General features: G+C 67.7%; 33 protein-coding genes, 1 rRNA gene and 1 riboswitch (1 of these 35 cut by a window edge). Of the genes, 12 read left to right on the forward strand and 22 right to left on the reverse strand.

Annotated elements, in window-relative coordinates; all coding sequences use genetic code 11:
• From AC5P8F_RS16080 to AC5P8F_RS16100, 5 genes are all read right to left on the reverse strand, one after another.
• A protein-coding gene (locus AC5P8F_RS16080; protein WP_049442094.1) for a suppressor of fused domain protein crosses the window boundary here: on the reverse strand, positions 1-489 show its 5' portion. Its footprint begins 246 nt before the window's first position; the window shows 489 of its 735 coding nt (coding positions 1-489); it begins with the start codon at positions 487-489; the stop codon falls past the left edge of the window.
• Between the two features lie 126 nt (positions 490-615).
• Positions 616-1,539, reverse strand: coding sequence for a ParB/RepB/Spo0J family partition protein (locus tag AC5P8F_RS16085; RefSeq protein ID WP_014648883.1), 924 nt, complete (start codon positions 1,537-1,539; stop codon positions 616-618).
• Positions 1,539-2,336, reverse strand: coding sequence for a ParA family protein (locus AC5P8F_RS16090; RefSeq protein WP_014648884.1), 798 nt, complete (start codon positions 2,334-2,336; stop codon positions 1,539-1,541). The genes AC5P8F_RS16085 and AC5P8F_RS16090 overlap by 1 nt, the downstream gene beginning before the upstream one ends.
• A gap of 112 nt (positions 2,337-2,448) precedes the next feature.
• The gene (gene rsmG, locus AC5P8F_RS16095; protein WP_014648885.1) at positions 2,449-3,087 is read right to left on the reverse strand and encodes a 16S rRNA (guanine(527)-N(7))-methyltransferase RsmG; all 639 of its coding nucleotides are present in this window, start codon (positions 3,085-3,087) and stop codon (positions 2,449-2,451) included.
• Between the two features lie 39 nt (positions 3,088-3,126).
• Positions 3,127-3,726, reverse strand: a complete 600-nt coding sequence (locus tag AC5P8F_RS16100) for a 4'-phosphopantetheinyl transferase family protein (RefSeq protein WP_046433275.1) — start codon at positions 3,724-3,726, stop codon at positions 3,127-3,129.
• A gap of 84 nt (positions 3,727-3,810) precedes the next feature.
• Here AC5P8F_RS16100 and AC5P8F_RS16105 point away from each other — a divergent pair, with 84 nt between their 5' ends.
• Positions 3,811-4,062: a GlsB/YeaQ/YmgE family stress response membrane protein gene (locus AC5P8F_RS16105; RefSeq protein ID WP_014648887.1), complete on the forward strand. Its 252-nt coding sequence runs from the start codon at positions 3,811-3,813 to the stop codon at positions 4,060-4,062.
• Positions 4,063-4,134: 72 nt separating this feature from the next.
• Here AC5P8F_RS16105 and xth read toward each other — a convergent pair whose 3' ends face one another.
• The 4 genes from xth to AC5P8F_RS16125 form a co-directional block, all read right to left on the reverse strand.
• Positions 4,135-4,902, reverse strand: coding sequence for an exodeoxyribonuclease III (gene xth / locus AC5P8F_RS16110; protein ID WP_046433277.1), 768 nt, complete (start codon positions 4,900-4,902; stop codon positions 4,135-4,137).
• A gap of 154 nt (positions 4,903-5,056) precedes the next feature.
• Positions 5,057-6,466, reverse strand: coding sequence for a coniferyl aldehyde dehydrogenase (locus tag AC5P8F_RS16115; RefSeq protein ID WP_495228561.1), 1,410 nt, complete (start codon positions 6,464-6,466; stop codon positions 5,057-5,059).
• A gap of 198 nt (positions 6,467-6,664) precedes the next feature.
• A complete protein-coding gene (locus AC5P8F_RS16120) occupies positions 6,665-8,329 on the reverse strand; it encodes an MFS transporter (protein WP_014648890.1) in 1,665 nt (554 codons plus the stop codon).
• 160 nt (positions 8,330-8,489) lie between these two features.
• A complete protein-coding gene (locus AC5P8F_RS16125) occupies positions 8,490-9,917 on the reverse strand; it encodes a DcaP family trimeric outer membrane transporter (RefSeq protein ID WP_032957835.1) in 1,428 nt (475 codons plus the stop codon).
• Between the two features lie 245 nt (positions 9,918-10,162).
• On the opposite strand from AC5P8F_RS16125, the gene acs reads away from it, so the two are divergent.
• On the forward strand, positions 10,163-12,106 hold the full coding sequence (gene acs, locus AC5P8F_RS16130; RefSeq protein WP_032957836.1) for an acetate--CoA ligase: 1,944 nt from the start codon (positions 10,163-10,165) through the stop codon (positions 12,104-12,106).
• Positions 12,107-12,216: 110 nt separating this feature from the next.
• A complete protein-coding gene (locus AC5P8F_RS16135) occupies positions 12,217-12,882 on the forward strand; it encodes a response regulator transcription factor (protein WP_006477308.1) in 666 nt (221 codons plus the stop codon).
• A 102-nt stretch (positions 12,883-12,984) separates the two neighbouring features.
• Here AC5P8F_RS16135 and AC5P8F_RS16140 read toward each other — a convergent pair whose 3' ends face one another.
• The 4 genes from AC5P8F_RS16140 to AC5P8F_RS16155 all read right to left on the reverse strand — a co-directional run bounded on the left by AC5P8F_RS16140 (position 12,985) and on the right by AC5P8F_RS16155 (position 20,320).
• Positions 12,985-13,440, reverse strand: a complete 456-nt coding sequence (locus AC5P8F_RS16140) for an REP-associated tyrosine transposase (protein WP_032957838.1) — start codon at positions 13,438-13,440, stop codon at positions 12,985-12,987.
• A 146-nt stretch (positions 13,441-13,586) separates the two neighbouring features.
• Positions 13,587-14,162: a manganese efflux pump MntP gene (locus AC5P8F_RS16145; protein ID WP_032957840.1), complete on the reverse strand. Its 576-nt coding sequence runs from the start codon at positions 14,160-14,162 to the stop codon at positions 13,587-13,589.
• 88 nt (positions 14,163-14,250) lie between these two features.
• Positions 14,251-14,340: riboswitch (yybP-ykoY riboswitch) on the reverse strand.
• Positions 14,341-14,480: 140 nt separating this feature from the next.
• The gene (locus AC5P8F_RS16150) at positions 14,481-17,939 is read right to left on the reverse strand and encodes a hybrid sensor histidine kinase/response regulator (RefSeq protein WP_014648893.1); all 3,459 of its coding nucleotides are present in this window, start codon (positions 17,937-17,939) and stop codon (positions 14,481-14,483) included.
• A gap of 233 nt (positions 17,940-18,172) precedes the next feature.
• Entirely contained in the window at positions 18,173-20,320 is a 2,148-nt protein-coding gene (locus AC5P8F_RS16155) for a S46 family peptidase (protein ID WP_164076978.1), read from the reverse strand.
• Positions 20,321-20,446: 126 nt separating this feature from the next.
• On the opposite strand from AC5P8F_RS16155, the gene AC5P8F_RS16160 reads away from it, so the two are divergent.
• The 3 genes from AC5P8F_RS16160 to AC5P8F_RS16170 all read left to right on the forward strand — a co-directional run bounded on the left by AC5P8F_RS16160 (position 20,447) and on the right by AC5P8F_RS16170 (position 24,830).
• Complete coding sequence (locus AC5P8F_RS16160) at positions 20,447-22,135, forward strand: Hsp70 family protein (RefSeq protein ID WP_495228566.1); 1,689 nt, start codon at positions 20,447-20,449, stop codon at positions 22,133-22,135.
• Positions 22,136-22,215: 80 nt separating this feature from the next.
• Complete coding sequence (locus AC5P8F_RS16165) at positions 22,216-23,586, forward strand: heat-shock protein (protein WP_495228567.1); 1,371 nt, start codon at positions 22,216-22,218, stop codon at positions 23,584-23,586.
• Positions 23,583-24,830 (forward strand): J domain-containing protein, encoded by a 1,248-nt coding sequence (locus AC5P8F_RS16170; RefSeq protein ID WP_495228569.1) that lies wholly within the window; start codon positions 23,583-23,585, stop codon positions 24,828-24,830. Before AC5P8F_RS16165 ends, AC5P8F_RS16170 begins: the two co-directional genes overlap by 4 nt.
• Before the next feature lie 11 nt (positions 24,831-24,841).
• Here the strand turns inward: AC5P8F_RS16170 and AC5P8F_RS16175 are convergent, their stop codons facing one another.
• The 4 genes from AC5P8F_RS16175 to glyQ all read right to left on the reverse strand — a co-directional run bounded on the left by AC5P8F_RS16175 (position 24,842) and on the right by glyQ (position 33,779).
• Positions 24,842-28,699, reverse strand: coding sequence for a translocation/assembly module TamB domain-containing protein (locus tag AC5P8F_RS16175; protein ID WP_495228570.1), 3,858 nt, complete (start codon positions 28,697-28,699; stop codon positions 24,842-24,844).
• Positions 28,696-30,492 carry an autotransporter assembly complex protein TamA gene (locus tag AC5P8F_RS16180; RefSeq protein ID WP_495228571.1) on the reverse strand — a complete coding sequence of 599 codons (1,797 nt, stop codon included), beginning with the start codon at positions 30,490-30,492 and terminating at the stop codon, positions 28,696-28,698. Before AC5P8F_RS16180 ends, AC5P8F_RS16175 begins: the two co-directional genes overlap by 4 nt.
• Positions 30,493-30,704: 212 nt before the next feature.
• A complete protein-coding gene (gene glyS / locus AC5P8F_RS16185; protein WP_142235021.1) occupies positions 30,705-32,780 on the reverse strand; it encodes a glycine--tRNA ligase subunit beta in 2,076 nt (691 codons plus the stop codon).
• Between the two features lie 87 nt (positions 32,781-32,867).
• Complete coding sequence (glyQ, locus tag AC5P8F_RS16190; RefSeq protein ID WP_014648902.1) at positions 32,868-33,779, reverse strand: glycine--tRNA ligase subunit alpha; 912 nt, start codon at positions 33,777-33,779, stop codon at positions 32,868-32,870.
• Between the two features lie 83 nt (positions 33,780-33,862).
• Between glyQ and AC5P8F_RS16195 the strand changes: the two genes are divergently transcribed.
• The 3 genes from AC5P8F_RS16195 to AC5P8F_RS16205 are packed head-to-tail and all read left to right on the forward strand — an operon-like array spanning position 33,863 to position 37,377.
• On the forward strand, positions 33,863-35,698 hold the full coding sequence (locus AC5P8F_RS16195) for a GspE/PulE family protein (RefSeq protein WP_014648903.1): 1,836 nt from the start codon (positions 33,863-33,865) through the stop codon (positions 35,696-35,698).
• Positions 35,670-36,416 carry a glutamine amidotransferase gene (locus tag AC5P8F_RS16200; RefSeq protein ID WP_262225177.1) on the forward strand — a complete coding sequence of 249 codons (747 nt, stop codon included), beginning with the start codon at positions 35,670-35,672 and terminating at the stop codon, positions 36,414-36,416. Before AC5P8F_RS16195 ends, AC5P8F_RS16200 begins: the two co-directional genes overlap by 29 nt.
• 49 nt (positions 36,417-36,465) lie before the next feature.
• The gene (locus AC5P8F_RS16205) at positions 36,466-37,377 is read left to right on the forward strand and encodes a BPSS1780 family membrane protein (protein WP_495228574.1); all 912 of its coding nucleotides are present in this window, start codon (positions 36,466-36,468) and stop codon (positions 37,375-37,377) included.
• 84 nt (positions 37,378-37,461) lie between these two features.
• On the opposite strand, the gene tatC is transcribed toward AC5P8F_RS16205, so the two are convergent.
• The 4 genes from tatC to AC5P8F_RS16225 form a co-directional block, all read right to left on the reverse strand.
• Positions 37,462-38,211: a twin-arginine translocase subunit TatC gene (gene tatC, locus AC5P8F_RS16210; protein WP_005420449.1), complete on the reverse strand. Its 750-nt coding sequence runs from the start codon at positions 38,209-38,211 to the stop codon at positions 37,462-37,464.
• Complete coding sequence (tatB, locus tag AC5P8F_RS16215) at positions 38,208-38,666, reverse strand: Sec-independent protein translocase protein TatB (RefSeq protein WP_032957854.1); 459 nt, start codon at positions 38,664-38,666, stop codon at positions 38,208-38,210. Before tatB ends, tatC begins: the two co-directional genes overlap by 4 nt.
• A 15-nt stretch (positions 38,667-38,681) precedes the next feature.
• Positions 38,682-38,909: a Sec-independent protein translocase subunit TatA gene (gene tatA, locus AC5P8F_RS16220; RefSeq protein ID WP_014648907.1), complete on the reverse strand. Its 228-nt coding sequence runs from the start codon at positions 38,907-38,909 to the stop codon at positions 38,682-38,684.
• 75 nt (positions 38,910-38,984) lie between these two features.
• The gene (locus tag AC5P8F_RS16225) at positions 38,985-39,884 is read right to left on the reverse strand and encodes a lipid-binding SYLF domain-containing protein (protein WP_111205393.1); all 900 of its coding nucleotides are present in this window, start codon (positions 39,882-39,884) and stop codon (positions 38,985-38,987) included.
• A 165-nt stretch (positions 39,885-40,049) separates the two neighbouring features.
• Between AC5P8F_RS16225 and hemH the strand changes: the two genes are divergently transcribed.
• From hemH to AC5P8F_RS16240, 3 genes are all read left to right on the forward strand, one after another.
• On the forward strand, positions 40,050-41,012 hold the full coding sequence (hemH, locus tag AC5P8F_RS16230) for a ferrochelatase (RefSeq protein ID WP_032957857.1): 963 nt from the start codon (positions 40,050-40,052) through the stop codon (positions 41,010-41,012).
• Positions 41,009-41,863: an alpha/beta fold hydrolase gene (locus AC5P8F_RS16235; RefSeq protein WP_032957858.1), complete on the forward strand. Its 855-nt coding sequence runs from the start codon at positions 41,009-41,011 to the stop codon at positions 41,861-41,863. Before hemH ends, AC5P8F_RS16235 begins: the two co-directional genes overlap by 4 nt.
• A gap of 290 nt (positions 41,864-42,153) precedes the next feature.
• Complete coding sequence (locus AC5P8F_RS16240) at positions 42,154-44,259, forward strand: methyl-accepting chemotaxis protein (RefSeq protein ID WP_414611752.1); 2,106 nt, start codon at positions 42,154-42,156, stop codon at positions 44,257-44,259.
• 351 nt (positions 44,260-44,610) lie between these two features.
• Here AC5P8F_RS16240 and rrf read toward each other — a convergent pair.
• Positions 44,611-44,712 (reverse strand): 5S ribosomal RNA (rrf, locus tag AC5P8F_RS16245); the annotation flags it as partial.

The raw sequence follows: 44,712 nt of genomic DNA on the forward strand, positions 1-44,712 counted from the left end.
GCCCGGCGCATAGGGCTCGCTGGGATGGCCGTTGGGAATGGTGTGGCCGAAGCCCAGCCAGGTGTCGTACTCGTGCGGCAACCGCGCCATGCCCTTCAGCAGGCGCACCGGCCAGTAATTGCGCTCGTCCTCGAAGGCGTCCTGGGAGATGGGCCAGTCCGCCGGCAGGGTCACCATCAGTTCCATGTAGCGCGGCACGTCCGCGTCCACCTCGGCGGGCACGGTCATCGGCAGGTCGCTCATGCCGGAGGTGACCAGGCGCAGGTAAGGGCAGTGGTCATTGGCCGGCACCACGTGCACGTCGATGTGCACCAGGTCGGAGATGATCTCGTGGAAGACACCGGATACCGGGCCCAGATGGCGTTCGAGGTGGGCGCTGATCGCCTCGATGTGGCGTTCTTCGCCGGTGGCGAGCACGAAGTCCTTTTCGCGGCGATGTACCAGTATCTGGGTGCCGTCCGGGCTGACGTCCTCGTATTCGTTGCTCATGTCCTGCTCCCTGGATGAGGCCACGGACCGGAAGGCAGTGCATTCCCTCGGCGCGCGCGGCGGTACGTTCCCTGTCATTGGCGGGACACGGCAGGAACGGGCCGCGCCCCTGTCACTGCGCCGGGCTCAGCCCTGGCGCGTGCGCAGCTTTTCCAGCACGCCGTCCAGGGTATCCAGGTCGGTGTAGTGGATGATCAGCTTGCCCTTGCCACCGCGGCCATGATTGATCGCCACCTTGGCGCCCAATGCTTCGGACAGTTCGGTCTCCAGCGAGGCGATATCAGCCTGCTGCACCTTCGGCGTGGCCGCCGGGCGGTTGCTCGGCACCTTGCCGGCGGCGAAGGCCTGCGCACGGCGCTCGACCTCGCGCACCGACCAGCCTTCATCGGCTGCTTCCTGGGCCAGCTTGCCGGCCAGCTCGGGAGCCAGGGTCAGCAGCGCGCGGGCGTGGCCCATTTCCAGGCGGCGGGTTTCCAGCAGCAGGCGGATCGCCACCGGCAGCTCCAGCAGGCGCAGCAGGTTGGACACCGCCGCGCGCGAGCGGCCGACGGCCTCGGCGGCCTCGGCATGGGTCAGGGTGAACTCGCTGATCAGGCGCTGCAGCGCCTCGGCTTCTTCCAGCGGGTTGAGGTCTTCGCGCTGGATGTTCTCGATCAGCGCCATCGCGATGACGGTGCGGTCTTCCAGCTCGCGCACCACCACCGGCACTTCGTCCAGGCCGGCCAGCTGCGATGCGCGCCAACGGCGTTCACCGGCGACGATTTCGTAGTTGCCCGCCGGCAGCTGGCGCACCAGGATCGGCTGGATCACGCCCTGCGACTTGATCGAGTCGGCCAGCTCGGACAGCTTGCCCTCGTCCATCTCGCGGCGCGGCTGGTACTTGCCCGGCTGCAGCTGGCCGACCGGCAACTTGCGCAGCACTTCACCCGGCAGCGGCTCGATCACCGCGGTGGTGGCCTGCACCTGGCTGACCGCGCCTTTCGGGCCCAACAGCGCATCCAGGCCACGGCCGAGGCCTCGCTTCTTGGCTGCCGGCTTGCTGCTGGTCATCAGACGATCTCCACGGCCTTGCCGGCCTTGTTGCGTTCGTTGTTGCGGCGGATGATCTCGCCGGCCAGGCCCAGGTAGGCCACGCCACCGCGCGAGGCGCGGTCGTAGCCGACGATGCTCTGGCCATGGCTGGGTGCCTCGGCCAGGCGCACGTTGCGCGGCACGATGGTGCGGAACACGCGGTCGCCGAAGTGCTCGGTGAGCTCGGCCGACACTGCGTTGGCCAGGTTGTTGCGCACGTCGAACATGGTGCGCAGCACGCCTTCGATCTCCAGCGCCGGGTTCAGGCTGGTGCGCAGCGCTTCGATGGTTTCCACCAGCGCGCTCAGGCCTTCCAGCGCGTAGTACTCGCACTGCATCGGCACGATCACCGAGTCGGCGGCGGCCAGCGCGTTGAGCGTCAGCAGCGACAGCGCCGGCGGGCAGTCGATCAGGATGTAGTCGTACTCGTCGCGGATCGGCGCCAGCGCGCGCTTCAGGCGCTGCTCGCGCTCGCTCTGGCCCATCAGCTGGATCTCGGCGGCGGTCAGGTCGATATTGCCGGGCAGCAGGTCGTAACCCTCGGCAGTCTGCACGCGTACATCGGCAGCGCTGTTCTCGCCGAGCAGCAGGTCACAGGTGGAGGCGGCCAGCTCGCGTTTGTCCACGCCACTGCCCATGGTCGCGTTGCCCTGCGAATCCAGGTCGACCAACAGCACGCGCTTGGGTGCGTTGGCCAGGGAAGCGGCCAGGTTGACGGCGGTCGTGGTCTTGCCGACGCCACCCTTCTGGTTGGCGATGGCGATGATGCGGGCCATGCGGGTGTGCCTCGTCGACGTGTGCTGGGACCGGTCATTATGCGTACAACCGGCCCCTTGCGGAAATCGTGGATCGCCAACCCGTTGTTCCACAAGGGGCTGGCGGCGGGAATCAGGGGCCTGTAACAGTGACCAGGTGGCGTTCGCCGGCCAGGCCGGGCACGCTCAACGGGGTCACCTCGCGCACCTGCCAGCCCGCCGGCAGGTCCGCGATCTCCTCATGCGGGTAGACGCCCTTCATGGCCAGCAACACGCCGCCGGGGCGCAGCAGGTGGCCACCGACGCGGACGATGCCGGCCAGGGTGTCCATCGCGCGCGCGGTCAGCTGGTCGTAGCGGCCGGCCTCGTCCAGCGCCTCGGCGCGCGACTCGGCCACGCGGGCGTTGCCCAGGCCGAGCTGGCGCACGGCTTCGCGCATGAAGCGCGCCTTCTTGCCGTTGCTCTCGACCAGGGTGACCTGCAGGCCCGGGCAGGCGATCGCCAGCGGGATGCCGGGCAGCCCGGGGCCGGTGCCAAGGTCGGCCAGGCTGCCGTCGGCCACGAACGGCTGCATCGCCAGCGAGTCGAGCAGGTGGCGGGTGACCATCTCCTGCGGGTCGCGGATGGCGGTGAGGTTGTAGGTGCCGTTCCAGCGGTGCAGCAGGGCCAGGTAGCGCAGCAACGGCGGCGCCAGCGCGGCGTCCAGGCCCATGCTGGCCAGGCCCTGTTCCAGCGTGGCAGACACGCTGGCGGGAAGTGGGTGTTCGCTCATGCCGGCATTATCGCCGGTTTTGCGCGCCGATTCCCCGCTTCAGTGTGGATACCAGGCCAATGCGGCGCGGAACTGGCCGCTGGCCTGCCACTCGTGCAGGTGCCAGCGTGCGGCCTCGCCCAGTTCCGGGTCGCACCAGCGCAGGTGCAGGGCGCCATCGGGCCCGGGCGCCAGCTGCAGGCGGTGCAGGCCGAACGAGATGCCCTGCCCATGCGCCTTCAGGATGGCCTCCTTGACGCACCACACGCGGAAGAACCAGTGCTCGCGCCCGGCCTCATCCAGGCGTTCCAGCCAGGCCACCTCCTGCGGGTGGAAGAAGCGCCGCACGATTTCCAGCAGGCGCGGTCGCGGCCGCAGCAGCTCCAGGTCCACGCCCAGCCGGACGCCTTCGCCCAGCGCCACCAGCAGCACCTCGCCGCTATGGCTCCAGCCGGTGCCGTAGTGGGCCAACGGGCCGCTCAGTTCCGGCCGGCCCTTGTCATCACGGACCAGCGGCAGCGTCTGCGGGTCGGCGCCCAATGCCTGTGCCAGCACCTGCCGCGCCTGCGGTTCACCACGCTGGCCCGGCACATGCGGGCGCCGCCAGACCGTCACCGGACCGAAGCGCCAGGGGCCATCGAGGGTGGCTGGCAGGCTCATGCGCACACGCCCATCACGCAATTCCACGACGGGTTCACAGCCCTGCGCGTCAACTGGTCACAGTTCCCCACCGGAGGTTCGATCATGGGCATCATCATCTGGCTGATCGTCGGCGGCATCGTAGGCTGGCTGGCCAGCATCATCATGAAGCGCGATGCCCAGCAGGGCATCATCCTCAACATCGTGGTCGGCATCGTCGGCGCGCTGATTTCCGGCTGGCTGTTCGGCGGCGGCATCAACGAAGCGATCACCCTCCGCACCTTCCTGTTCTCGCTGATCGGTGCGGTGATCCTGCTGGCGATCGTCAACCTGTTCACCCGCAAGAGCATACGGTGATCTGAGGGTAGTGCCGGCCACTGGCCGGCAGATGTTCCAGAACGGGCCCGGCAATCGTCGGGCCCCGTCCGTTCAACCGATCTGCACCCAGGCCGGCGCATGGTCACTCGGGCGTTCCCAGGTGCGCGGCTCGCGGTCGATGCCCGAGGCCACCGCACTGCCCTTCAGCGCATCGGAGACCAGGGTCAGGTCGATGCGCAGGCCCAGGTTGCGGCGGAAGCCGGCGGCACGGTAGTCCCACCAGCTGAAGGTACCCGCCTCGTCGTTGTGCAGGCGGAAGCCATCGTGCAGGCCCAGCTGCAGCAGCTTGTTCAATGCGCCGCGCTCGGCGGTGGAGGTCAGGATGTGGTTGTCGTTCCACACCGCCGGGTCGTGCACGTCGCGCGCGTCCGGGGCGATGTTGAAGTCGCCCATCACGATCAGCTTCGGGTGGCGCTGCAGTTCTCCGGCGATCCAGGCATGCACCGCTTCCAGCCAGCGCAGCTTGTAGTCGTACTTGTCGGTACCGATGTCCTGGCCGTTGACCACGTACAGGTTGATCACCCGCAGGTCGCCGAAGGTGCCGGCGATGACGCGCTTCTGCTCGTCCTCGAAACCGGGAATGCCGATCTGCACGTCCTGCGCCGGCTCACGTGACAGCAGCGCCACGCCGTTGTAGGTCTTCTGGCCGGCGAACACGCTGCGGTAGCCCGCGGCGATCAGCGCCGAATCGGGGAACTTGTGGTCCTCCAGCTTGGTTTCCTGGATGCCGACGATGTCCGGGCCGAAGTCCTTGAGCCACTGCTCCAGGTGCGGCAGGCGGACATTGAGCGAATTGACGTTCCACGAGGCGATTTTCATGGGGGCATTCTAACCGGGTGGGCTTGGGTTGCCTTGTAGAGCCGAGCCCACGCTCGGCTGTGTCTGCCTGGACCAGCCAAGAGCAGCCGAGCGTGGGCTCGGCTCTACAGAAGAATCAGGCCCTGAATCAAGTGGAGCCACGCCATGCGTGGCTTCATCGCAGCAGGAACCGCAACAACCCCGCAATCCTCGAATACGGCGGCCGCAGCCGGTCGCTGGCCGCCCAGCGCGACTGCCACAGCACCGGCAGCCGCTTGCTCATCGCATCGAACCCGGCGCGGCCGTGGTACGCGCCCATGCCGCTTGCCCCTACACCGCCAAACGGCAGGCCATCGGCGGCGAAGTGCAGCAGCGTGTCATTCACCGTCACCCCGCCGGCCACCACCTGGCCAAGGATGCGCTCCACCGTCGCCGTGTCGTGGCTGAAGGGATACAGCGCCAGCGGCCGGTCGCGGGACAGCACGTCGCCCAGCGCGGCGTCCAGATCCGGGTAGGCCCGCACCGGAAGGATCGGGCCGAAGATCTCCTCGCGCATCAGGTCCAGGTCGTCCGGCGGGTCCAGCACCACGGTCGGCACCAGCAGGCGCTCGCGGTCGGCGCGCGCGTCATCCACCTGCGCCAGCGGAATCACCGGCACCCCGCGCTGCCGCGCCTGTGCCAGGTAGCCCTGCAGGCGCCGGTACTGGCCTTCATTGATGATGCGGGTGTAGTCGTCGGCATCGCTGAAGTCGCCATAGCGCTCGCGCACCTGCTGCTGCAGCGCCTGTACGAACTCGCGCTGGCGCGCGGTATCGATCAGCACATAATCCGGCGCGATGCAGGTCTGGCCCGCGTTGAACCACTTGCCGGTGGCCAGCCGCGCGGCGGCTTTATCCAACGGGAAATCACGGCAGACGATGGCCGGCGACTTGCCGCCCAGTTCCAGCGTGACCGGTACCAGATGCTCAGCCGCAGCAGCCATCACCTTGCGGCCGACCGCCGTCGAACCGGTGAACAACAGATGGTCCAGCGGCAGCGAGGACACCGCCGCCGCCACGTCCGCCCCACCCTGCACCACCGCCACCCGATCGGGCGGGAACACGCTGGCCAGCAGATCGGCCAGGAACGCGCTGGTGCGCGGCGTGTGTTCCGAAGGCTTCAGCAGCACATGGTTGCCGGCAGCAATCGCGGTGACCAGCGGCACCAGCGCCAGCGTGACCGGGTAGTTCCACGGTGAGATCACCCCCACCACGCCGAGCGGCGTCGGCCGCAGCTGCGCGCGCGCCGGCCACAACTTCCATCCCGCCGATGCCCGCTGCGGCTTCGACCAGCGCCGCAGGTGGCGCCGCAGGTGGTCGATGGCCGACAGCACACTCATGCCATCGGCCAGTTTCGATTCAACGTGGGCGCGATGCCCGAAGTCCTCGGCGATGGCCTGGGCCATTTCGTCCAGGCGCGGCTTCAATGCCTCGCGCAGACGGCGCAGGTCGGCTTCGCGCTGGTCGAGCGTGGGGCGCTGGGCCTGCCAGGCGCTGCGCAGGGTGTGCAGGAGGGCGGGAAGGTCTGCCGGCGTGGTGGTGGTCATGGGCCGACTATACGGGGTGCTGCGCAACGCAATGGTAGTGCCGGCCGCTGGCCGGCAAGGGCTTCATGTCCGCGGCGATTCAGGAGGTTGCCGGCCAGCGGCCGGCACTACCGGATGCGGGCCGAGTGGGCACGGCGCACAAGCAGAAAGGCCGCGGTCTGCACCGCGGCCTTTCCTTCACTGCATGGAACCCACCGGTTACTTGGTGATATCCACGTTCTTGGTTTCGCGCAGGAACAGTCCGCCGATCACCACCGACATCAGTGCGATCGCGATCGGGTACCACAGGCCGTAGTACAGGTTGCCGGTACCGGCCACCAGCGCGAACGAGATCGCCGGCAGGAAGCCACCGAACCAGCCGTTGCCGATGTGGTACGGCAGCGACATCGAGGTGTAGCGGATGCGGGTCGGGAACAGTTCGACCAGGTAGGCGGCGATCGGGCCATAGACCATGGTCACGTACAGCACCAGCAGCCACAGCATGAAGATGGTGCCGGCGATGTTGATGCGGGCGCCATCGGCCTTGGCCGGGTAGCCGGCGGTGGTCAGGGCGGTCTTCAGTTCCGCACCGAACGCATCGGCCTTGGCCTTGCCTTCTTCCTTGGTCAGGCCGGCGGCCTCATACGAGGTGACGCTGGCGCTGCCCACGTTCACCATCGCCAGCGAACCGGCGGCGGCGGGCTGCACGTCGTACGGCACACCGGCCTTGGTCAGCGCGGCGGTGGCCACGTCGCAGGAGCTGGTGAACTTGCGCAGGCCGACCGGATCGAACTGGAACGAGCAGGTAGCCGGATCGGCCACGACCAGGGCCGGCGAGCTGCTGCGGGCTTCTTCGATGGCCGGGTTGGCGAAGTGGGTCAGGCCCTTGAAGATCGGGATGTAGGTGATGGCCGCCAGCAGGCAGCCGGCCAGGATGATCTTCTTGCGACCGATGCGGTCGGACAGCCAGCCGAAGAAGATGAAGAACGGCGTGCCCAGTGCCAGCGCAGCGGCGATCAGCAGGTAGGAGGTGGTGGCATCGACCTTCAGCATGCTGCTGAGGAAGAACAGCGCGTAGAACTGGCCGCCGTACCAGACCACCGCCTGGCCAGCCGCCGCACCGAGCAGGACCAGCAGCATCAGCTTCAGGTTGCCACCCTTCAGGCTGTCGCGGAACGGGGTCTTGGAGCCCTTGCCTTCAGCCTTCATCTGCTGGAACAGCGGCGATTCGCTCAGCTGCAGGCGGATCCATACCGAAATGCCCAGCAGCAGGATCGAGACCAGGAACGGGATGCGCCAGCCCCAGGCTTCGAAGGCCTCGTTGCCCAGCGTCATGCGGCAGGCCAGGATGATCAGCAGCGACAGGAACAGGCCGAGCGTGGCGGTGCACTGGATGAAGCTGGTGTACAGGCCGCGCTTGTCGTCCGGCGCGTGCTCGGCCACGTAGGTGGCGGCACCGCCGTACTCGCCGCCCATCGCCAGGCCCTGGGCCAGGCGCAGGATGATCAGGATCACCGGTGCGGCGAAACCGATCGAGGCGTAGTTGGGCAGCACGCCGACCAGGAAGGTCGAGATGCCCATGATCAGGATGGTGACCAGGAAGGTGTACTTGCGGCCGATGCGGTCGCCGAGGCTGCCGAAGAAGGCCGCGCCGAACGGACGCACGAAGAAGCCGGCAGCGAACGCCAGCAGGGCGAAGATCATGCCCGTGGTTTCATTGACGCCACTGAAGAACTGCTTGGCGATGATGGCCGCGAGCGAGCCGTACAGGAAGAAGTCATACCACTCGAAGACCGTGCCGAGGCTCGAGGCGAAGATGACTTTCTTGTGGCCCTTGGTCAGGGTGCCCGCCGCATGGTGCGGGCCTGGTGCTGTGCTGGACATAAGACGCTTCCCCTCCGAAGCAATCGTTGTGGGTGGGTGCCGACCGTTGGTCGGCACTCAATTCGGTAGGTGCCAACCTTGGTCGGCACCCCATCTCGGTAGGTGCCGACCTTGGCCGGCACCCCATCTCGGTAGGTGCCGGCCGCTGGCCGGCACGCTCTTAGAAGCTGTACTTCGTGGTGAACTGCAACCGGGTGATGTCACCCTTGTTGCCGTTCTCCACTTCGCGGCGGCCGTACATCAGCTCGGCGCCGATATCGACCTTGGGCAGCGGCGAATAGAAGATGTTGCCGCGGATGCTCTGCACGCTCTTGGTCACCAGCGGGCCGAGGATGCTGTCGTTGTCGTAGTCGCTGCGCGCGTAGATCAGGTTGGTGCGCAACTTCGGCGAGAATGCATGCCGCCAGCCGACATAGCCGGCCAGCACGCCGGTCGGGTTGAGCTCATCGCGGGCCACGTCGTAGGCGCTGTCGGCGGTGATGCCCAGGCCGATGTAGCGGGCGATGCCTTCGCCGCCGGTCAGCTGGTAGTGCAGCGAATCGCTGTCACCCATCACCCACTTGCCGCCCAGGGTCAGGCCGCCAGCCACCTTGTCGGCCTTCGCGCCGGTGGCCTGGTTGTCCACCTTCAACTGGCGGACGATGCCACCGACACCAAAGGTGCCCCAGTCGCCCTTCCAGCCATAACGCATGGTCAGGTCGGGCAGGCTGCCACGGTCGGAGTTGGCGCTGGCGTTGGTCCAGGCCCCGGTGACCGGGTTGCGGGTACCGGTGAGGGTGGTGGTTTCCGGGTTTTCCAGTGCGACGCTGAAGCCGCCCTGGGTGTAGCGCACCTGGGCCTGGCGCACGAAGATCACGCCGTCGGTGGGGCCGACGAAGTCGACCGCCTCCGGCAGCGCGGCCGCGTCCATGAAGTTGGACCAGGTCTGGCCGGCCATCCAGTTGTTCCAGTACATGTAGGCGTGGCGCAGGGTCACGCCATAGGTATTGGTGGCGGTCTGGTTGCCCAGCGAGTTGCCGAAGAAGTCCATCTCGAAGAACGCACCGGCCTTGTTGCCCGATTCGCTCACGTTGTCGATGCCCAGGTTGAAGCGCGAGAACTTGGCGTGGGCGTTGAAGTCGGTGCCCGAACGCTTGCCGCTGCCGCCGGCGCCTTCCACCGGGGTCTGGCCCGGCAGGTACAGCGAACGGCCGGTGGCGTCGTCGGCCAGCTGGCCATCGCTGGTCTGGGTGGCCAGGAAGTCGGCCTTGATGAAGCCACCGATCTTGACCGTGGTGCCGGGCGCGGCGCCCGGAGTGATGGTGGTGACCTGGATCGGCTGCTTGCCCGCCGGCACCGAGGCGACCGGCTTCTGCCCGGCCTGCACCGTGCGCACTTCGGTCACCGCCTGCTGGGTCTGGCTGATCTGGGTCTGTTGTTGTTGCTGCGAAGACAGCAGCAGCTGGACCTGGCGTTCCAGTTCGGCAACGCGTGCTTCCAGTGCCTTCTCTTTGGCGGTCTCTGCGAACGCCATGCCCGGTGCGACCAGGGCGACCAACAGGCAGGCCGCCAAAGGTGTGCGCACGGCTTTCAACGTACGGTGGCTCATGTTGCCCTCTCTCCCAAGTGGCAAGGTGATGCCGCGCGTGGGGCACGGTCGAGCCGAGACTGCGGGGCGTTCGCGCACAGCGGCTATTGGCCATTGGTCGAACCCGGCCCTGCTGGGCGCTCACTTTCGACCATGGTCTAACCAGGGTGGTGACGCGGCCGGGGGTGGATGGGGCAAACTGAGGGGGATCGGTCGTTGCGATGCTGCGACCGCACATACAAAGTCAACGTGCAAGTGAGGGTGCCATGGCTGATATCTACCCCGTCGATCCGCAGTTCGCCGCCAAGGCACGCATCGACAAGACGTCGTACGAACAGCAGTACCAGGCGTCGGTGACCGACCCGGATGGTTTCTGGGGCAAGGCCGCCGAGCGCCTGCAATGGATGCGCAAGCCGACGAAGATCAAGAACGTCAGCTATGACCTGTCCGACTTCCACATCAAGTGGTTCGAAGATGGCGAGCTCAATGCCAGCGTGAACTGCCTGGATCGCCAGCTGGAAACGCGCGGCGACAAGACCGCCCTGCTGTTCGAGCCGGACGGCCCGGATGCACCGGCCCAGCACGTGACCTATCGCGAGCTGTACGAGCGCACCTGCCGCCTCGGCAACGCGCTGCGCAACCTCGGCGTCAAGAAGGGCGACCGCGTCACCATCTACCTGCCGATGATCGTCGACGCCGCGGTGGCCATGCTGGCCTGTGCGCGCATCGGTGCGATCCACTCGGTGGTGTTCGGTGGCTTCGCGCCGAATTCGATCGCCGACCGCGTCAGCGACTGCCAGAGCAAGCTGATCATCACCGCCGACGAGGGCCTGCGCGGTGGCCGCAGGATTCCGCTGAAGGCCAACGTTGATGCCGCGCTGAAGCTGCCGGGCACGAATACGGTTGAAACCGTGCTGGTGGTGCGCCACACCGGCGGCGCGGTGGACATGCAGGCCCCGCGCGACCGCTGGTTCCACGATGTGGTGGACAGCCAGCCGTCCACCTGCGAACCGGAACGCATGAACGCGGAAGACCCGCTGTTCATCCTCTACACCTCCGGTTCCACCGGCAAGCCCAAGGGCGTGCTGCACACCACCGGCGGTTACCTGCTGTACGCGGCCTACACCCATGAAGCGGTGTTCGACCTGCGCGAAGACGACGTCTACTGGTGCACCGCCGATGTCGGCTGGGTCACCGGCCACAGCTACATCGTGTACGGGCCGCTGGCCAACGGCGCGACCTCGCTGATGTTCGAAGGCGTGCCGAACTACCCGGACACCTCGCGTTTCTGGAACGTCATCGACAAGCACAAGGTGACCATCTTCTACACCGCCCCGACCGCCATCCGCGCGCTGATGCGCGAAGGCGAGGAGCCGGTGAAGAAGACGTCGCGCGCGTCGCTGCGCCTGCTCGGCAGCGTCGGCGAGCCGATCAATCCGGAAGCCTGGCGCTGGTACTACGAAGTGGTCGGCGACAGCCGCTGCCCGATCGTCGATACCTGGTGGCAGACCGAGACCGGCGGCATCCTGATCTCGCCGCTGGCCGGCGCGATGGACCTCAAGCCCGGTTCGGCCACCCTGCCCTTCTTCGGCGTGCAGCCGGCGCTGGTCAATGCCGATGGCGAGATCCAGGACGGCCCGACCGAGGGCAACCTGATCATCCGTGATTCCTGGCCGGGCCAGATGCGCACGGTGTACGGCGACCACCAGCGCTTCATCGATACCTATTTCCGCACCTACCCGGGCAGCTACTTCACCGGCGACGGTTGCCGCCGCGACGAAGACGGCTACTACTGGATCACTGGTCGCGTTGACGACGTGATCAATGTGTCCGGCCACCGCATCGGCACCGCCGAAGTGGAAAGCGCGCTGGTCTCGCACCCGAAGGTGGCCGAAGCGGCCGTGGTCGGCTTCCCGCACGACGTGAAGGGCCAGGGCATCTACGCCTACGTGACGCTGGTGGCCGAAGAGGCGCCGAGCGACGAGCTGCAGAAGGAACTGGTCGCCTGGGTGCGCAAGGAAATCGGCCCGATCGCCACGCCGGACCACCTGCAGTGGGCGCCGGGCCTGCCGAAGACCCGCTCGGGCAAGATCATGCGCCGCATCCTGCGCAAGATCGCCGAGAACGCGCCGGACCAGCTCGGCGATACCTCGACCCTGGCCGACCCGTCGGTGGTGGCCTCGCTGGTGGACGAGCGCAAGGTGCGCTGACGTACGGCCCGGGGCCGGCTCCCGGGGTCGGATCCCGTTCCGCCAGGAACGGGCTCTGACCGCCGTAGGATCTGGCCCCATGCAGTTTCCCCCCACGGTTCCCCCCGACCATGACCACCCTCCTGATTGCCGATGACCACCCGCTGTTCCGCGAAGCCCTGCGCGGGGCGGTACAGCGGGTCATCCCCGGCGTGCAGCTGTTCGAGGCCGACAGCGTGGAAGCGCTGTATGCACTGGCCGACCAGCACAACGACGCCGACCTGGTCCTGATGGACCTCAACATGCCTGGCGCACAGGGTTTCAACGCGCTGGTGCACATGCGTTCGCTGCACCCGCACCTGCCGGTGGTGGTGGTGTCCGCGCGCGAAGAAGCCACGGTGATGCGCCGCGCGCTCGACCACGGTGCGCTCGGCTTCATTCCCAAGTCCGCCGACTCGGACACCATCGGCCACGCACTGGGCACCATCCTTGATGGCGAGACCTGGGCACCGCCGGAAGCGCACAACGTGCCGCCCACCGGCAGCGAAGAACGCGAAGTCGGCCAGCGCCTGCGCGAGCTGACCCCGCAGCAGTTCCGCGTGCTGCAGATGCTGGGCGCCGGCCGCTTGAACAAGCAGATCGCCTACGACCTCAACGTCTCCGAAGCGACGATCAAGGCCCACGTCACCGCCATCCTGCGCAAGCTGGGCGTGACCAACCGCACCCAGGCCGTGCTGATGGCCGGCAAGCTGGCCATCGACGACGACGCCATCGTGCTGCCGCCGGAAGAAGATTGATCGTAACGGACTGCGGAGCCGAGCATGTGCTCGGCTCCGCAGCCTTCATGATGCCCCTGTAGAGCCGAGCCCATGCTCGGCTGCTCTTGGCCTCAATACCGATCACCCCCAAAGCCGCCATCGACTCCATACATAGGGGTATTCCCCGATGCGCGTGGCCAGCCCAGCACGCACTGGATTGGCTGCAATGTACATCGCCTGCGTGCGCAGGCACTCATCGCTGCGCAACGCATGGTCGTAGTACCCCGGCTGCCAGATCGGTGCGTTCGCATCAACGCGCCTGGCGATGGATCTTCCACTCCGGGACTTCAGGATCTGCATGCAGCCGGCCAGCGTTCCGGTACGCAACTCGACCAACCAATGCAGGTGGTCCGGCATGACCACCCAGGCGAGGGAGGAGGTCCGCCCCGTCCGCTCTACGGTGCGCAGCGCTTCGATCAGCAGATCGACATTGGCCTTGTCGTCGAACCAGGGACGGCGTGCGCGTGTCACAGCCGTGATCGCGTAGACATTGCCGGTCTGCGACCAGCGACCAAAGCGGAGTGCGGGACTGGCCATGCGAAGAGGCTATGGCACGCATGACAGCCTCTCCATCAGCGAAATGCCGTGCTGCATGTCGGCGAATGCTCCAATGTAGAGCCGAGCCCACGCTCGGCTGCCATGTGAAGCAGCCGAGCATGGGCTCGGCTCTACAGGGGCGGGCGTTACCCCACGCCGTGCAGGTGTTCGTACAGGATCGTTGCGCCGATGATCACCAGGATCACGCCACCGATGATCTCCGCACGCTTGCCGACCATGCTGCCCAGCACGCGGCCGAGCATGATGCCGACGGTGACCATGGTCAGCGTGCACAGGCCGATCACCGCAGCCATCACGCCGATATGTACATCCATGAAGGCCAGGCCGATGCCCACCGCCATCGCGTCGATGCTGGTGGCGAAACCGGTCAGCGCCAGCTTCCAGAAGCCGTGGTGTTGCGACGGATCTTCGTCGTCCTCAGCACTGTCGGGGCGCAGGCCGTTGTAGATCATGTGGATGCCCAGTGCGCCGAGCAGGCCGAAGGCGATCCAGTGGTCGAAGGCTTCGACGTATTGCAGGGCAGCCCGACCGAGCAGCCAGCCGATGATGGGCGTGATCGCCTCGATGACGCCGAAGATGATGCCGGCACGCAATGCATCGCGGAACACCGGCTTGCGCATGGCCGCACCCTTGCCGATTGCAGCGGCGAAGGCATCGGTGGACATGGCAAAGCCGATCAGGAGGATCGAAATGGGGGACATGGGCGGTGGCTGAGGTCGGGCTGGGACGGACGCACGGCCTGCGCTCGCGCCCAACCTGACGTTGCGCGCGCGGGCCGCTGGTCTCGCCAACCATCATGGTTGTCCACGCCACGGCGCACTGGCCGAGTATGTTGACGTGGACGATTCCTGCGAAGGAATCCGGCTACTCCCCAAGGGGACGCGAAGCTTAGCATCGCGATCCGCACGTGGCGCATTTCCAGCGAAACGCGCAGGCAGGGCTGGTTTGTATAGCGATGGCTATATCGGCGCCGCCATGCGTTCGGGAGCCGAGCACGGGCTCGGCTCTACAATTGCCGATCAGGCATCGCTATTGCCGGCATCGCGCAGCGCGCCCAGGAAGGCGCGCAGCGAGGCCGGCTTGATCGGCTTGGTCAGCACGCGGTAGCCGCGTTCGCGTGCCATCCGCTTCAGTTCGTCGCGGCCATCGGCGGTCAACAACGCACCCGGCAGCGGGTAACCGGCGGCTTCACGCAGCGCCACCAGCGCATCCAGGCCGTCCATGCGGTCGTGCAGGTGGTAGTCCACCAGCATCACCTGCGGCCGCTCGGCCACTTTCTCCAGCGCCTGATCCACCGTCGATGCCGTAATCACCTGCACCTGCCAGCGACCGAGCAGCGCGCGCATGCCGTCGAGGATCTCTTCGTCGTTGTCTACGCACAGCACGCGCAGGCCGGCCAGCGAATCGCTGCGCAGCGGCGCGGCTGCGGCCTGTACCGGCGCGGCCAGTTCGGTATAGCCCGGCAGCGGCGCCACCCGCGGCAGGATGATCGAGAACATCGAGCCCTTGCCAACCCGGCTGCGCGCATTGAGGCGATGGTCAAGCAGGCGCGAGATGCGCTGGCAGATCGACAGGCCCAGGCCCAACCCCTGTTCGCCCCAATCGAACGGCTGCTGGTAGCGGTGGAACTCGTCGAAGATCTGCCGCATGTGGTGCTCGGGAATGCCCGGGCCGGTATCCCATACCTGCAGCTCCACTTCGTTGCCACGCTGGCGCACCGCCAGCACGATGCGGCCCTGGCGGGTGTAGCGCAGCGCATTGGCCAGGAAGTTCTGCAGCACGCGGCGCAGCAGGCGGCGATCACTGCGCACCCAGGCCGGACGCGTGAACAGGTCCAGGCGCAGGCCACGGCCGGCGGCGACCGGCGTGTACTGCGCGGCCAGTTCGCGCATCAGCGCGCTCACGTCGAACTCGCCGATCACCGGGTGCAGGCCACCGGCATCCAGCCGCGACACGTCCAGCAGGCCATCAAGCAGTTCTTCGGCAGCACGCAGCGACGCATCCACGCGCTCGGCCAGGTGCTTCTGCTCGTCGCTCACATGGTCGCTGTCGCGCAGCGCCGAAGCAAACAGCCGTGCGGCGTTCAACGGCTGCAGCACGTCATGGCTGATCGCCGCCAGGAAGCGGGTCTTCGACTGCTGCGCGACCTCGGCCTCGTGCGAGCGCTCGGCCACGCGCTGTTCCAGCGTCTCGTTGGCCTCCAGCAGTGCCTTCTCCGCGTGCTTGTAGTCGGTGATGTCGTTGTAGCTGGTCACGTAACCGCCGCCGGGCAGCGCCTGGCCGCGCATCTCGATCACCTTGCCGTCGCTGCGGGTGCGCTCGAACACGTGCGGTGAGCCGGCGCGCATGTAGCCGATGCGGCGGTTGATCTGCACTTCGATATCGCCCTCGCCCAGCTCGCCGCGCTCGGCGTTGTAGCGGATCAGGTCGGCCACCGGGCGGCCCACGTAGAGCATGCCGTCGGGGTAGCCGAACATGTCCTGGTAGCGGCGGTTCCATGCGGTCAGGCGCATGTCCGGATCAACCACGCTGACCCCGGCGCTGATGTTCTCCAGCGTGGTCGACAGGATCTCGCGGTTGAAGCGCAGCTCCTGCCCCGCTTCGTCCAGCACCGCCACCACTTCGCCCAGGTCCATGCCCGAGCCACGCAGCAGGCTGGTCAGCAGCAGGCGCGCCGATGCCGCGCCGATCGAGGCCGCCAACAGACGCTCGGTGAACTGTACCCACGGCCGGTCCGCAGGCGCCGAGGATTGCAGCTCGCGGCCCAGCGACTGCGCCTGCTCGAAGAACGAACGCCGCGCGTGGCGCTCGCCGACCACGCGCGAGGCCAGTGCCAGCAGGTCGCCCACGTGCACGTGGCCGGGCCAGCCGCCGGCCACCGACGGGCGTTCGGCATACGGGTCGAGGAAGGGGGCAGCGCGCAGGCGCTCGTCGACGCCGGGTCGCCAGCGTGCGGACACCAGCATCATCGTCGCCGCATTGACCAGCAGCGACCAGAACGTGCCATGGGTCAGCGGATCCCAGCCGGTCATGCCGAACAGCTGCTGCGGGCGCAGCCACTCAATGCCGAACGGGCCGTGCTGCACCCAGGCGGCATCGACCCAGCCGGCCATGGTCATCGCCGGCAACAGCAGGGTGTACAGCCAGGTGGCGAAGCCGAGCAGCATGCCCACCTCGACGCCACGCCGGCTGGCACCGCGCCAGTACAGGCCGCCGATCAGGCCGGGCGCGAACTGCGCCACCGCTGCGAACGCCATCAGGCCGTACGAGGCCAGGGTGCTGTCGTTGCTGCTGGTGCGGTAGTAGCTGTAGGCCATCAACGCCAGCAGCAGGATCGCCAGGCGGCGGATCCACAGCACGCGCGAGGCGACGTCGGCGGCCTCCTGGTGGTCACCGCTCCGACGCAGCAGCACCGGCATCACCAGGTCGTTGCTGACCATGGTAGCCAGCGCGATGGACGACACGATGACCATGCCGGTGGCCGCCGAAAAGCCGCCCACGTAGGCGATCAGCGCCAGCGCATTGCGGCCTTCGGCCAGCGGCAGGGCCAGCACCATCGAGTCGTCGGCGACGCTGCCGCCGGTGCCGAACAGGGTCACGCCGGCGGTGGCGATCGGCAGCACCATGCCCGAGATCAGCACCAGGTAGCCGCCGAACATCCAGCGCGCGCGGCGCACGTCGCGCACATCGCCGCACTCGACCACGGCCACGTGGAACTGGCGCGGCAGGCAGATGATGGCCAGGAAACTGAGCAGCGTCTGCGAGATGAAGCCCACCGGCGGCAGGCCGGTGAACAGCGTATGCACCGACTCGACCACCGCGTCGGTGCGGTTGCTCAGCCACAGGTAGGCGAACACGCCCACGGCCAGCATCGCCAGCAGCTTGATCACCGATTCGAAGGCGATGGCCAGCATCATGCCGTGGTGGTGTTCGGTGGCATCGACCTGGCGGGTACCGAACAGGGTGGCGAACAGCGCCATCAGCAGCGCCACGTACAGCGCGGGATCGGTGAAGAAGCCGGTCGGGCCGGTGTTGCCGGTCAGCACCTGCAGGCTCATCGCCACTGCTTTGTACTGCAGCGCCAGGTAGGGAATGATACCGATCAGCGCGATGATCGCCACCAGCGCCGCCAGCCGCCGGGAACGGCCGAAGCGCGAGGAGATGAAATCGGCGATGGAGACCACGTTCTGGCTGCGCGCGATCAGCGCCAGGCGCTCGATGATGCGCCAGCCGAACAGCAGCAGCAGCAGTGGGCCGATGTAGATGGGCAGGTAGCCCACGCCGTTGCGCACGGCGGTGCCGACCGCGCCGTAGAAGGTCCACGACGAGCAGTACACGGCCAGTGCCAGGCTGTAGACCACCGGCCGCAGCCACGGCCGGTCGGGGTACATCGGCCGACGGTCGCCCCACCACGCCACGCCGAACAGCAGCGCGGCATAGGCAACCGAGACCAGCAGCAGGATCCAGCTGGAGACCACGCGTGCGTTTCCGTCAGGACAGGGGTCAGTAGATCACGACCGCTGGTCGTGCGGGTAGGTCATGGCGGTGGGTCACGACCATTGGTCCGTCTGGTGGGTCACGATCGTTGATCCGTCTGGTGGGTCACGACCGTTGGTCGTGACGGGGACATCCGTGCCCACTAACAGTGGGCACCTACCGGGAATCAATGGGCACCCACCAGGAAGCGGTGGGCGCCTGCCAGGTACCGGCGTTATTGGGCCGGCACGCCCATTTCCTTCAGCAGCTCGGGCGCCGGGTAGACCTTGGCCAGCAGCCAGCGCAGGTAGCGCATGTCCACGTGCACGGCGCGCTTGTAGCGCGGGTCGAACCACCAGCTGGCGCTGACCGACTCCCAGTTGCTGTCGAAGTTCAGGCCGATCAGTTCGCCCCTGGCGTTGAGCACCGGCGAGCCGGAGTTGCCGCCCGTGGTGTCCAGGTTGGTCAGGAAGTTGACCGTCTGGGTCTTCAGTGCCGGATCGGCGGTGCTGCCGAAGTCACCCTTGGCGATGGCGGCCAGCAGCGGCTTGGGTGCATCGAACGGGTAGGCGTTGGTGTTCTTCTCGACGATGCCGGCCACGGTGGTCACCGGGGAGTAGGTCACGCCATCGCGCGGGTGCAGCGCCTCGACCTTGCCGTAGCTGATGCGCAGGGTGCGGTTGGCATCCGGATACACCGCGCGGCCCTGCCTGGCACGCCAGGCGAACAGCGCCTGCATGTACGCCGGGCGCAGGCGCAGCTGCTCGCCTTCGCGGGTCTTGCTCTCGTTCTCGATGCGCAGCTGCGCGGCCACCAGCGGACCGGCCACGCTGATCAGCGGATCGGCGGCCAGTGCCTTGCCTTCGCGTGCGGCGGCAAAGCGCGACAGGCGCTGCGCTTCCTCACCCAGCTGGGTACCGGCATACAGGGTGTCCAGCGCCTTGGCCAGCTGCTGTGGGGTACGACCAAAGGCCGCGTCGAACTCGGCCACGCGCTGCGCGTCCGGCAGCTGCTGGTAGCGGGTCAGCAGGGTGGTCAGCAGGGCCTTCTCGACCTCCGGCGCGTAACGGCGCTGGACCTGCTTGAGCACCCCTTCGATCATCGCCTGGTCGCGCTGCTGGTAGCCGCTCTCGCGCTGCGCGTCCGGCTTGGCCGATTCGATGCGCAGGCGTTCCAGCAGCAGCGCCGAGCGCAGCAGCTGGCTCTGCGCGGCCATCTGCTCCAGCAGCAGGTCACGCTCGCCCACCGCCGCACCCTGCGACAGGTTGGCCAGCAGCGCCTTGATGTCACCCTGGTACCTGCGGTCGGTGGCAGCCAGCATGGCCGTCTCGTCGGTGGCACGCTGGGCCTTCGCATCGCTGCGCAGCAGGCCTTCCAGTTCGCCGGCGGCACGCTTGCGGTTGTTCTTCAGCGACTGCAGCTGCGAGGCGTAGCGGGTACGCGCCTGCGCGTCCTTGGCGCTGGCGGCCTCGATGGTGTCGATCATCTGCTGGAACACCGATACGCGGCGCGGCAGCACGGTATCGATCTGGCCGGCGAATTCGGCCGCGGTGCGGTGGCGGTAGGTGATGCCCGGGTAACCGGCCAGCATCGCGTAATCGCCTTCCTTCGGGCCTTCCACCGACATCTGCAGGTGTGCCGGCGCCTGGTAGGGCACGTTGTCCTTGCTGTAGGCGGCCGGCTTGCCGTCCTTGCCCACGTAGGCGCGCAGCAGGGTGAAGTCGCCGGTGTGGCGCGGCCACATGAAGTTGTCGATCTCATCGCCGTAGTTGCCGATCGCACGCGGCGGCGCATACACCAGGCGCACGTCGCTCAGTTCCAGCTGGGCAATGCGGTAGAAATCGGTGCCGTAGTACATGTTGGCCACCGAGCAGCGCACGCTGCCGTCCTTCTCGCACTCGGCCACGATCTGCTTGCTGGCTGCATCCACGGCATCGAAGTAGGCACGGCCGGTCTTGCCACGGGCCTGCGCCAGCACCTGGTCGGTCACCTTGTCGAAGCCGACGGTGACCAGCACGCGGAAGTCCGGGTTGGCCGGGCGCTCATCGGCACGGTCCCTGGCGATGAAGCCACCAGCGATCAGGTCGTGCTCGGGCGAGCTGTTGTACTGGATCACGCCCATCGCCACGTGGTGGTTGGTCAGCAGCAGGCCGTCGGCGGACACAAACGAACCGGTGCCACCACCGGCGCGCACCACGGCGCTCAGCGGCGGCGCGGTGACGTTGGCCAGGTCGGCCGGATTGCCCTTGAAGCCAGCGGCCTGCAGCGGTTGGGCCAGGTCCGGCAGCTGCGTCGGCATCCACATGCCTTCATCGGCGTGGGCGCCGGTGGCGAGGGTCAGGCCCAGGGCCAGGGCGGTGGGGAGGGCTTTGCGTGGTGACATGAGGCAATCCGGTACGACAGAACAGCCCGGGACCATAGCCCGTGGGGCGCTGTCGGGCAACGCCCGATAGTCAGGCCTGCGCCGCGCTCCTAGAATTGCCGTTTTCTGCACATCGGACGTTCGCAGATGATCGTCGGCATCGATCTTGGCACCACCCATTCCCTCATCGGCAGGCACACGGCAGCAGGGCCGCAGCTGTTCCCCAATGCCCATGGCGAGCTGTTGACCCCTTCGGTGGTCAGCCTCGTCGATGGTGCCGTACTGGTCGGCCAGCCGGCCCGTGACCGCCTGGTCAGCCATCCGCAGCAGACCGTGGCCCATTTCAAGCGCTGGATGGGCAGCGACCGTGAGACCCGGCTGGGTGAGCGCAGTTTCCGTCCCGAGGAGCTCTCGGCCATGGTGCTGCGCTCGCTGCTGGCCGACGCCGAAGCCGCCCTGGGCCACAAGGTGGAGGAAGCGGTGATCAGCGTGCCGGCCTACTTCTCCGACGCCCAGCGCAAGGCCACCCGGGCCGCCGGCGAACTGGCCGGCATCCGCGTCGAGCGCCTGATCAATGAACCCACGGCCGCTGCGCTGGCCTATGGTCTGCAGGAGCGTGACGGCGAAGGCCGCGTGCTGGTGCTGGACCTGGGCGGCGGCACCTTCGACGTCTCCATCCTGGAACTGTTCGATGGCGTGGTCGAAGTGCATGCCAGCGCCGGCGACAATTTCCTGGGCGGCGAGGATTTCCTGCAGGTACTCGTGCAGGCCTTCCACGCCGACCAGGGCACGTCCGCCAGCGACCTGTCCGCTGCCGAGCAGGCGCAGCTGCTGCGTCGGCTGGAACTGTTCAAGCGCGAACTCAGCCAGAGCGGCACTGCCAGCCTGCAGTTGCCCCTGGCCGGCAGCGAACGCCAGTGGCAGCTGGATGAAGCTCGCTACACCCAGCTCTGCGAGCCACTGCTGCTGCGCATGCGCGCGCCCATCGAGCGCGCGATCCGCGACGCCCGGCTCAAGCCCGAGGCGCTGGACGACATCATCCTGGTCGGCGGTGCGGTACGCATGCCGATGGTCAGCAGGCTTGCGACCCGCATGTTCGGCCGGCTGCCGCTGCGCCATGTCCATCCGGACCAGGCGATTGCCTTGGGTACCGCCGTTGCAGCGGGATTGAAGGCGCGCGACGAATCGCTGCGCGAAGTCGTGCTGACCGATGTCTGCCCCTACACGCTTGGCACGCAGGTGTCCCGCCAGGATGCTGCCGGTGGCGAACGCAGCGGCTATTTCCACCCGATCATCCAGCGCAACAGCGTGGTGCCGGTCAGCCGCGAGGATCGCTTCTACCCGCTGCACGAGCGGCAAAGTGCCATCCGCATCGACGTGTTCCAGGGCGAGAGCCCGACGGTGGATCGCAACATCAAGCTCGGTGAGCTGACCGTGCCGCTGACCCATTCTGTCCCGATGCAGGAACGCAGCGTCACCGCCCGCTTCACCTACGACGTGAACGGGCTGCTGCAGGTCGAAGTCACCGAGGATGCCACCGGCAGGCGCCACGAGCTCATCCTGGAACAGAATCCCGGGCTGCTGTCACCCGAAGAGATCCAGCAGCGCCTGCGCGCGCTGGAAGCGCTGAAGATCCACCCGCGTGACGCCCAGCCCAACCTCGCGGTGATCGCCCGCACCGAGCGCCTGTACGAGGAACGCATCCATCACCGTGAACAGTTGCAGTCGTGGCTGAGCAGCTTCCGCCATGTGCTGGAGAGCCAGGATGCCGTTGCCGTCGAGCGTCATCGCCGTCAGCTGAACGAGGCACTCGACGCCCTCGAGCGCGATGCATGAGCTGGGCACTGCACGTCCTGGAGCTGGACCAAACGGCTGACGAGCGCGCGGTCAAGCGCGCCTATGCAAAGCGCCTGCGGGTGACGCGCCCCGACGAGGATCCCATCGCCTTCCAGCACCTGCATGAGGCCTATCAGGCGGCATTGGACTGGGTCCGCCAGGAAGCGCTGGCCGATATCGCGGACGAAGACGAACCGGCGGAGCATGCAACCGACATCGCACCCTGGCCGCCCGACGCAGACGTGGCATGGGCGCCGCCCGAAACGCGTTCGTACTCGCCTCCATGGCCACCTCGCGGCACGCCTGTGCTGCTGCGCACGGCACCAGTGGCGGAACTGGAGGGAGCGGTCCACGTATCGGGCCATGCGCACACGATCCTGCGCATGGCCCATCTGTCTTCCCCTGAAGACTTCGGCCCCTGGCTGGAGGCCACGCCGGTGCTGTGGTCGCTGCGCTACAAGCCATTGGTGGGCGACGCGCTGCTGGATGAACTGGCACGCAGTCACAACAGCGTCAGCGCAGCCAACATGGGTCTGCTGGCACGCTGCTTTGGCTGGGATGATGTACACGATGGCGTGGATCCGGACAGGCTGGCATCGATCCAGTCGCGCGGTCATCGACGCTGGGCCGCCGAGACCGGGAATGCGGCAGAGCTGTCGGCACTGCTTGAACAAGAGGGCAGCCTGCGGCTGGGGAGGGTCACCCTTGCGCGTTGCCTGCGCTACCTGTCGCAGCCATGGCACGCGCGACGATCCCTCTGGCAGGCGCAGCTGCCCGAGCACATCATTGAGGTCAACGCGCTGCTGGATGCGCTGGAACGCGGCGGCCAGGAGCCATTGCCCGCCGCCTGGGATCGGCAGCAGGTGCAGTTCTGGCGCAGCCTTGCCGACGTTTCCCGTCCCAACCGCTGGCGTTGCCAGGTCAATGCGCTGCGGGGCGGCCTGTTGGCTGCCCTGACGCTCGCGATTGCCGGTGGCTCGACTCTCATGAGTCTTGCCCAGCGTGACCTGCGCACCGCCGCCGCGCTCGGCATAGGCGGCGTGCTGCTCGGGGTCCTGCTCGCCCTGGCCGGCGCTCTGTGGGTCCATGTCCGTTGGGCGCTGCGCCAGCTGACGCTGGATCTGTCCCCTTCGCGCTGGGGATGGCTACTGGCGTTGCCAGCGCCGCTGATCGCCCTCGCCAGCCTGATCCTGGTCCATGGCCTGGATCTGCGGCTGGAAGGTACGCTGCTGCTGTTCCCTGGCCTTGCTCTGGCGACGGCACGCTGGATCCGGCGCGAGGATGGCCGGGGATTCCGGCCGCGCAACCTGATTGGACCGGGCATCGGCATGTTCGTCCCCGAAGTGGGCTGCGCCCTGGTCCTGCTGCTATGGACCACCTGGTTCCTGCGTGACAGGTGCCGTCGCCTGTCGATCGACCTGCCTCCACCTGCTTCTGGAAACACCGTGTGAACCGGGCACTGGACGCTCTCGGGCTCGACGCCAGCGCCGACGAAAAGGCGATCAAGCGCGCCTACGCGCAGAGACTGCGCGCGGCACGCCCGGACGAAGACCCGGTGGCATTCCAGGCGCTGCACGAGGCTTACCAGCAGGCCCTGCTGTGGGCACGCAACCGCACGCAATGGCAGGAGGAGAGCAGTGCAGAAACGCTGTCGACGCCACCTGCAGACAACAGCCCACCCGGCCCACCGGCGCCGTACGACAGCCATTCGCCGATGGACCACATGCCGGTGCTGCATCATCCATGCACGCCCGACATCGACATGCCGGACGATGTGGTGGAGCCATCATTGAACCTGCCCCGGTTTGCGCGCCTGCTGATCAACACCGCCGGCGACGCCGACCCGGCCAGCTTCGAGCACTGGCTGGCCCATCGCCCGGAGCTGTGGTCATTGGCCGACAGGCCGCGTATCGGTGACGTGGTACTGCAGCAGCTGCTGCACCAGGGCCAGCCGCTGTGCGAGTCCAACTTCGATCTGCTCGGTCGATACTTCTGCTGGGATGAGATCCGGGCTGATATCGATCCCTACCGGGTCCGCGCACGGCGCAACCTGCTGCATCGCCGCTGGCAGCTGCAGCCGCGCAACCACACGGCCCTCACCGCAGCCCTGGACCGACCGCATGACCGGGTGTCCGCTACCGAGGCCCATGCCCGCATGGAACGCTTGACCCGACCGTGGCACTGGCTGCAATCGCTGCTGTCGGCCAGCGTGCCCGGGCGTGCTGGCATCATGCGGCAAACGATGCAGCGTCTGGGAGTGCATGGTGTCCGTGACACGCTGGCGCCACTGGACACGGATCAGGTCGCCTTCTGGATGGCGGTATCCCAACCCGGGCACTTCAATCTCATGAAGATGCAGGTGGCCATTGTCCGCTGCCTGCTGGGCGCTCTCGTCGTGCTGGCCGTTCTGGCGGCGCTGGCATTGCTCGGTGATGCCGCTCGCCCTATCCCGATCAGCACGTCCAGCATGAAACACGTGGCAATCCATGCCTCGGTGGTCATCGTGTCTGGCGTCCTCATGCTGACGCCTTTCGTTGGAGGCACCCCATCGCGGACGGCGTCCGCGCCAGCGCCCGTCGAGCCACCGTCGGCGCTTGATGGGCACGGCATGCTCACGCACGGGCCTCGTCCGCGCAGGCCAGCCCCCTCCTTCGCCGTTGTCAGCCAGACCGATCCCGACACAGAGGGTGGTTGAGGGGCAGCGGGTTATTTCTCCCGCCGCCAGTTGATCGACCCGCGGTTTTCCACGGTGCTCGACTCCACTTCCACGTCGAACCCGCGGCGCAGCAGGTACTTCAGCGTGATCACCGAACCGGCACCGACCAGCGACACGCCGTAGCCGACGTACAGCTTGGGCGAGATGTACTTGCCGACACCGATCACCGAGCCGCCCAGCGCGCGCGACTGGCTCACGCCGGCGTCGTCCAGGCCCAGCTTGGCGCCCAGCTGCGAAGCCAGCAGGCCGCTGCCCGCCGAGAGCGCCGCCGAGGCCGCGTTGACCTGCTGCGCCTGGTCGCTGCTGGCACCGGTCAGGCTGCGTCCCAGCACCAGATAGGCCAGTGCCTCGGACTGCGACATTGCCGGATCGGACCACACGTCCGCGCGCGGCTGCTGCGCACGCCCGGTCACGTCGATGCCGGCGGTGACATCACCGATCCGGCGCTCGGCGCGGATGTTGATGCGCGGGTCGGACACCGCGTTGTAGTTCCAGGTGAGGTTGCCGCGGGTGATGGTCAGGTCCTGCCCATACGCCTTGTAGCGGCCGCTCACTTCCAGGCCGCCATTGGCGGTCATTTCACGGCCGGGCTTGGCCCAGACCTGCATCTTGCCGGTCAGCGCGCCCTTCAGGCCGAACCCGGTCATCTTCACCTTGTCGCCGAGGCTGACCGTCAGGTCCATGTCCAGCGGCGAGGTGCGCGACTCTTCCGGATCGGCCGGGTCCAGCACCACCACGTCTTCGGACACCGAGGTGCCACGGTCCAGGCGCTCCAGGTCGATGTCGGCCTCGGGCACGTGCACGGTGCCACGCAGCTCCATCGCCGCCTTGGCCAACGTGAAGTCGAGGTTGGGGTTGGCGACGATGCGCAGCTCGCTGGTGTTGGACAGCAGCACGTTCTCGCCGTGGATCTTCAGCTGCAGCGGCTGTGCATCACCGAACCACGACAGGCCGCCGTCGACATACAGCGTGCCCTGGCCCGAGTTGGCCTGCGCGGTGATCTTGGCCGAGCCGTCGGGCTGGGCCACGAAGCTGCCCTTGCCCTGGTCGAAGGTCAGGCCAAGCGCGGGGAATTCGCCCTTGAAGTTGCTCAGCTGCGCGTCGCCGCCCAGCGACGGCTGCCCGCGCGTACCGCGCAGGCTGACGTGGCCTTCGATCAGGCCGGTCGGGCGCACGATGTCCGGCGAGAACAGCTCCAGCCAGTACAGCCGCGACATGTTGAGGTAGAGCTCACCGTTCAGCGGTGCGCTGGCTTCCCAGCCGGTCTGCATCTTCGCGTCGACGAAGCCATTGCCCTGGAAGCCCATGCCCAGGTAGCCCTTGATGCTGGCCGGGGTCATGTCGAGCTTCAGCGAGAACTGGTCATAGCGCACCAGCTCGCCGCGGGTGGTATCGCCCACGGTGTTGCGGTTCTCGCCCAGGCGCACGCCGCCTTCCTTCGAGCGCACTTCCACATGGCCTTCCCAGGCCGCGCCGCGCGGGCGGATCTGCGCGTCCAGGCTGACGTCGCCGCGCAGGTAGATGCGGCGGCCGGACTGCGGCGGCAGCCACGGCTGCACCAGCGCCAGCGGCAGCGCGTCACTGCGCACCACCAGGCCTTCTCGCGGCCAGTTGGCCTGTGCGCACAGCGCGCCGCTGCTGGCGGCGGCCAGGCAGGCTTCGGACAGGGTGTAGGTGCTGCCGTTGATCGCGAACGCCGCCGGTGCACGCAGCGACCACGCATCACCCTTCACCGGTGCGATGCGCAGCGAGGCCAGCTCGCCACGCCACTGCGCCCCCTGCTGGCGCACGCTGCCCTGCAGCTCGATCGCGCCCATCTCATTGCGGGTCTGCGCAGCCAGGCGCAGGTTGGACACACTGCCCTGCGCATCCACGTTCAAGCGCTCCAGCAGCATGCCGGCGTTGACCTGCTGGCCCTGCACTGCCAGCGTGCCGCTGTCGCCGCGCCACGGCAGGTGGCCCTTGATGCTCACGCTCTCGGCGCCGTAGCCCTCCCAGTTGAGATTGTTGCCGACCAGGTCGGCGGTGATGTCCGGCGCATCGCGCGGCCCCTTCACCTGCACCTGGCCGCGCAGGCCACCGTCGGCGCCCGGCAGCAGGTCACTCAGCTGCAGCGGTTCGAAACGTGCATCGATGTCGAGGCGGTCGCCGACCTTGCCCGACGCGGTCACCCGGCTGCTGCCCAGCGACAGCTTCAGGTCACCCTGGCCCTGCGCGCCCTGCAGCGCGAACTTGCCCTGTGCATCAAGGTTGCGCTGGCGCAGGATGCCCTTCAGCGACGGCAGGTCGACGGTGGCTTCCAGCGTGCCGGCCGTGCCCGGTGCGGCATTGGCCGGCGGCGGCAGCTGACGGCCCTTGGAGGCCAGGTTGCCGGACAGGCGGCCGTTCCAGCCCGGCACGAAATAGCCGGGGTCGAAGTCCTTCAGCGTGGCCTTGGCGTCCCAGTCCAGCTGCGGCGCCCAGGCCACCTGGCCTTCCACCTGCAGCTGCCCACCCGGCGTCTGCGCCTGCAGCTGGTGGATCGACGCGGCCTGGTCATTGCCGCGTACGTCGAACTGCAGCTGCGCCTTCTGCGCCTCGCGTTCGATCTCGGCACGGCCGATCGCCGCCCAGGCCTTCAGGGTACCGGCCAGGCCGAAGCGTGCTTCCTTCAGGGTGACCGGCACCGGTGCGCTGCCAGCCGTGTTCGGGTCGGGTGCTGGCACGTAGGTCAGATCGCGTGCGACCACCGAGAAATTGAGTTTCTGCTGATCGTCCTGGCTGAAGTCGGCGGTGCCTTCCAGCCGCGCTTCGCCACCGAGGCCCTTCACCAGCAGCGGTGAGACCTTCAGCACCTGGTCCTGCAGCGACACCACCGACGGTGCCAGTTCCAGCTCCTGGTCGCCCTGCTTCACCCTGCCGCGCAGGTTGGCATTGCCGCCCTTGCCGGCGGCGGTGAAGTCCAGCGACAACGGCGCAATCGCCGAGCTCGCCAATGCTGGCGACAACAGCGCCAGATCCAGCTCGTCGCTGCGGATGCTGGCGCTCCAGCTCGGGTCGGTGCGGCCATCGAACACCAGCATCGCGTGCAGCGGCTTCGGCGCGCGCCCGGCTACGGCCACTTCCATGTGCGACAGGTCGCCACGTGCGACCAGGCCCACCGTAGCGGCGGTGCGCCCACGCGGTGCTGGCAGCACCGCCGTCACCGTCACATCGGTGTCGTAGTCCTCGGCCGGAATGTAACGGCCCTGGGCGGTGAAGTTGCCCATGTCGCTGTCCACGACCAGTTTGTGCGCCTGGAACTCGCCATTGGCGATCTCGATGCCACCACGCACCCGGCGGATGTCGATCACCGGTTCGTTGGCCTGGCTGATGCGGAAGCCGTCGATGGCGATGGCATCGGCCTGGATCGCCAGCGGCATCTCGATCTGCGGCAGCGAATCCGGCCACGATGGCAGCTTGAACGGCTCGTCACTCTTGGCCAGGTTCAACGTCGCGTTGGTCAGCTCCAGCTTGTCCAGCAGCAGCTTGCGGCCCAGCAGCGGGCGCAGGTCCGGCTCCAGGTGCGCGCGCTCGGCGTGGAAATGGATGTCGTCGTAGCGGAAGTCGACGTTGTACAGGGTCAGCGGACCGGCCACCGGGCCTTCCACCTTGTCCCAGGTGAAGCTGGCGCCCACCGGCAGCCGCGCCACCACCTGGGCCAGCAGCACATCGCGGCCGGCCACGGTCTGCAGCAGCCAGTACACCGCCAGCAGGGCCAGCAGCACCACGCCGATCACGCCGACGCCGGACCAGGCCCAGAAGCGGCGGCGTCGGTAGAAGCGCACGCGCGGCGGTGGCGTGCCGGGGCTCGGTGCGGGCGTGCTCACAGGTCCGCTCCGATGTTGAGGTACAGCTGGAACTGCGAGTCCGGATTGTTCAGGCCGTGCGCGATATCCACCCGCACCGGGCCCACCGGCGATTTCCAGCGCACGCCGAAGCCGACGCCGGTATGCAGGTCAATGGTGTTGTCGAAGGCGCTGCCGGTATCGACGAACACGGCCGCGCCCCACGGGCCGCCATTGAAGTAGTGCTCGTACTCGGCCGAGCCGATCACCAGGTTCTTGGCGCCCAGCGCGTATTTGTCGGGTTTGGGCGTGCGCGGACCAACTTCGCGGTAGGCGTAGCCGCGGATGCTGCGATCACCGCCGGCGAAGTAGCGCAGGCTCGGTGGCATCGCCACCAGGTCGCTGGTCCAGGTGGTGCCGCCTTCACCGCGCAGGATCAGGCGGTTGCTTTCACCCACCGGGATGTACCAGCGCAGCACGGCGTTGGCCTGCACGAAGCTGGTATCCGAGCCGGCGCCTTCCACGCCGGCACGCACCGTCGCCGCGCCGCTGACACCCTTGCGCGGGAACATCTCGTCGTCGACGTTGACGTAGTCGGCGACCACCTGCGGGTACACCAGCGTCGAGGTGTTGTAGACGGCATCGGTGAATTCGGTGCCGGAGGCGTAGCGCCAGCGCTCGCGCAGTGCGTTGATCGAGGCGATCGCGGTCCAGTGCTCGTTGATCTCGCCGCTGCGGCTGGCGATCAGCTTGAAGTTGCGCAGATCGATGTAGTCGGTCTGCTCGTCGTACGCGCTGGCGGCGAAGGTGTACCAACCGTCGAGCCAGTTGAAGGCCGGAATGCGGTAACTGGTGACCAGGCTCTTGCGCTTCTGCGCATAGTCCAGCTGCGTGTTCATCTTGTGGCCGCGGTTGTTCAGGAAGCGCCGCTCGATGCCACCGCGTACACCCGGGCCGCTCTCGCTGCCGTAGCTCAGGCCGGCGGTATAGATGGTGCGCTTGGCGCGCGTCAGCTTCACGTCCACCGGCACTTCGCCGTTCTCGTCGGCCTGGTCCGGGCGCGGCTGGATGTCGATCACGCTGAAGTAGTCCAGCTTGGTCAGCGACTCGCGCAGCCGGTCCAGCTTGCCCTCGTGGTAGTAGCTGCCCTGGTCCCAGTAGACCAGTGGATCGAACAGCTTGTCGACGAAGTAGTCCTGCTGGAAGCGCACCGGGCCCATGTTGTAGCGGCGGCCGCTGTCCCAGGTCAGGTCGATGTCGGCGGCGTTGTCGGCGCGGGTGATCTGCACCTGGCGCTGGGTGTAGTCGGCGTCGAAGTAGCCGCGCTCGGCCAGGCGCCGGGTGATGGTGATCTTGCTGGCTTCGTACTGGGTGTGCTCGAAGCGCTGGCCCTTGCGCGGCTTGAACGCGGCCAGGTCATCCTGCAGGTACTGGTCGTACATCGCCGGGCCGGTGATGTCGATGTGCTCGCGGCGCACGGTCACCGGGGTGCCCTTGTCGACATGGATCAGCACGCGCACGTGTTCGTCCTCGCGCGGTGCCTCGACCTTGATCACCGGGTTGTAGTACCCGAACGGTTCCAGTGCCTGGCGGGTCTGCCGCTCGGCCTGTGACAGCAGGTACTCCAGGCGTGATTCGCCCTGTTCCTTGCCGATCGTGTCGTACAGCGACAGCGATTCCTGGATGTTCTCGATGATTGCGGCGTCGTCGCCCTTGTCCAATCCCTTGATGTCCACCTTGTCGATGGTGCCGCGCGCGTGGGCCACGGAAGTGGCGGCCAACGACAGGACCATCAGCGGCAGGGCGTATTTCTTTGGCTGCATGCGGGACAGCATACCGACCGAAGGTGACGATGCGAAATGCATCACGTCATTCGGGATCGGTTGTTAAGTGGCGGTCAAAATACGCACCTTTGTGGCGATCATCGTGAATGCAGGCGAGGATGCCGGCATCGTGCGCGATGCCGGCAATGACCCCGATGGACATCCACCGGCGATGCGGTGCGCGGGGTAATGCCGGCCAGCGGCCGGCACTACCGATACGGGCATCAGCTCGACAGATGCTCGATCGCCGCGACCTTGCCCAGGCGCTCGCCCAGCATCGTCAGCAGCGCCAGGCGGTTGCCACGCAGCGCCAGATCGTCCGCATTGACCATCACCCCGTCGAAGAACGCGTCGACCTGCGGGCGCAGGCGCGCCAGGCGTGCCAGCACGGCCACGTAGTCCTTCTGGTGCAGGCTGGCGCCGGTGTCGTCGATGGCGGCGGTGACCGCTTCGGCCAGCGCGCGCTCGGCGTCTTCCTGCAGCAGCGCCGGGTCGATCTGCGCCGGAATGTCGCCCTCGGCCTTGCGCAGGATGTTGCGGATGCGCTTGTTCGCCGCAGCCAGTGCTTCGGCTTCCGGCAGTGCGGCGAAGGTGCCGATCGCATCCAGGCGGCGGTCGAAGTCGTACAGCGAGGCCGGCTTCAGTTCGGCCACCGCGTTGAAGTGCGTGGCCGGCACGCCCTTGTCGCCGTAATAGCCCTTCAGGCGGTCGAGAATGAAGTCGTACAGCTCGCCGACATCGGCCTGCACGTTGCGCGCGGCCAGGCCGGCGTTGGCGCTGGCCAGCAGCGCGCGCAGGTCCAGCTCGAAGCCGCTTTCGATGATCGTGCGGGCCAGGCCCAGCGCATTGCGGCGCAGCGCGAACGGGTCCTTGTTGCCGGTCGGCTTCAGGCCCGCGGCGAAACCACCGGCCAGCGTGTCGACGCGTTCGGCGATGGCCAGCACCTTGCCCAGCGGCGACAGCGCGATGTCATCACCGCCGAAGCGCGGCTGGTAGGCCTCGTCGATGGCCAGCGCCACCTCGGTCGATTCGCCACCGGCCACGGCGTAGTGGCGGCCGGCGATGCCCTGCAGCTCCGGGAACTCGTTGACCATGCGCGACTGCAGGTCGTTCTTGGCCAATTCGGCAGCCCGCCTGGCCTGCACGGCATCGGCACCCACCTGGGGTGCGATCACTTCGGCCAGGGCGGCCACGCGCGCCACCTTGTCGGCCACGCTGCCCAGCTTGGCCTGGTAGGTCACCGTCTTCAGGCCGTCGCCCATCGACGCCAGGCCCTGCTTCAGGTCCTCGTCGAAGAAGAACTTGGCGTCGGCGAAGCGCGGGCGGATCACCCGCTCGTAGCCCTTGGCCACTTCAGCCACGTCCTTCGATTCGATGTTGGCGATGCCGATGAACTTCTCGGTCAGCGTGCCTGCGGCATCCAGCACCGGGAAGAACTTCTGGTTGATCTCCATCGTTTCGATCAGCGCTTCCTGCGGCACTGCCAGGAACGCACGTTCGAAGCTGCACAGCACCGCCGACGGCCACTCGACCAGGTTCACCACCTGCTCCAGGTTGTCGTCGGTGATGCGGGCGCTGCCACCGGCCCTGGCCGCGGCGGCCTCGACCTCGGCGACGATGCGCGCACGGCGCTCGCGCGGGTCGACCAGCACGAAGGCGGCGCGCAGGGCTTCAACATAGTCCTGCGGCTGGGCCAGCGACACGGGCTGGTCGTGGTGGAAGCGATGGCCACGGCTGACACGGCCGGCCTGCAGGCCGAACAGTTCGGCCTCCACCACCTCGGTACCGTGCAGCAGCACCAGCCAGTGCGCCGGGCGGGCAAAGCCCCAGGTGTGGTCGCCCCAGCGCATCGGCTTGGGAATCGGCATCGCTGCAATCGCCTCGCGCAGGATCTCCGGCAGCAGGCTGGCGGTGCGTGCGCCCGGGGTCACCGCGCGGTGCACGAAGCGCTCACCCTTGTTGTCGGTGGTCTTCTCCAGCGCGGTCCAGTCGATCCCGGCCTTGGCGGCGAAGCCCTGCAACGCCTTGGTCGGCTGGCCTTCGGCGTCCAGTGCGATGTTCAGGTACGGGCCCAGCACTTCGCTGTGCTGTTCCGGCTGTTCCAGGCCCACGCCCGGCAGCAGCACGGCCAGGCGGCGGGGGGTCGACAGCGGGCGTGCATCACCCAGTTCCAGCGCGACGCCGCGCGTGCGCAGGCCTTCGACAACACCGTCGAAGAACGCCTGGGCCAGGCCCGGCAGCGCCTTGACCGGCAGCTCCTCGGTGCCCAGTTCGATCAGCAGGGGGGACAGTTGGCTCATCGGTTCGATCCTGTGGTGGGGGCGCAGCGCGCGACGCGTCCGGCGCCCCGGGTAGTTGATGAAAAGCGGGTGGGTGCGGACGGCCCGTCAGGCCTTCTTCGCGCCCGGGAAGCCCAGCTTCTCGCGCTGCTCGTAGTACGCCTTGGCCACCGCCTGGGCCAGCGCGCGCACGCGCAGGATGTAGCGCTGGCGCTCGGTCACGCTGATCGCGCGGCGTGCATCGAGCAGGTTGAAGGTGTGGCTGGCCTTCATCACCTGCTCGTAGGCCGGCAGCGGCAGGCCCACCTCGACCAGCTTCTGCGCTTCACGCTCGCAGGCATCGAAGCGGTGGAACATTTCGTCCACGTCGGCGTATTCGAAGTTGTAGGTGCTCTGCTCGACTTCGTTCTGGTGGTAGACGTCGCCATAGGTCACCGGTTGCCCGTCCGGGCCGTAGGTCCAGACCAGGTCGTAGACGTTGTCGCAGTTCTGCAGGTACATGCACAGGCGTTCGAGACCGTAGGTGATCTCGCCCAGCACCGGGCGGCACTCCAGGCCACCGGCCTGCTGGAAGTAGGTGAACTGGGTCACTTCCATGCCGTTGAGCCAGACTTCCCAGCCCAGGCCCCAGGCGCCCAGCGTCGGCGATTCCCAGTTGTCCTCGACGAAACGCAGGTCGTGCACCAGCGGGTCGATGCCCAGCGCCTTCAGCGAATCCAGGTACAGCTGCTGGATGTTGTCCGGCGCCGGCTTCATCGCCACCTGGTACTGGTAGTAGCGCTGCAGGCGGTTCGGGTTCTCGCCGTAGCGGCCATCGGTCGGGCGGCGCGAGGGCTGCACGTAGGCCGCGTTCCAGCGTTCCGGACCGATCGCACGCAGGAAGGTGGCCGGGTGGAAGGTACCGGCGCCCACCTCCAGGTCGAGCGGCTGGATGAGCACGCAGCCCTGCTGGGCCCAGAACTGGTTCAGGGTCTGGATCAGGCCCTGGAAGGTGATCGGAACGGTCGGGGTCGCGGACATGCTTACGAGTCTTGGCCGGCAAGGGGGTGCGTTAGTATAACGGCCGACCTGCGGGGCATTCCGTACCCGGGAGGAGCAGGCAGATGGAACATCGGCTGCCGGTGGGCACGCCCGGCGAGCCAGGCGACATCCCGCTGCCGTGGGGCCGCCTGCATTTCGAACAGGTCTGCGCAGCGCTGCTGGCCGATGGCCTGGTGGCCGAGCACGACGTCGAGCGCATGCGGTTTTCCGCACAGGGCGCGCGCAACGCCAGTGAAGTGCACCCGCTGGTGTTGCTGTCCAACCTCAAGCTGGCCGCCCGCGACGGTGGCGAACTGACCCTGGAACGCCTGACCGAATGGCTGGCCCGGCGCACCGGCAGCCGCTACCTGCGCATCGATCCGACCCGGGTCGACGTCGCTGCGGTCACCGCGCTGGTCTCCCATGCCTACGCCCGCCGCCACCGCTTCCTGCCGCTGGCGGTGGATGCCGAACGGGTGCTGGTGGCCACCAGCGAGCCGCTGGTGCAGGAGTGGCGCCGCGACCTGCAGCACCTGACCCGCCGCAGCATCGAGCTGGCGGTGGTCAATCCGCTCGACCTGCACCGCTACACCATGGAGTTCTACGGGGTGACCCGCTCGGTGCGTGGCGCGCGCGGCGATGTCCGCGGCGAAGCCAGCACCACCCTGCCCAGCTTCGAGCAGCTGGTCGAGCTGGGCCGTACCGGCGACGTCAATGCCGACGACCAGCACATCGTGCACATCGTCGACTGGCTGCTGCAATATGCCTACGAACAGCGCGCCTCGGACATCCACCTGGAACCGCGCCGCGAGATGGGGCGCATGCGCTTCCGCATCGATGGCGTGCTGCACAAGGTCTTCGAGGTGCCACCGGCGGTGATGACCGCCGTGGTCAGCCGCATCAAGGTGCTCGGCCGCATGGACCTGGCCGAACGCCGGCGCCCGCAGGACGGCCGCATCAAGACCCGCTCGCCGGGCGGCCGCGAGGTCGAGATGCGCCTGTCGACCATGCCCACCGCCTTCGGCGAGAAGTGCGTGATGCGCATCTTCGACCCGGATGCCGCCTTCAAGAGCATCGACCAGCTGGGTTTCAGTCCGCAGGAGGCCGCCGGCTGGAATGCACTGGTCGAACGCCCGCACGGCATCGTGCTGGTCACCGGCCCGACCGGCTCAGGCAAGACCACCACCCTGTATTCCACGCTGAAGCGGCTGGCCACGCCGGACGTGAACGTGTGCACCGTGGAGGACCCGATCGAGATGATCGCGCCCGAGTTCAACCAGATGCAGGTGCAGGCCAACATCGACCTGGACTTCGCCAGCGGCGTGCGCACCCTGCTGCGGCAGGACCCGGACATCATCATGATCGGCGAGATCCGCGATCTGGAAACCGCGCAGATGGCGGTGCAGGCCTCGCTGACCGGCCATCTGGTGCTGTCCACGCTGCATACCAACGACGCGCCGTCGGCGGTCACCCGCCTGCTCGACCTGGGCGTGCCGCACTACCTGCTGGCCAGCACCCTCAACGGCATCCTCGCCCAGCGCCTGGTGCGCACCCTGTGCCCGCACTGCAAGCAGCCGCACACCCTTGGTGCTGCCGACTGGGCGGTGCTGGCTGATAGCCAAGCTGCATATCCAGATGCCGCCACGCCCTGTCGGCCGGTTGGTTGCCTGGAGTGCCGGCGCACCGGATTCCTCGGCCGCATCGGCCTGTATGAGTTGCTGCCATTGGGCTCGCGGCTGCGTGGGCAGATCCGCGCCGACATGGATCTGGCCGGTTTCACCCGTGCCGCGCGGGCTGAAGGGCTGCGAACCCTGCGCCAGGCCGGGCTTGAAAAGGTGGCGCAGGGGCTGACTACAATCGAGGAAGTCCTGTCAGTCCTGCCGCCCCCGGATGAACCCAGCCCCGTTCCTGATCCTTGAAACCGGCCGCCCGGTGCCGTCGCTGCGCCGCTACGGGCGCTTCCCGCACTGGATCCGGGTGGCCGCCGGGCTGGAAGAGCACGAGACGGTGGTGGTCGATGTCGAACACGGGGATGCCCTGCCCGACCCGCATGCCTTCGCCGGCGTGCTGGTGACCGGCTCGGCCGCCTTCGTCACCGACCACGCCGACTGGAGTGAGCGCAGTGCCGCATGGCTGCGCCAGGCCGCCCACGACGACTTGCCCGTGTTCGGTATCTGCTACGGGCACCAGCTGCTGGCGCACGCGCTGGGTGGCGAGGTGGCCTACAACCCGGCCGGGCGCGAGTCGGGCACGATCGAACTGGAGCTGCAGCCGCAGGCCGCGCAGGACCCGCTGTTCCAGGGCCTGCCGCAGCACTTCGCCGCCCACGCCACCCACCTGCAGACCGTGTTGCGCGCGCCTGACGGTGCCGAAGTACTGGCACGCTCGCCGCTGGATGGCTGCCATGCCTTCCGCTGGGGGCGCCAGGCCTGGGGCGTGCAGTTCCACCCCGAGTTCGCCACCCACCACATGCGCGGCTACGTGCGTGCCCGCGCCGACTGCATCGGCCGCCATGGCGGCTGTGCCCGCAGCATCGAGCGCGCGGTCAGCGCCGCACCGCTGGCGCGCCAGCTGCTGCGCCGCTTCGTTCGCCAGGCGCGGCTGTCTTCAGCCCAGCCGGCGGCAAAACAGGGATAATCGGCGGCACGGGCAAGCGCCCGGCCCCTCCTGTCCTTCCCGGATGTCCATGAAAGAGATTCGCAAGCTGCCGGCCTCGGCGGGCGCCCAGTGGTTGCTGGATACGTTCTCGCTGTATCGGCGTGCGCCGCTGCAGCTGGCCCGGATCGGCCTGGCCTGGCTGCTGGTGAGCTGGGTGGTCACCCTGTTGTCGACGCTGATTCCCGGCGCCGCCGGCATGGCCGTGCAGCTGATGACCCTGGCCATCTCGCCGATCATGTTCGGCGGCATGCTGTACGCCGTGGGTGAGATCGACGAAGGTCGCCCGGGCCTGGCCTCGCACCTGCTGCAGCCGATCCGCGACCACCGCGTCAGCCACCTGCTGGTGCCGCTGGCGATCCAGGTGCTGGCGGTGCTGCTGCTGGGCGCGCTGCTGTTCCTGATGATCGGCCGCGAAGGCTTCACCGCCTTCAGCGAGGTCATGACCAAGATGGAAGAGATCAGCCGCAGTGGCCAGCAGATCAAGCCGGACGATGCCGCGGCGCTGGTGGCCAACCTGCCGGCCAAGCGCATCGCACTGTGGATGCTGCTGGTGTTCCTGAGCGCGGTCGCACTGTCGCTGGCAATGTTCACCCAGCCGGCGCTGGTGGTGTTCGACAAGCAGAGCGGCATGCACGCGCTGCGCCTGAGCCTGCAGGGCTGCATCGAGAACATCGGCGCAATGATCGTGTTCGCCGTGCTCGGCCTGATCGCCGCGTTCTGCATCTACATCCTGTTCGTGATCGTGATCCAGATCGCGATGCTGATCGGCGGCCCGCTGGCCGCCGCCTTCATCGCCCAGCTGGTGCTGACCACGGTGCTGATGCCGCTGTATGTCGGCGCGGTCTACGCCGCGTGGAAGCAGATGTTCGTGCACCGTGGCAGCCGCGCCGCACCGCCGGTCCCGACCACGCCGACCTCAAGCGACATCTTCCACGCCTGATGAAAAAAGGGGACGGAGGGGATTAAGTCGTTAGCTGCACACACTGGGCATAAACGACTTAATCCCCTCCGTCCCTTTTTTCTTTCAGGCGGCGGGCTTCTTGACTGCCGACGACGGCACCAGCCAGCGCGCGGCGTGGATGCCCAGCTCATAGAGCAGGCACATCGGGATCGCCAGCATCAGCTGTGAAACCACGTCCGGCGGGGTCAGCACCGCCGCCAGCACGAAGATGCCGACGATCGCGTAGCCGCGGCCTTCCTTGAACTGCTGCGGCGTCACCCAGCCCAGCAGCACCAGGATCACCATCGCCACCGGCAGTTCGAAGCTGCCGCCGAAGGCGAAGAAGATCGCCAGCACGAAATCCAGGTAGGCATTTGCATCCGGGGTGATCGCAATCACGTCCGGGCTGAAGGTGGTGAGGAAGTGGAACACCGCCGGCAGCACCAGGAAGTAGGCAAAGGCACAGCCGGTGTAGAACAGCAGCACCGAGGACACCAGCAGCGGCACCGCCAGGCGCTTCTCGCGCGCATACAGGCCGGGCGCGACGAAGGCCCACAGCTGGTACAGCAGCCACGGCACCGCCACGAACAGGGCAACGAAGAAGGTCAGCTTCAACGGCGCGAAGAAGGCGCCGGCCGGATTGGTGGCAATCATCGTCTGCCCGTTCGGCAGCTGCGAGACCAGCGGCTCGGCCAACGCGTTGTACAGCTTCTGGGTGAACGGCAGCAGCGCCAGCAGCACCACGCCCAGGCCCAGCAATGCGCGCACCAGGCGGCCGCGCAGTTCCACCAGATGTTCGACCAGCGAGCTCTCGCCGAAATCCTGTTCACTCATGGCTGGCGCTCCGTGCGCGGCGGCGGCGGCGCACCGGCTTCAGGGGGTGTCGCCGGCGTCGGCTCGGGAGCGACGCCCTCCTGTACCGGTGCATCGGCACGGGTCAGGCCGCTCATATGCGGCGGCAGATCCGCAGGCGCCGGTGCGCGTACCTCCTGCGCCAGCGTATCGCCCTGCTGCTGCGCCTCCTGCGCTTCGCGACGGATCGCTTCGCCGCTGGCACGCAGCTGGTTCTCGGTGTCCTGCATGCCCTGGCGAACGTCCTGCATCTGCCGCTTGATCTCCTCGGCCTGCAGTTCGCGCTCCAGTTCCTGTTTCACCGAATCCCATTGATTGCGGGCGCGACGCACCCACAGGCCGGCAAAGCGGGCCGCCTTGGGCAGGCGCTCGGGACCGAGCACCACCAGGGCGACCACGGCGATCACCAGCAGTTCGCTGAAGCCGATATCAAACACCGCGACCGCTCCGGATCAGCGAGGGGTGCGGTCGTGCTCGTCCTGCGCGGTGCGCGAGGCGTCCTGGCTGCGCGACTCGTCGCCCAGCTGCGCGTTCGGCTTGTCGTCGTCGCGCATGCCCTTCTTGAATTCCTTGACCGCCGAACCGAGGTCCTTGGCGCCACTGGTCAGGCGCTTGGTGCCGAACACCAGCAGGACGATGGCCAGCACGACCAACCAATGCCAGATGCTGAAACTGCCCATAAAGACGCTCGTTACGTTAGTGATCAGGCTGTCGAGCATAGCGCACCGGGTGTTAGCCGGCGCGCGTGACGAAAGTCAGTTTCCGCCCAGCGTTTCCGTGCGGATTTCGCCGTCATTGACCGGCTGGAAGCCCTGCTGCTGCGGCGGCGGGTTCTGCGGAACGTTCTGCAGCGGCGCGGTGGTGGCTTCGGCCGGGGCCGCCGGTGCTGCCTGAACGGGCACAGACACGGGGGCGGCAGCCGGCGCCGGCGCCGGACGCGGTGCATTGCCACCGTTGCCGTTGCGGTTGTTGCGGGCGGCGTAGGTGGCCTCTTCCAGGCGATCGCGGAAGGCGACCACGTCCATCGACGGCGAACCGACGGCGCGACCTTCGAAGATCATGCGCGGCGTGGTGTTGCTGCCGTAGGCGTCCAGATTGGCGGCATCGTCGATCTGCAGCACCGCGCCATCCAGCGCGACACCGGCGAACAGGCCGCGCGCGCGCGACCACGACCAGATCTCGGCCTTCAGCTGGCCGTCGGTGGCGGCGGCGGCATTGCGGCCGACCGGACCGGCGGCAACGCCGGCATCGGCGCCAAGCGTGAACTTGCCATTGACCAGGTTGTCCAGGCTGCGGTCGTTGCGGAACACCAGCACTACGTCGGAAGACTGCACGCCGGCCTGGAAGCCGATGCTGCCACCGGTCAGCTTGACGAATACCGGGCTGGACCAGGCGCCATTGGGCATGCGCACCGACATCAGCCCGTGGCCGCGACGACCGCCAATGACCAGGCCGGCCTTGATCGTGTCGGGAATGACGATGACCGCGCGGCCTTCGTCGAGCAACTTGTCCGGAATTCCCTGTTCAGGGATTTCCTGGATCTCCGCCAGCACGCGCACGGCATTGCGGGCGCGCTGGTCTTCCTGCGGTCCGGCCATGGCCTGGCTGGACAGCAGGCTGGCGGCGATCAGCAGGGCTTGGATCGGGCGACGCATGGCAGGCTCCAGAAGTCAGTCCATAGGAAGATATAGCAAGTGACTGAAATTAGTAGTGTTGTCATGAATCGCCAATGAGCGCTCCCCGCTCACATAGATGCCCGCTATGCCTGCAATCCGAACCCTGCATCCCGGTGCGACACCGGATCGGCGACAATGCACCCCATGCTCGACGCACCCGATACCGCCGTGCTGGCGGTTAACCTAGGCACGCCCGATACGCCGACGGCCCCCGCCGTACGCCGTTACCTGGCCGAATTCCTGTCCGACCGCCGCGTGGTCGCGATCCCGCCACTGCTGTGGCAGCCGCTGCTGCGCGGACTGATCCTGCCGCTGCGCAGCAGCCGTTCGGCGGCCAAGTACGCCCAGGTCTGGCTGCCGGATGGCTCACCGCTGATGGTCCATACCCGGCAGCTGGCGCAGGCGATGCAGGCCCTGCTGCCAACCCTGAAAGTGCGCCACGCAATGCGCTATGGCGAACCGGCCCTGGCCCACGAGCTCGACCGCCTCGCCGGCGAAGGCGCACGCCGCATCGTGGTGCTGCCGCTGTACCCGCAGTACTCCACCACCACCACCGCCTCGGTCGAGGACCGCGTCGACGCCTGGCAGCGGCGCAACCCGGGCGTGACCGTCAGTCTGGTACGCGACTACTCGGTCGACCCGGGCTGGGTCGAGGCCGTTGCCGGCTCGATCCGCCGCTACTGGGAACAGCACGGCCGCAGCCAGAAACTGATGTTCTCCTTCCACGGCATCCCGCAGCGCCTGGCCGACGCGGGTGATCCGTATCCGCAGCGCTGCGAGGCCAGCGCGCAGGCCATCGCCAACGCGCTGGGCCTGGGCAAGGACGACTGGCAGATGGGTTACCAGTCGCGCTTCGGCCGCGAGCGCTGGCTGCAGCCTTACGCTGAGCCGAGCCTGTGGGCGTTGGCCGAATCCGGTGTGAAGCAGATCGACGTGGTCTGCCCCGGCTTCGCCACCGATTGCCTGGAAACGCTGGAAGAAGTCGCGATGGGCTTCACCGAAACGCTGGCCGAACGTGGCGCGACGATGCGCTACATCCCCTGCCTCAATGCCGAACCGGAACACGCGCGCGCCCTGGCACGACTGGCCGTGGCCTCGCTGGCATGAGTCTGCAACCCTTTGAACTCGAGGTGGGCGGCACCCGCGTCGCCGGCCTGCGCAACAGCGGCGACGGCCCGCGCGTGCTGGCCCTGCATGGCTGGCTCGACAATGCCGCCAGCTTCGTGCCGCTGGCGCCGCACCTGGCGTCGCTGCAGCTGGTGGCGATCGACCTGCCCGGCCATGGCCACAGCGCGCACCTGCCGGCCGGTGCCAGCTACACCACGGCGGCCGCGATCTGCCACGTGCTTGATGTGGCCGACGCCTTGGGCTGGGACCGCTTCAGCCTGCTCGGCCATTCGATGGGCGCCGGCATCGCCAGCCTCACCGCCTCGGTCAGCGACCGCGTCGAGCGCCTGGTGGCGATCGAAGCTCTCGGCGGCCTGCGCGGCCCCGAAGAAGAGACCGCCCATCGCCTGCGCGAGCATGTGAACGCCACCCGTGCGTTGGCGCGCAAGCAGCTGCGCGTGTTCCCCGACCTGGCCGCGCCGATCCGCGCACGGATGATGACCAACCAGCTCAGCGAACCGTGCGCACGACTGCTGGTCGAGCGCGGCGTGGAACCGGTCGAAGGCGGGTATCGCTGGTGCAGCGATCCGCGCCTGATGCTGCCCACCGCGATCCGCCTCAGCGAGGGCCAGATCGACAACCTGCTGCAGGCCATCGCCTGCCCGACACAGGTGATCTATGCCACGCCGGCGCAGTCGTATTATCCCGAGCCGATGCGCAGCGATCGCCTGCAGCACCTGCGGGATGGCCGGCTGGCAGTGTTTCCCGGCAACCATCACCTGCACATGGAAGATCCGGAACAGATCGCAGGCGTGATCCTGCACTTCTTCAGCAACGACAACGCCGGCTGAGCGCAGGCGTCCGCGCGCTTCACTCCGCGCGTTTGCGGCCGATACATCAGTTGCGGGCCCCTGCGCCCGCTGCACGCGGGCCCGGTCGGTCCTGCGGCATGTGTCTGGTTCTGCAAGGAAGTCCGCATGCCCGCTCTGCTGCACCGTCACCCACAGGATGTGGCCGCGGTGTCCCCTCTCCGCGTCGCTGATCGCGCCGCATCCCTCGAATTCCCGGCACCCGCCCTCGTCACGCCCTGCTGCGTGCGTTGCGGCGTGCTCGTTGTCGTCTGCTGACCCAGGAGCCTCCGATGTCCATTGCATCCGCCCGTCCCCCCGATACCGCCCGCCTGTCGCACCTGCAACAGCTCGCCCGCGGTGCTGACCGCCGCCTGCTGACCGGCAGCGCGGCACTGGCCGTGACCGGGCTGGTGCTGGCCCTGCGCGGTCCGCACGGTGTGGCCGCCGCGTTGGCCGCGGGCGCTGTGCTGCCCGCCTTGTGGCTGGCCGGTCCGCTGGCAGGCCGCGGCATCGCCCGCAACGCCCTGGCGATCCTGGTGGCGCTGCAGCTGGCCCTGTTGTCCGCGATCACCGGCCTGTCGCCGGCGTTGCCGATCGCCCTGCTGCTGGGCGTGCTGCTGGGCCATCGCGATCGTCTGCCGGTGTGGCTGGCCGGTAGCATCGGCACGCTTGCACTGCTGGCCCCGCTGCCGGCCGGTGCTGCGGTGGGGCCGGCGCTGCTGCAGGCCGCGATGCTGGCCGGCCTGACCCTGTTCCTTGGCCAGGTCGCACTGCGGCTCCGCCAGCAGACCGAAGCACTTGGCCACGGTCCCCGCCGGCTGGCCGCGCTGGCGCGCGACATCGCCACCGGCGCCGATCTTGGTGCACATGCTGACACCACCGCCTACGCACCGGGTTCGCTGGCCCATGCGCTGGCCGACACCGCACGCCATGTGCAGGCCCAGCGTGGACGCGAAGCGGAGGCACACGCCGAGAACGCGCAGATCCGCCAGGCCCTCGATGCCTCGCGCACCGCGATGATGATTGCCGACAACGATCACGTGATCCGCTACGTGAACCGCTCGGTGGTGGCCCTGCTGCGCAACCAGCAGGCAACGTTGCGCCAGGCCTTCCCCGATTTCGATGCCGAGCGCCTGGTCGGTAGCAGCATTCATCGCTTCCACGCCAACCCGGACCGGATCCGCGCCATCCTCAATGGCCTGCAGGTCAGCCACAACGGCAAGGTACAGATCGGCCCGGTGCACTTCGCACAGGTGGTTACTCCGGTCTTCGACGCACAGGGCGTGCGCCTGGGCTTTGCCGTGGAGTGGCATGACCGTACCCATGAGCTCGCCTTGGAGAACGCCGTCGCCGGCATCGTCGCGGCCGCCGCCGCCGGCGACCTCGACCAGCGCCTGCAGGCAACCGAAGGTGCCAGCTTCCTCGATGGCCTCACCGGTGGCATCAACCAGCTGCTGGATACGTTGGGCAGTACGGTTGACGAGGTGCGGCAGATGCTCTCGGCGCTGGCCAGCGGCGATCTCGATCGACGCATGCATGGCGAGTATCACGGCGCCTTTGCCGCGATCCAGCGCGATGCCAACGCCACCGCCGGCCAGCTGGCGCGCATGGTGGGCCGTATCCAGCAGTGCGCGTCCTCGATCAGCACCGCTGCCAGCGAAATCGCTGCGGGCAATGGCGCGCTGTCCGAGCGCAGCGAGCGCCAGGCAGCGCACCTGCAGGAAACCGCCGCTTCGATGGAAGAGCTGACTGCCACCGTGCGCCAGAACGCTGCCCATGCGCGCGAGGCGAGCCAGCTGGCGATCACCACCCAGAGCGCCGCCAGCGATGGCAACGTCGCCATGCAGCGGGTCGTCGACACCATGCAGGCGATCGAGGGAGCCTCGAAGCGGATCGGCGACATCACTGGCGTGATCGATGGCATCGCCTTCCAGACCAATATCCTCGCGCTCAACGCGGCAGTGGAGGCCGCCCGTGCCGGCGAGCAGGGCCGTGGCTTCGCGGTGGTGGCCAGCGAGGTGCGCGTGCTGGCGCAGCGCTCCGCCGCTGCGGCTCAAGAAATCAAGAAGCTGATCGATGAGGCAGGTCGCCAGGTGGGCGAAGGCGCCCAGCTGGTGGCCGATGCGGGCCAGCGGATGCAGGGCATTGTCGGGGGCGTTGAGAATGTCAGCCACCTGATGCACGAGATCTCGGCGGCCTCGCAGGAGCAGTCGGTCGGCATCGAGCAGATCAACCAGACCGTGGTGCAGATGGACCAGGCGACGCAGCAGAATGCCGCGCTTGTGGAGGAAGCCACCGCGGCCGCACGCGAGCTGCAATCGCAGGCGGGTACGCTTACCGAGGCGGTATCGGTGTTCCGCCAGCAGGAACCGCACGAGGTCTCGCGGGCCGCCTGATCCGGGCCTGCAGTTCCATCCCGGTCAAGACGGCGCCCGCAGGGCGCCGTTTTTTTGCCTGCTTTTGCGTGATGGGTCAGGAAAGTCCGCTTCCGGACCTGCCGTGAGGAGCGACCAACCCTGGCTGGCGCCGCATCCACACACGGCGTGGATCTACTGTGCGCCCGCATGCCCTCGGTAGTCGCCAACCTTGGTTGGCGCTGGGGCTGCCCGCGGAGAATATCCACGCATGGCGTGCATCTACCGGCCGGTGTGCAGCTATGACGGTGCCGGCCGGCGGCCGGCACTACCCGCATGTTCTGCGCACAAAGAAAAACCCCGCTGCGCAAGCAGCGGGGTTTTGGGTATAAACCCTGGCGATGACCTACTCTCGCATGGCTTGAGCCACACTACCATCGGCGCAGCTGCGTTTCACTTCCGAGTTCGGGATGGGATCGGGTGGTTCCACAGCGC

Source organism: Stenotrophomonas sp. YJH_SMC_69 (assembly GCF_059370495.1).

Excerpts from the sequence above, each read along its gene's own strand:
- xth (WP_046433277.1), bottom strand. The coding sequence starts at position 4,902 with ATGAAAATCGCCTCGTGGAACGTCAATTCGCTCAATGTCCGCCTGCCG.
- AC5P8F_RS16200 (WP_262225177.1), top strand. The coding sequence starts at position 35,670 with ATGAACCCAGCCCCGTTCCTGATCCTTGAAACCGGCCGCCCGGTGCCG.
- acs (WP_032957836.1), top strand. The coding sequence starts at position 10,163 with ATGGCTGATATCTACCCCGTCGATCCGCAGTTCGCCGCCAAGGCACGC.
- AC5P8F_RS16140 (WP_032957838.1), bottom strand. The coding sequence starts at position 13,440 with ATGGCCAGTCCCGCACTCCGCTTTGGTCGCTGGTCGCAGACCGGCAAT.
- AC5P8F_RS16115 (WP_495228561.1), bottom strand. The coding sequence starts at position 6,466 with ATGACCACCACCACGCCGGCAGACCTTCCCGCCCTCCTGCACACCCTG.
- AC5P8F_RS16160 (WP_495228566.1), top strand. The coding sequence starts at position 20,447 with ATGATCGTCGGCATCGATCTTGGCACCACCCATTCCCTCATCGGCAGG.
- AC5P8F_RS16125 (WP_032957835.1), bottom strand. The coding sequence starts at position 9,917 with ATGAGCCACCGTACGTTGAAAGCCGTGCGCACACCTTTGGCGGCCTGC.
- rsmG (WP_014648885.1), bottom strand. The coding sequence starts at position 3,087 with ATGAGCGAACACCCACTTCCCGCCAGCGTGTCTGCCACGCTGGAACAG.
- hemH (WP_032957857.1), top strand. The coding sequence starts at position 40,050 with ATGCTCGACGCACCCGATACCGCCGTGCTGGCGGTTAACCTAGGCACG.
- glyS (WP_142235021.1), bottom strand. The coding sequence starts at position 32,780 with ATGAGCCAACTGTCCCCCCTGCTGATCGAACTGGGCACCGAGGAGCTG.
- tatC (WP_005420449.1), bottom strand. The coding sequence starts at position 38,211 with ATGAGTGAACAGGATTTCGGCGAGAGCTCGCTGGTCGAACATCTGGTG.
- AC5P8F_RS16120 (WP_014648890.1), bottom strand. The coding sequence starts at position 8,329 with ATGTCCAGCACAGCACCAGGCCCGCACCATGCGGCGGGCACCCTGACC.
- AC5P8F_RS16100 (WP_046433275.1), bottom strand. The coding sequence starts at position 3,726 with ATGAGCCTGCCAGCCACCCTCGATGGCCCCTGGCGCTTCGGTCCGGTG.
- AC5P8F_RS16195 (WP_014648903.1), top strand. The coding sequence starts at position 33,863 with ATGGAACATCGGCTGCCGGTGGGCACGCCCGGCGAGCCAGGCGACATC.
- AC5P8F_RS16155 (WP_164076978.1), bottom strand. The coding sequence starts at position 20,320 with ATGTCACCACGCAAAGCCCTCCCCACCGCCCTGGCCCTGGGCCTGACC.
- AC5P8F_RS16105 (WP_014648887.1), top strand. The coding sequence starts at position 3,811 with ATGGGCATCATCATCTGGCTGATCGTCGGCGGCATCGTAGGCTGGCTG.
- glyQ (WP_014648902.1), bottom strand. The coding sequence starts at position 33,779 with ATGTCCGCGACCCCGACCGTTCCGATCACCTTCCAGGGCCTGATCCAG.
- AC5P8F_RS16235 (WP_032957858.1), top strand. The coding sequence starts at position 41,009 with ATGAGTCTGCAACCCTTTGAACTCGAGGTGGGCGGCACCCGCGTCGCC.
- AC5P8F_RS16240 (WP_414611752.1), top strand. The coding sequence starts at position 42,154 with ATGTCCATTGCATCCGCCCGTCCCCCCGATACCGCCCGCCTGTCGCAC.
- AC5P8F_RS16090 (WP_014648884.1), bottom strand. The coding sequence starts at position 2,336 with ATGGCCCGCATCATCGCCATCGCCAACCAGAAGGGTGGCGTCGGCAAG.
- AC5P8F_RS16145 (WP_032957840.1), bottom strand. The coding sequence starts at position 14,162 with ATGTCCCCCATTTCGATCCTCCTGATCGGCTTTGCCATGTCCACCGAT.
- AC5P8F_RS16180 (WP_495228571.1), bottom strand. The coding sequence starts at position 30,492 with ATGCTGTCCCGCATGCAGCCAAAGAAATACGCCCTGCCGCTGATGGTC.
- AC5P8F_RS16085 (WP_014648883.1), bottom strand. The coding sequence starts at position 1,539 with ATGACCAGCAGCAAGCCGGCAGCCAAGAAGCGAGGCCTCGGCCGTGGC.
- AC5P8F_RS16135 (WP_006477308.1), top strand. The coding sequence starts at position 12,217 with ATGACCACCCTCCTGATTGCCGATGACCACCCGCTGTTCCGCGAAGCC.
- AC5P8F_RS16225 (WP_111205393.1), bottom strand. The coding sequence starts at position 39,884 with ATGCGTCGCCCGATCCAAGCCCTGCTGATCGCCGCCAGCCTGCTGTCC.
- AC5P8F_RS16205 (WP_495228574.1), top strand. The coding sequence starts at position 36,466 with ATGAAAGAGATTCGCAAGCTGCCGGCCTCGGCGGGCGCCCAGTGGTTG.
- tatA (WP_014648907.1), bottom strand. The coding sequence starts at position 38,909 with ATGGGCAGTTTCAGCATCTGGCATTGGTTGGTCGTGCTGGCCATCGTC.